Source organism: Vibrio glycogenivorans, from assembly GCF_051660965.1.
Lineage (GTDB): Bacteria > Pseudomonadota > Gammaproteobacteria > Enterobacterales > Vibrionaceae > Vibrio.
In genome coordinates this window covers 173,014-230,684 of sequence record NZ_JBPVIS010000007.1, presented here as the reverse complement: position 1 = coordinate 230,684, position 57,671 = coordinate 173,014, and the positions used below count along the sequence as shown (strand labels likewise).

Sequence of the window (57,671 nt, the reverse complement as noted above, 5' to 3'; positions counted from 1 at the left end):
TTTTGTTACAACTGAGCATTAGTTCAACAACCGCACTTGCAACTTGGGCTCAAAGTCGCACTTCTGCGGCGTTACGTTTGATATTTATACGCAGCCGTTAGATATTTGCATCGCGACTTAAAAGTCACCAGTTCAGCGCTCAGATTGAATAGAAATGGGAATTACTTCAATTTAAATGAAGAAACATTCACTTGTTGCCCTGTAAAAACTAACGCTGGTTCAAGCTGTCAGCTTTAACCCATTAGTTTCAAAGCCATTTTTAAGGCACTTGCCTCAAGGCATTGTAAATGTTTTTGGTTTTGGCGGGGAAGTTGAGTGGAGTTTGTTCAAACTATTTAACTTTTGCGCAGACTTTTTTGCCCACACTTTGGTTAACCAACCTATCCCAGCGATTCTGACGTTTCACACCGAGCCTGTGCTTATACTGTACTGTTCTAACGACGTACTAGCATTATTTTGGCACGCTACCGCCCCTAGGTTTCGCTCCTAATGGCAATCTGTGTGTATTTTTATCTTTTTGTGCTGGGTATTCTACCTAAAACGTATTACATATACTATTCAGCACAATGAGCATGATCACATATTCAACTTATTTAACTGACAATACACTCACTAGATTGCAAGTGTATGAAATTTATGTAGTTAAATGATCAAAAAAAGCAGCCGATTGGCTGCTTTTTATACACTTTTGACTCAAGGTCACAAAACTAGGCGAAGCGTAGTCAGGGGCGGGGAGCGGGTTTCACTTCGTTCCGAGGTGCGAGGAGTTTATCGCGCGTGACCGGCTCCTCGAACCCCGCAGGGCTCTGCCCGTACTCGCACCTCGAACCTTTGTTTTAGATTTCAGTGCAGCCCCACTCTGGGTAGTTTTTGCGGATGAAGGCGTTGAGTTCTTTTTCAGCTTTTGAGTAGCTGCGTAGCTCTTCATCATTTGACTCAGTCGTTTTGCGGACCATACCTGCGCCTACAGTGACGTTGGTGTGGCGGTCGATGACGATGAAGCCACCGGTTTGTGGCAGGTTGTCGTACACATCTAATGCCACTTTGTCCGTTAGGGCAATGTTGGTAAATGCAATCTCGTTAAGATCGAGCAGCTCGCTGTTTTCTGCGTGCTCCTCTAGAGAGTTGACGTCAATCTTGTGCTCTATCTCCGTCACCTTGCCTGGGCAAGACTTAGTGGCGAACTTAAAGATGTACTCTTTGTGAGTGCGCATTGGGTTTTCATCCATCCAAACCACGTGCGCTTGCACCTTGTTCGTCACTGCTGGCTCATGGCCGACGTGGACTAACATATCGCCGCGTGATACATCGATCTCGTCTTCCAGCGTCAGCGTGATCGCTTGACCTGGGTAAGCCGTGACCAACTCACCATCGTGAGTGTAGATGGTTTTGATACGTGAGGTTTTGCCTGAAGGCAAGGCCGCTACTTCATCACCTACCTGAACCAGACCCGATGCCAAGGTGCCACAGAAGCCGCGGAAGTTCAGGTTTGGACGGTTCACGTATTGAACTGGGAAGCGCATGTGCTCAAGATCTTTATCTTGGGCGATTTTTACTGTCTCAAGCAGTTTCATCAGCGTGGCACCCGGGTACCAATCCATCGCTTCGCTTGGCGTGACTACGTTATCGCCTTTTAGCGCTGAGATTGGCACAAAGCGGATATCGTCGATATTGAAGTTCTTCGCCATCTCACGGTAATCAGCCTTGATCTTCTGATACACCTCTTGGCTGTAATCCATCAGGTCCATCTTGTTGATAGCTACAATGATGTGCTTAATACCCAGTAGGCTACAGATATAACTGTGACGCTTGGTCTGAGTCTGGATACCATGACGCGCATCCACCATCACAATCGCTAGATCACAAGTCGATGCACCAGTCACCATATTACGCGTGTACTGCTCGTGTCCCGGAGTATCGGCAATGATGAACTTACGCTTGTCAGTCGAGAAGTAACGGTACGCCACATCAATCGTAATGCCCTGCTCACGCTCAGACTGCAAACCATCCACCAGTAGCGCCAAGTCAAACGCTTCATCGGTGGTATTAAACTTCTGCGAGTCTTTCTCAATCGCCGCCATCTGATCTTCATAGATCAACTTACTATCAAACAGCAGACGACCAATCAGCGTCGACTTACCGTCATCCACGTTACCACAGGTAAGAAAACGCAGCAGGTCTTTGTTTTCGTGTACTTTTAGATATGCTTCGATATCTGTTGCGATTAAGTCTGAAGAATGTGACATTATCTTTCACTCCTTTAAAACCAGGTTCGAGGGGCGGGGACGCTTCGCTTCGGGGAGCGAGGGGCTTTCCATTCGCTGGACTCGGACCGGTTAATGTTTAATTTGTTTTAGGTTGTAAGTGATTAAGGAGCCCAACATCTTGGAGAGTTCTTCACACTCTCTGGTTAAGCACTCAGACACTTCCTTTGGAATTAGTCCGATGCGTTCACCAATAATGACCTGTGTTTTAAGCTCTCCCAACGACCCCTTCGCCACTGACAAAAAATTAATCTTTTCTCTGATGTGAATTCTTTCACATCCCTCGGCAATATTGCTTGAAACCGAAACGCTACTCCGACATATCTGATCTTTAAAGCCAAAATCTCTTGAGCTTCGCATCACTTGATATATCTTCGCGGATAAATCCACACTTCGTTGCCAAACCTCTAAAGACTCGTACGTCATCCCATTACCCTTCACCACTTTCTAAAAACATAACGCAGCCATGTTTAAAGATGCAGTTGAACGAGTATGAGAAATAACCCGCGTCTTCACATTTTTAGGTGTGAGTGGTTGAATTAACGCATTCACCACTCGCACCTCGGAGGGCAAGAGCCCGAAACCCGCACCTCGCCCCTCAAAGCGGCTATCCGCTGTAGTAACTTTCTAGCGCATCAATAAACGCCTGCTTCGACCCCAAAGGCAATTGATTAATCCCCGCGGCCGCTTTGCGTCCTCCGCCGGTCGGGAAGGACGAACAGACTTCGTCGGCGCCTACTCGGTTGTTTAGGGGGGCGCGGACGCTGACTGTGTAGTCGTTGCCATTAACGTTCATTGTTAGAACGCCGTGGGCGGTGTTTGGGGCTTGGTTTGCTAGCTCATTGCCGAATACGCCGCTGATGCGTCTTGCCCATGGCTCGCATGGGAGTTCAAAGACGGTGGCGATTTCGCTTTGGCTGATTGGGGTTAGAGCGGCGACATTTTGGTAGTCGGACTCGTAGCCTTGTTTCAGCGTGTAGTATGGCGATGCTTTGTCGTCACGCAGCTTTAGTGGGCACGGGTACTCCAGCAGCATCTTATATAGTTCTGCTGGGGCGATGTGCAAATCGTCTAGTGAGGCGCCGTAGCCGTTGTAGTTGATTAGTGTTCCTAGCTCTTTTAGGAACTCGGTGTCTGGTTTAGACAGGCCTATCTCGGCTGCGAGTTTTTCTGCGCTGGCGAATAGGTTGTCACCAAACGCGGCGGCGACGGCCCATTTGGCGTATTGGCCGCCAAGCTTTTGGTTGATCAGCAGGCTTGTACATACTTCGGCGTCTAGGTCAATCAGCGTAGTTAGCTTATCTGACTGCGGGATGTCACCTGTGCGGTGGTGGTCGCAGTAGAATACCTCTACGCCTTTCTCTAGCAGCGCTGCTAGAGGTTGCTGGTTTTTCTCCATTGAGATATCCAGCGCAGTGACGCTAGAGACATCGTTTTTGTCCACCAGCTGGCTAAGCAGTTTGATATCGCGCTTGACGCCCGTTACCAATACTGACTCTTTTGGCTCGGCTAGGCGGAGCTGGATTAGGGCGATAATGCCGTCGGCGTCGCCGTTGAAAACATCGTAATTCATAGTCTCACACTGTGAGACAGGTGCGAGGTTCGAGGTGCGGGGACACTGCGTTTCGAGGAAAAGACTTTTTCCATCAACACAACACCTCGCTACTCGTAGGGCAAAGCCCGTCCTCGCTCCCCGCCCCCTACACGTACTCCATTCGTTGCAATTCACTCACCACATATTCCGCACATTCCTCGATCGACTTGTCTGCCGTTTGGACGTGGATTTCTGGGGATTGTGGGGCTTCGTAGGTTGAGTCGATGCCGGTGAAGTTTTTGATTTCGCCGGCGCGGGCTTTTTTGTATAGGCCTTTCGGGTCGCGTTGTTCGCACACCTCTAGTGGGGTGTCGACGAAGACCTCGAGGAACTGCCCTGCTTCCATCAGGCTACGGGCTTGCTCGCGGTCTGAGATGAACGGTGAAATGAACGCCGTCAGGACAATCGTGCCCGAGTCAACAAACAGCTTAGCCACCTCGCCGATGCGGCGAATGTTCTCAACGCGGTCAGCGTCACTAAAACCAAGGTCTTTATTCAGCCCATGGCGCACATTATCGCCATCGAGCAGATAACTATGCTTACCCAAACTCAGCAGCTTGCTCTCCACGGCATTCGCCACAGTCGACTTACCCGAGCCACTTAGCCCTGTAAACCAAAGCACCACCGGCTTTTGCTGTTTGAGCTCAACTCGGTCTTGATGCGTCACGGTACTGTTGTGCCAAACTACGTCATCGCTTACCGAATCGTTTTGTTTTTTTTCGTATGGTGAAATCATAAAAATCCTAGGGGCGAGGTTCGAGGCTCGAGTAACGAGGTTCAAACATCGCCAAACACCTAAATACAGAGAAGGTTAACAACGTTCTCCGACCTACCAACAAACAAAGAACTCCTCGCTCCCCGCTCCTCGAAGGACAAAGTCCGTCCCCGCTCCTGCTTTAAAAGTACCCTTCGCGCTTTTTCTTCTCCATCGAGCCCGCACTGTCGTGGTCAATTGCACGGCCTTGGCGCTCTGAAGTCGTAGTCAGTAGCATCTCTTGGATGATCTCAGGCAGAGTTGTCGCCTCAGATTCCACAGCACCAGTCAGTGGGTAGCAGCCAAGGGTGCGGAAGCGGACCATTTTCTCTTCGATCACTTCGCCTTCTTTTAGCTCCATGCGATCGTCGTCGACCATGATCAGCATGCCGTCGCGCTCAACCACTGGACGTTTTGCTGATAGGTATAGGCCTGGGATCTCGATGCTTTCTAGGTAGATGTATTGCCAGATGTCGAGCTCGGTCCAGTTTGAAAGTGGGAACACGCGGATGCTCTCGCCTTTGTTTACCTTACCGTTGTAGATGTTCCATAGCTCTGGACGTTGGTTTTTTGGATCCCAGCGGTGGTGTTCGTCGCGGAACGAGTAAACACGCTCTTTGGCGCGAGATTTTTCTTCATCGCGGCGCGCGCCACCGAAAGCAGCGTCAAAGCCATGCTTGTCTAGAGCTTGCTTAAGGCCCTGAGTTTTCATGATGTCGGTGTGCTGCGAGCTGCCGTGGGTAAATGGGCTGATGTTCATCGCCAAACCCTCTGGGTTTTGGTGCACGATCAGCTTCATGCCCAGCTTTTCTGCCATGTAGTCACGGAACTGGATCATCTCTTTGAATTTCCACGTGGTGTCTACGTGCATCAAAGGAAACGGTGGGATACCTGGTGCAAAGGCTTTTTTGGCCAAGTGCAACATGACCGATGAGTCTTTGCCCACAGAGTAAAGCATGACTGGGTTGTCGAACTCAGCGGCAACCTCTCGCATAATATGGATTGACTCAGCTTCAAGCTGTTTAAGGTGAGTCATGCGTTCTGGAGAAATATTCATTCCTACTTCCTTTGTTAAAAGCCAACGAATACAGGCAGGGTGGCAATCACAATCAAGCCGTACAACACACACATCGGGATGCCGACTCGAGCAAAGTCCTGTATTCGATAGTGACCTGCGTTAAATACCATCAGGTTAGTTTGATAACCGTATGGACTGATAAAGCTTGCACTCGCGCCAAATGCGAGGGCAAGGATATAAATTTTTGGCTCAACCGCGAGGCTTTGTGCAAGCTCAATCGCGATTGGAAACACCAAGGCGGCCGCGGCATTATTGGTGACCAACTCCGTCATTACCCACGCTAGCAGGTAAATAAAGACTAGACCGACCCACGGGGTAAAGACGCTTTGGTTGCTTTGCACCATATGATCAATCACATCCAGCGCACCGGTGTTTGTCAGTGCCTGTGAGAGCATCAAGGCGCTGGCAATAATCAACCAGATGTTGCGCGGCAAGCGGTGAAAGACCTCATTGGCTGTCAGTGCACCTGTAGCGAGCAGCGCGCTAAGCAATAACAGCATGCCCTTGAACAGCGGTAATATACCCAGCGCTGACAGACCAATCGCAACAAAAAAGCCACCCACCGCCAGTTTCTCTTTCAAACCCTCAAGGGTCTGCTCGGTGGCGAGGTCAGTCAGCATGTAAAAGTTCTTGCTGATGTTGCGCCGTGCGGCGAAATCCGGGCCGGTAGCCAGAGCCAGATAATCACCGGGTTTTAACACCACCTCACCAAGCTTGCCCGACATTGGCGCGCCATCACGGCGCATCGCCACCACCGCTGAATCAAACAGGGCACGAAAGCCTGCCGATTTTAGGGTCTTGCCCACTAGACGGCTGTCAGGTTTCAGCACCACTTCTTTGAGGTTATCCAGCGGCAACCCGTTTTGACTGGCAAAGATACTCAGCCCATCAAATTGATTGAGCAAGGTGACCTTTTTTACGTCACCACTGAACAGCAGCCTGTCTTCGGCCTCTATCACCTGCGCCGGAGTCACTGGTGAGATCAGTCGCCCTTTGCGCACAATCTCAACCAAGAACAGGTCTTCAAGGTGGCGCAGCCCGTTTTGCTCTACGCTCTTGCCAATCAGGCTTGAGCCCTCGCCCACCTTGGTATCAATAAAGTAATCCGCTATCGCCTCTTTCGAGCGATGTCGCTCTGGCAGCCAGCGGCTGATGAGCAGCATCAATAATCCGCCCAGCACCACCACCACCACGCCAACGGGAGTGAAGTCGAAAAAGCCTAAGCTTGGCAATCCCGCTTCGATGACCATACTGTTGACAATCAAGTTGGTCGATGTGCCCACTAGGGTTAATGTTCCGCCGAGTATCGCCGCATAAGAGAGCGGGATCAGCAGCTTACTTGACGCATGATGCGGATTGTTGCGGATTGGCGCGAGCATGGTCGAGACCACCGCAGTATTATTCAGCGTTGATGAGGCCAATGCAGTTAAACCAAACAACTTAATGCTGGTCAGGCGATAGTCCTGCTCAATCATATAGCCAGTGATCGCGCGCAACAGACGCGTCTTCTCAATAGCTAATGAACAGGTCATGATCAACATCAGCGTCAGTAGACCCTGATTAGAAAAGCTGCTGATCACCTGCTCAGTCGAGACCAAATCGCCGAGATAGAGAATCAGAAACAGCGCACCAAAAACTTTGTGTGAGGATTGCTGGTAACGGATAAGACCGGCAATCGTCAATACAAACAGCAGTAATACTAATGTGGAAGATGAGAAAAACACCACACTAACTCCAAAATCGTTTTTCGTTATAAGTCTTCGTAAACGTGAAGCGCCTCTTCCAGGTCGTCGTAGAAGGTCAGGCTTCCCTGATGCAAGATAATTGCACTATCACAAAATTCTCGGATCTCTTTCATATCATGGCTGACCATGATCACGGAGGCCTCTTGGGTCTTATTCAGCAGCGCTTGCTTGGCCTTACGGCGAAACTTTTGGTCCCCCACCGAGGTGGCTTCATCGATTAGGTAGATATCAAAATCAATCGCAATGCAGCAGCCAAAGGCTAATCGAGAGCGCATACCGCTTGAGTAACTCTTAACGGGTAAGTCGTATTTTATCCCCAGCTCAGCAAAATTCTTAACTTTTTCTTCGTATTCATCGAGGTCCGCCACACCATTGACTCGGCCAATAAAGCGGGTGTTCTCCCGCCCGGTCATCTGCGGATGGATCCCCGTGGCAAGGGCCACTGGCCACGAGATGGCTTTGTCTGTGATCACCCGCCCTGAGTTTGGGTATTCACTGCCCGCGATGATCCGAAACAAGGTGGATTTACCCGCCCCGTTTGAGCCCAGCAAAGCGACGTTATGGCCCTCAGGGAAGGTAAAGTTGACGTCGCGAAAGACATACTGATTACCCAGGTCCGAGGGGTAGTACTTGGTTAGGTCACGAAGTTCTATCATTTTGTTTTTTATAAACTATAGACATAAGAGTAACGACTCTGAAAGGATTATGCATAGATGAATTCTGTATAAGATATTGCAGGCCCAAGGTGGGCTACCAAGTGCTGCCGTCTTTTTCTTCAAGGCGGCTGACGGACTTTATGACATCCAGATAGTGCTGTGAGATCTTCAAATGACAGAAATCGCGCTCAGCTTTGTGGCGGCCTTTGCGTCCATAGACTAGACGTCGTTTATGGCCCAACTCAATCATCTTGATCATGGCTTCTTTAAGCTCAGGCACGCTTTGTGGCTTGACCAAAAGGCCGGACTTGCCATCGTCTATCGTCTCTCGGCAACCGACATTGTCAGTGGTGATGATAGGTTTTGCCATCGACGCTGCTTCAATCAAGCACTGTGGAATGCCCTCTCGATAGTAAGAAGGTAGCACCACGCAGTCGTAATCCTTAACGATCGAGAACACATCATCGGTTTCACCGAGATAGTTGACTAGGGTGTTGTCATGCCAGTGCTCGAGCTGGGCATGCGAGATCCCCTGCGGGTTGGTTTCATCAATGAAACCAAGCAAAGAGAACTCAAATTTAGGGATTGTCTCACCGGCTAGCTGTCTTATCGCATAGTGCTCCTCAACCGCCTGCGCTGCATGGACAAACTCTTGCACCCCTTTGGATTTGAGCATGCGCGCCACCAGAATAAACCGAGTAACGCCATCATCCGGCGCCTCATGCGGCACAAATTGGCTCAAATCGATCCCAATCCCATGCACGCGAGAGCTGTTTTCTTGCTTCACATAGTCATTGTCGAGATAGATTTGCCAGTCATCGGGGTTCTGGAACACGACGTGATCGGCCAGAGGCTGCGTAAAGCGCAGCAACTGCTTACCAACGGTGGCCTTGAGGCTCTTTTCGGTAAAAATCGAACCTAGACCTGCGACGCTGTTGATCACCGGTCGCTTTTGCAGCTTGGCCATTAGTGCCGAGTAGATATTCAGCTTAGGGGTAAAATTGAGTACACAATCAGGCTGCAACGCCGACATCACGACGTTGATGCGACGCATAGTACGCACTTCTTGCGAAAGGGAGATCCCTGAGCGGTCCATGTCGAGGTCAAAGTGCTCACAACCGAGTTGATTGAGCTTATCGGCATACCTATCGTACGGCGATAGCACGTAGACGCGGTTACCATTGCTCATAAACTCGGTAATTGAAGAGCGAAAGAAGTTGTAAATAAACCAGGACGTGTTTGAGGTAATAAGGAGTTTCAAAATCGAGTGTTCTCTTATTAATCAATCCATGATTATTTATGGCTCAGTACGTTTCAGTGCTGCGTGTTTGACAGCCTTGACATACCATGAGAGTGAGTGTGATTTGATGGCGATCAGGAGCCAAGAAATCAATTTGATGGACATTGCCCAGATGCGCTTACTCATCGGCAGCTTGGCCATGGTCCAAATACCATTGCGCACCATGTAGTAAAGGCGCTGACCCTCCAGTGATTTTGTATGACGATCGCAATCATGCACAAAGGCCACTTGGGCCGAGTATTGACCAACCGCCCCTTGGTTCGTGAGGTCATAGCAAAACGCAATGTCATCCCAATAGAGAAAGTAGTCTCGATTCGGCAAGACCTGCGTTTGCTGCAAGATAGCGCGGTTGATAAACATGCCAACAAAGGAGGAGCCATCAATCTTGGCAAGCTCGCACGCATCCTGGCTTGGGTCCCAGGTGATCTTTTGTCGCTTGAGCAGGCGCTTGAAGGCGTTTCCTAGTGACGGAAATGTCATCGGCTCATTCATGGTGCACAGCCCACCTTCCGGGTAGTGAACCTGACTGGCGACCCAGCCACATTTGGGGTGCAGCTTGGGTACTAGGCCAAAAAAAGAAGCCAAGGCGCCTTGTTCAGGGAAGCTATCATCGTCGGAGACCACCAACCACTCGGTTATGGCTTGCTCACGCGCGGCCTTCAACCCTTGATGAAACCCGCCTGCACCACCGAGATTGTGCGACTCGCTTATCACCAGCAGTCGAGGCTCAGAGGCTGATAGCTGTTCGAGATATTCTGCGGTTCCATCACTCGAGGCGTTATTGACGATAATCAACTGGGCAAGATTCGCCTCAGCTAGATACCGCTCGATGGTCACTTTTAATTTGGCCAGTCGATTGTAGGTGACAACAACCGCTGTGATTGTTTGGGGGCTAATATCGTGTACCTGTTAAGTCTAAAATGGGGAGCGAGCTCCCCATTGATGTATTCCCATTAAGTGCTGTGCAACTACATCGGTTCAAAAAACGCAGGCAATGCCTCTTCACGCTCAAGCAGAGCAACCGCCTGCTCGGCGGCATCGAGCGCCTTACGAATAGTGACATCCATATCGAGGTATTTGTATGTGCCCAATCGGCCGACAAAGCTGACGTTAGGCGTCTTGTTGGCGAGTGCAACGTACTTGGTCAGCAGCTCCTTTTCATCCGTGAGGTTGATTGGGTAATAAGGAATATCATCCCCCTTACACAATCGGCTGTACTCTTTGTAGATGACGGTATCCGCATGCTCTTCCCATGGAGAGAAGTGCTTGTGCTCTGTGATGCGAGTGTAAGGCACTTCTTCATCACCATAATTCATCACTGCGGTGCCTTGGTAATCACCTTGGTGCGTCTCTTTGACAAAGTCCAAAGTGCGATAGCCCAGGCGGCCCAGCTCATACTCAAAGTAGCTATCCAACGGCCCACTGAAGAACACATGGTCAAACTCTTCAGCCATCTCACGCTCAAACTTGGTGTTGAGCTTGATATCAATGTTATCGTGATCCAGCAGCTTCTCGACAATCTCGTTGTAGCCGTTAGCCGGCATCCCCTGATATTTGTGCGCGAAGTAGTTGTCATCGTAGTTAAAGCGCACCGGCAGGCGCTTTAGGATGCTCGCTGGCAACTTACTAGGGTGAATACCCCACTGCTTGAGTGTGTAGCCTTTGAAAAACGCTTCGTAAAAGTCTTTACCCACAAAGCGCATCGCCTGCTCTTCAAAGCTCTGCGGATCTTCGATGCTGGTATCAGCGATCGATTCAATGAACTCGCGTGCTTGAGTCGGGTTGAATGTCTTGCCGAAGTACTGGTTTATGGTGTGCAAGTTAATCGGCAATGAGTAAACGGCATCTTGAGAGGTGGTCTTTACCCGGTTGGTATACGGCTTGAACTCCGTGAGTGCATTGACAAAATCCCACACCTGTTTGTCATCGGTATGGAAGATATGTGGGCCGTAGGTATGAACCATCACACCAGTATCTTGGTCACGCTCCATATAGCAGTTACCTGCCAAATGGTCACGCGATTCATAGATGGTCACACGATGCCCCGCTAACGCGAGTCGGTTAGCGATGACTGCGCAGGATAGCCCCGCGCCAACACAGGCAATGTTCATCTTCCAATACCTAATTTATACCCAAGGCGCATCAAGACATTCATCACGCGGTAGTACCCTTTAACTCGTAACACAGACATCCAACGTCGCCACACCGTTCGCTGATCGTATTTTGCGATCAACTCCGCGGCGTATTTTTGATGTTTGGCCGATTGAGTGACAGAGTTATTCATTGCACTATTCTTGCTTTCACAGCGGATATGATAGCTAGCTAAGTAATCTGAGAGCTTGCCAATTTTATGGCGGTGTAAGACACGCAAATGAAAATCTAAGTCACCACAAACTGGCAGCGATTGATCGAAAAAGCCTATCTCTTGATGCAATGCATAACGATAAACAAAGCCGATAGGGACAAACTGATTCACAACCAAAAAATCGTCCAACCGGAACTCTTTCACTGCTGGATTAAAAGGTCTTGAGCGAAGGGGCTGCACAGCATTTTGACCTACTGACTCAAACCTCTGAGTAATGTTTGTCACCACACCGGCCATCTCTGGGTGATTTTTGAGATAGCCATGTGTAACCTCAAGAAACACGCTCTCCCATGAATCATCATCATCATGAATCACCGCGTACTCGGCTGGAAAAGCGTTGAGCCCGCGATTACTTGCTCCCTCCATGCCTAACGAGGTGGGGTTATGCAGCACACAAATTCGTGGATCGTTAAACTCTTCGACCAGCCTATCAACCGCATGAGGCTCTCCACCATCATTCACCACGACATGAATATAGTTGGCAAATGTCTGCTTTTGCACACTCTCAAGGGCGCGGCGAAGAAGTAAAGTTCGGTCTTTGGTTCGAGTAACTACGGTTACAGTATGCGCTGACATCTACCAATCACGAACTTCAAGTTGAGCAGAGTAATCATGAGTCGATGCCGCCGACAAAATTTCTTCCACACTTTTCGCAACGTGTTGCCGCGCTTTGATTGGACTCTCTTTCAGCGGATTATTGGCAAGCACTTTTTGATCCTCAGGGCTTCGATACTCAATTAGCGTATTGGTCTTAAGGCTCAGCAATGCTGACACCGGTCCTTGATAGCAATAAGAGTCGACGAGAACCACCGGGCGATCTTCTCCTCTTAAGTAATCACTTAAGGAATTCCAATCACCTTCCTTTAATCGCTCTCGCACCTGCTCAGAGTCAGGAAGGCACGCGATATGTGCATGACTCAAAAAGCCAGTGTATGGGTTACCGAACTCCCCTGAGAGTCGCAATTTTTGATGCACCTCGACCAACGCTGATAGCGCAGGAACCACCACCACGAGCAACGGTTTCAATGGTGGCTCATCGCTGTTATGAGGATAGTCAGTGACCGTTCTTACCGGTATCACTCGATTAGACTCTTTGACATCCTTGAGCAGTGTGCCAAAAGACTCTAAGTGAGTGACCGCAGGACGACTTGGTAATTGGCGATTGTTATTAATATATTTATCGCGCAGATCCTTGGCAGAAAAGCACACTTTTCGAGCAAAGAAGTGCGGTAGCTCAGAAAAACTCTCAATGCAGTCATCATAAAAAACTCTAGGCACTGCCCAATTGGTAAAGTGCGAGTAGGTTAATGATTGCGGAAAGATAGTGTCTTTCGGATAGGTGTTGGCAACAAAGGTTTGAATATAAAGCTCATCTGGGATCAGCGTTGTCTCATAAAAACCTTGGTATTTTTCGTTAAAACGCAGAAATTGCTTCAAACAATCCCAAGTCAAACTCCACCATTGCGAACCCATATGTGGTACATGTTCTGCTGGTAGTTTTCGTGGTTTCAAGAGTTTCTGCTGAGCCATCAAGCTCAGTTCAAACAAATAAGGCTGTGAACGCCAATTGAAAAAATGCTTATACTGCCAACGCTCTTCCTCAATCCCCCCCTTGACCCAAGGCGCTATTGTCACGTTTTGAGACTCTATAAACTGGTGATCTGAATGCTGTGCCAAAAACGCGTAGAAATCGTCCAAGTTCACTGTTGGCACACAAGAACCACTCAACAAAGTAACATAGTCTGGGTTAAGGTTTCTCGTCTCGATTTCGTACAAAGCATTAAGTGTTGCTTGAAGAATACTCCACTCTCCCCAACCAACTCTCGCTCTTTTTTTGCAAAAAATAAGTCTCTTAGTGTACTCATCCATCAAATCCATAAAATCATTAGCTATGGATATAGATTGCTTTTCATCGTAATGAACTACGACGTTACTTCCAGACTTAAGTAGCGCTCTTAATAGCGGTTTGACTTGAATGGGTGGTTCATGAAGCAATAATATAAATGTGTGCGATAACACTACCATTCACCTCTGTTTAACAGGCCATATTTAATCAAATTTGACTCACTCAGTCGTACACTAACATTGGGGTCATAGTGATCACCGGGGATATTAACAATCAGACAACCAACCGTGTGATTAATTCCGAAGCAGTTATTAAAATAATCATTGCGCATCGAACGCCTATACTTACGAAAATAGGCCCCTTGCCCGGAGCGAACCGCAACAATTCTGAAAAGATTTTGAGACCTAAACCCGCCTAAATATCGATAAATTGGACCACCTTTTATTTGAAGCTGACTTCCATGATGAACAAAACTTGAATACCCATTGGAGTCAAAATACCTCTTACCTTTATAACTATACGCATGAACAATTACGGCACCAAAAGTTCTCTGACCAGTGGAGTCCAAGTACTTTAACAACTGTTCAAGACTTCTTGTCTCAGAATATGGGGTCAATAATTCTTCGTTCTCTTCAACAAATATTTTCCAGCCTTTATCATTCATTAAGCAGAAGTTTCTATCATTGTCAGATGATAGACTTAAAAAGTTTGTCCACTTATGGCGACTGATAAAATTCAAGAAGTGTAGACGAAATGAAAAAAGGACTAAATTAAATCTTCGTAAAACAAAGGGAATGATTCGGTTCATAGCTAAATCACGGACACATTGTCTAACTTACTAAGCATTTTGATGTCGTTCTCCAGCCTAGTAGAAAATAACGCTCTTTGCTCATCATCAAATGGCATATATTTCTCTCCAAATATGTAACCTGAAGCCTCCATTTTCCGTAATACGTCTCGAGATCGTTCTGGAAACTTCGACAAAAAGGATATAGCCTCATGAGTTATAGAAGATCTCGAGACCGGTATGGATGGACTAAACTCACCTAAGCAACCAAAAGATAACTGTTCAAGAAACATGCTTTTTCGAATTCTAAAATTAGAAAAATCAAATACAACAAACTCAACATCGGGATTGGCTTTGATTAACCCCTTAAAGCACTCGAACCATGACAAATTTTCCAGATCCATTTTTTGTATGTATTCATCAAAAGACAGAAATTTATAATGCCTCAGATACTCACAATATAAAGATGCTAAAAAACCATCGAAACTTCTTATAGTTATGAACACTCTAACTGTATCATGACGGAAAATAGATAGCATCCTTTCGACGTTTGACTTTAAGTTTGGGTACAAAGTACCAGATAACGGTGTGTCAACTCCACCTATTAGGTTCTCTTCTGAAATTATAATATTATCTACTTGAACACCATCAACTATATCTTCACGTTTTAGAGTGGGAACTAAACCGAAGAATTTAGATGTTAGTTTTTTCCTATTGTTCGGAAAATCCACATACTCCACACTATTATCCAACAGTTTAACTTGACTTTGTTTTAACTGACCTTGCAAATATGTTGTCGCAGTTTTGTGTACACCAAAGTGAATGTTGACCTTCATTAAAACCTCGAGTTTTATTTATTCAAATAGTTAAGATATTCATCATACACCTTTGACTTATGTGCAATTAACTCGCCCTCAGGCCGGAGCTTCCTTGCCAAGTTCATTAGAACACTCGCTGATTCAATGTCACCTAGCCTTTCAAAACTAATCGCTAAATCTCTAAGGTTATTAATATTTTCGTTATTTCTTTTGTGAAGCATTTGTTTTGTATTGTGTGAGTGAGGTAATTCACTATCAATTATCTCAAACCCATGTGCCTTAAGAAAAACACTAATTTTATCGGAGTCATCACTATCGAGGTCAAAAATCAACAATCGGTTGGAATCTTTAAAATAATCCTTGACTCGCCTTACGTGACTATCAAACTCCAATGCCCACTTCTGTCTCAGCTCACTTTCCTTGAGACCATAAAACACCATACTCTTCGCCATATAGTTAGAGTGCTTTCTTCTACTATTGAGCCATTTATTAACATCTCTAACATTCAAGATAAATACTGAGTTAGGATATTCAATTGCCATACTTTCAAAATGATCAACGGCAGCAAAAAAACGTTGCCCTTGCTCTTCCATATGTTCCATGTCTGTAAAACAATCAAATGATTCATAACCATCGAGAAGAGCTCGGCCTTCAAGCTTGTTCCTATAAATTGCTTTAGATAGCTGGCCATTATCCCAGTGAACAGAATTAAGCTTATTGTTAATAAAGTAATGATGTAAGCTTAAAGTTCCACATTTATTGAAACCAATTTGGAATATTTTTTTATTACTACCCATTTATAACACCTCGAGTAATTTTCTTAACTATCTTGTGTTCTTCCATTATGGAATTTATAACCTCTCTGGCTTTTGAGGCTTTACTCATAACAGTCTGTCTACTATTAGATATGCAATCTCTAATACAGTCATTACTAACTAGTTTTTTAAGCTGCTCTTCATAAGAATCAATCACACTTGCTCTCAGGTCGATAGTGTATTCCGCGTCCAGAAACCATCCGTTTCTGGATTTCTTGAGGCCAAGAGATGAGTTCAGCATAGTATCCCCTCTTAGGGCTAGCGCCAAATACTCATCAACACTCCTCATTGTGTGATGAAGGATAAAGTCAGACTTCGTTGCATATTCCTTCGAAAGTGCCTCTTGTCTAGATGAAACCTCCCCTTTTCCCATTCTGAACCATTTACCTTCTCTCACGAGGAAATTATGAGAGGAGTCAACGACAATATTCTCCAGCTTGTTGGGTACCTTAACAATACTCTTGTAATCACGACCGGGGGATACATTCAACTCTTCAGAGATTGGTGGAGAAAAAGCCTTCTCTTGCCCACTGTGATTCATGTATCCGATAGATATAACGTCATAATCACCGAGCTTATACAAGAAATCATGAACACTATCACTAGAAGAAATAAAGAACTCATCAATATCAAGGAACATTAAATAATCAAACTTATTAAAGTTTTCCACCAAAGCTTGTGAATAAATTCTAGACTGTAAAGGGTTTCGCTTTAAGTAGCCTCTAGATATAAGTGAGTCATTAGTGATGAACTTGCCATCGATAATATAGTCTGCCTGAGAATACTTGATTTTTTCATTTTCCCTTGACAACAAACTTAACAATTCGTAAGAACCATCAGATGTATTATTGACAAAAACTTCAATTTCATCGAAACCAAGAGAGAGATGATAAGCCAACCACTCATGTAAGTAAGCACCTTCATCTTTTGCTATTGCTATTAACTTGACTCTCACAAAAACCTCGATTATTTTAGTTCATTAACTGTTAGATATACAATTCGCATGATGCCAAAAATCAGCAGAATAATAATTGCGAATAGTAATATATTGTAGAAAACTCGTGGATATTCATTACTTTCTGGGATAGTAGCCGTCTCAACTAGAACTAGGTACTTTATTTGTCGATAAGCTTCTATTCTAGACTTTTCCATAGAGACTGAAGATGATGTATACGCTTTTATTGCTAACTCTAACTCAACTTTTAACTCTGCATACTGGGAAAGTACTTTACTTACTGGTAGTACTTCATCAAGGCTATTCTCTCCATGCTCTGTCAACCTTAACTTCTCCTCCTCCAACTGCTTCTCAAGAGCTCTCATATTATTTTTCGCAATAATTACTTGAGGCGCATCTTCACTCATAACATTCGTAAGCGCCTGAAGGTCTGCTTTGCTCTTGACTATTTCACTCTCAAGTCGATATGCGATATTAGAGAGGGCTACACTTTCAACCTCAGGGTTTATTAGGCCGTGTTTCTGTTGATAGGCCAATAAGTCACTCTGTGCTACTTTAAGCCTTTTCTCTATTCTGTTGTGCTCATTTACAATAAACTCTAACTGCGCCTCAGCTAATTGATGGCTGATACTGTTTATATACCACTCAGCTCTAGCAGCAATGGTATTTGCTAATCGGTGGGAAAACTCAGGTGAAAAGCCTTGAGCCTTGACCGTTATGATATTTGACTTTTCACTTACTTCAACGGCTACACGCTTAGCGAAATACTCAACGAACTTTTCTAAGCTATGCTGCTTAGGTAGGCGGCTGAAAAAATCACCGTTGGACTCATAGTGATCCCTTACTTTTAATTTATCATCTAGGTATTTCAGCATATCATTAGAATATACATATGCAACCACCAGCTGCGCGTCTACGTTACTTGTGCTTACACCTAATCCGGTTAGCAATGCCATGCCCGCATCCATCGTAGTTGCACTATCGGGTTGCTGAACTATTAGTTGTGTCCTACTTTCATACCTAGGGGCTGCAATAAGGAACTGATAACAAGAAAACACTATGATTGGAATAATAACAAAAATAGAGAACACACTATCTCTAATTACCGCAATTTTTTTTTGAAACTTACTTTCTCTGGTATGAACGACACTTTCTTCTTTATCAACTTTAGAACTAAAACGCTGTTCTTCAGAGTCAGTTTCCTTTTTTTCAGAGACAGCCAGTGCTAATTGTTCAGACTTGACCGCCTGTTCTTTTCTAGCTTTACGGGCCCTTGATCTTTCAAGGTTTGATATCCTTCTCTCAATGCGCTTACTCAACTCCGGATCAGACAACATTATTATCTTTGCCTGTCTTTCTAAGTATTCAATATTATTTAGCTGACTTTTATTATGCAGCTTTTTAAACTCTTCGAATTTCTTCTCTATCATATAAACGTTTACTTATTGAGCCTAATAAAGCCTATCTACTAATTGCCTGTTTCCAATACAAATGATAACAAGCCAAAGAGAAAAAAGTGACTACCAATGTAGATATATTAAGATATAGTTCACTAACACCCACAGCACCAAAAGATGGGTATGCAGATTGACGAGATAACTCAATAGCATGAACTATCGGATTCCAATCAAAATACTTCCACATTTCTTTTGGTATATCCTGAAGAGAAAAGAATACCCCTGATATGAACAATAGAGGTCTTTGAATCATTACTCTTAATTTGTCTACTTCTGGAACATATGACCTAGCTAAAGCAAACAAAATACCTATACTAGTAGCCAACAACCAGAGCATGATAAAGTTTCTTAAAACCCCAATTGGGTCATGCACCTTTATCTCGATCTCTAGAAAAAACATCGCAATAACAACCGAAAGTATAACTGCCATTTTTACCAACAGGTCGAACCCTACAACCGCTATAGTTGAGGCTATAGGTTGAACTTGACGGAAAGCAAAGAGTGGCTTGTTTTTCTTAAAGCTATTTGCAGCCGAGCTAAGTGTCATTAGAAAAAGCTGTATACTGATCATTCCGTACACAATAAAAACAAAGGTTGGCATTGAGTGTGATTCACCTCCATCTAATCGCCCACGCATGAATGATAAGATAAATATGAAAGATACCGGTTGAATTACTGCCCAACTAATACCAAACTTATCGTTAAACCGACTCTTTATCTCACGCAAAAATATCGCGAAGATTACATTCCCCCAGACCTGAAGCAAGGTTCGCTTGTTTACTTTAGCCAAACTACCTCCTTCAGCCTTTAGTTAATCGCAACATTCGCCGCCACAGCCATCTGATAAATAATCTGCGTGATGTCTTTCACATTCTGCATCAATTTCACATCAACTTTTGGCAGCACTAAGATTTGATCGCCCTTTTGTACCGGACGAGCACTGTTGAACTCAACTAGGCCATTGGCACGCACAATCGCAATACGCTCATCTTCGGCGCGCTCAGTAAATCCTCCAGCCCAGGCAATGTAATCATCGAGTGTCGCATCAGGGTTGAATACCACTGCCTGCGGCATCAATACCTCACCGCCAATTTGCACCAGGTCGGTTTTCGCAGGAATTACAATTTTGTCGCCCTGCTCTAATAGAATGTTGGCGACATTACCGTTTTCAGCAACAACAACTTTACCTAGCGGCATCACTTGACGTGCTCGCTCGGTGAACTGAAGCACTAAACGCGCCTCTTCTGCACGAATTGCCGCCTCGCCAGTAGATGACGTTGGCGCAGTAAATACCGTGCGCTCTAGTCGATCAAGCGATTCATCGATCATCTCTTTCTGTTTTTGAGCCACGCTCTCACGCAAGATATGCACTGAGCTGTAATCCGCAAGATTTGGATCGATTGGAATTTGGCTCATCATCTCATGCAGTCGAGTGGCTTTCTTAACCACAAAATAGGACGGGCCTAGGTAACTACCAGAGACTTGCACATCTATCACTTGAGCATGCAGGTCGTCGTTGAACAGAACCTTATCGCCATCTTCTAATGGGAAAGATTGAAACTCATCGTAGGTCATATAGCGCGAGAAGGGACCAGAAGAGCGATTGCCCATCACGCCTACATGGCTGACTTTGGCCAGGGGACGTGAGTAGCTGACAAGTTGCTCACCCAATGCTGTATCGGTGGCGAGCTCAAATCGGAACGGATTGCGCACTCCGCCCGCAACCGTAATCGCGGATTTTTGCGGACTCACCAAAATCACATCGCCGTCTTTAAAGCTCACCTCAGGCATTACACCAGATTGAATAAAGTCATAAAGATCGATGGTTTGTACGATTTTATTATCACGCAGCACCTTGATTTCACGATAGCTGCCTCGCTCCGAGTCGATGCCACCAGCACGTTTGAGGAAATACAGCACGCTATCGGAGGCCATTCCCGCGTATTGACCCGGACGGATCACCGGACCTGATAAGTAAACACTGACTGGCGTCGCGGTCAGCAAGTTAACGTACACGCTGACGTTATTGGTATAGATCTGCTTGATCTTAGAGGTGACTAAGCGATTCACATCACTGGCACGAACATCTTTAACAAAAATAGGCCCGATCTCAGGTATAAAGATGTTGCCCTGATTATCGACGGTCACCACGTTGGAGTAGTTCACCGCGCCCCACAGCCAGATATTGATCTTATCGCCAGCTGCGATCAGATAGTTATCGTTGAGGCCATCGCTACGCTCGGTTTCATAACCACCCGCAAAGAGATTGGCGCCATATGGCGGGGGCAATGGCTCACCCGACGAAGGCAGCAACTCTCTAACATCAGTTTCACCCGGCAATAGAGTACCTACTCGTCGCTCAGGCTGGAAAGTACCCTGTTCAAGTGCTTGATTAGGGTTCTGTGTTGGCAGGTCTGCCGCCATACTCGCCGGCGGTATAGCCGATGGAGGCAATTGCTGCAGCGCTGCCATCTGCTGCTCAGGGGTGAGAGCAAGTGCGCTAGCGGCGGTCAGGAAACCTGCCGCAGCAGTCGTAACAAGGCACAATGTGGTTCGATAGGACATAGGCTAGATTTCTACAGCTGATGAGTTCTCAACGATGTCTTGGACCAAAAACCACCCGGTGGTCGATTTGCCATTTTCATCTTGGGTGGTTTGCTGACATGCGGTACGAGTAATGGGTGTGGTGCTAATACTGTTTAGTTCAGCAAGCGGCGTGATAGATAGGGTACGACAGGTGATCCCCAGTGCCGAGGTATAGCTAGGCTGCGCTAAGATAGTGTATTGCGGATGTGAAATACTGGTGGCGTACTCGATATTGAGTGAAGACCAGTACTGGCTTGATATTGGCGTGCCGATCGGTGCGAGCTGCTCTGAGACGAGGGGAAGACTGGCTTGCACTTGTCTTGGCTGACTACTGCATGCGCTCAAAAGCAGCGCACCAAGGGCGCTGATGACAACTCTCATTCGTTTCATATTCTTATTTTTAGGTACGCTACCGCCCCAAGGGTTAAGCATATCCCCTGAATGCGCAAAGTTGGGCCAAATTACACACCGTACAAAACAGCGTGCTACATAAAAAATTGGTCAGTATATGCATTTTGAGTGCAGGTGTAAAACCGTGCTACGAATCTTGGAAAGGAGCTCAATGCTCTTTTTTGCAGCGCGGAACTGCAGACTTAGGCACATCTCATTTAAAGCTAGAACGCTTTTACTGTTACATCAAATAGATGCGGGCAGTTTTTAATTAGAGTTTCAGCCAAGCTACGACTATTCTTGTCTCAAAGTGCTTTCATCACCGACGAAAGTTCAGTTACACTTATGAGAATTATCACTTAGAATAGTTAGGTGAGTGGCTGTCTCACTGCAATTGCATGCTGGTTGACTAAGATTTTGGTACCTGGAGCTGTTGGTGTTTTCGTCTCTTTGATTATTGGTGGCTATGTGCTTTACAACTTTCTTGAGCTTGCATTCGTATTTTTCTTTTCGCTTACATCTCTATTTTTCTTAAGAAAAATTGCAACCAATATTGGTTTAGTCGACACCCCTTCTGCGCGTAAAAAGCACCAGGGGCAGGTTCCGCTCGTCGGCGGCCTCTCTTTATGCATCTGTTTGCTGTACTTCCTGTTTAATAACCCAGACATTATTCAACATGCCCACGTCTACGCTTCGTGCATTGTTGTGCTAGTTATCGTTGGCACCATCGACGATAAGTATGACCTCGAAGTCAAATTTCGTCTGATCATTCAATTTTTCCTTTCCGTTGCGATGATCTACTTGGCGAAGATAGAAATTCATACGCTCGGGGAGCTGCTCTCTGAGGGAGAGACGATAAAACTCAATTGGATACGCTATGTCATCACTGTTTTGGCGGTGATGGGCGCAATGAATGCGTTTAACATGGTGGACGGGTTGGACGGATTGCTTGGCGGACTTTCAATTGTTACTTTTGGCGCACTTGGCGCGTTATTGCTTTTAAGTGGTCAAATTAGCACGTCTTATATGTGCTTGGTGATTGTTGCAGCGATGGTTCCATACATCATGCTTAACTTGGGTGTCTTTGGACATCAAAGGAGGGTGTTTATGGGGGATGCCGGCAGTATGTTAGTCGGTTATACGGTGATCTGGTTTTTGCTGCTTTCGAGCCAAGACCTGCCTCAACCTTCCGTGCGCCCTGTCACCGCCCTATGGCTGATTGCTATTCCATTAATGGATATGGTGGCGATTATGATCAAGCGTGTTCGTGAAGGCAAATCCCCCTTCAAGCCAGATCGCCAGCACTTGCATCACATCTGCCAACATAATGGGATGTCACCGGCGCAAACCTTGATCGTTATCTGTTCAGTTTCTTCTGTGTTTGCCTTAATCGGCGTTCTGGGCGAGGCTTTCGAAGTGCCTGAGTATCTAATGTTTTATGGCTTTTTACTTTGCTTCGGCGGATACCTATTCGTGATGCACCGGTTGCAGGAAGAGACAACACAGCGCATTGCTCAGCCGCAAGTTCAGTCTCGTTAAGATTGTATTGGGTGTATTGTGCGTCCTAGGGCGGCAGCATCTGCCGTCATTGGTCGTATAAACCTTCAAATTGAATAACGCTTGGATGCCACCCCGTGGCTCTCTTTTGCCCCCTTTCTCACTCCTGCTGTTTCTCGCCTCTCAGCATTGACGGTGATATACTGAGCCATTATTACGCATCATAGAGATAGGAAGTAATTATGATTATCGTGACTGGCGGCGCTGGTATGATTGGTAGCAATATCGTTAAGGCTCTTAATGTGAAAGGCATTAACGATATCTTGGTGGTGGATGACCTCACCGATGGCAAGAAATTCACTAACCTGGTCGATCTTGATATTGCCGACTATATGGATCGCGATGACTTCCTAACCCAAATCATGGCAGGTGATGATTTCGGTCCAATCGATGCGGTCTTCCATGAAGGTGCTTGCTCAGCGACGACTGAGTGGGATGGCAAGTATATGATGCTCAACAACTACGAGTACTCAAAAGAGCTACTTCACTACTGTCTTGAGCGTGAAATCCCGTTCCTTTATGCCTCATCTGCCGCGACCTACGGTGAAACAGAGACCTTTATCGAAGAAAAGCAGTATGAAGGTGCACTGAACGTTTACGGCTACTCTAAACAGCAGTTTGATAATTATGTTCGACGCGTATGGCAAGATGCTGAGGAGCATGGCGAAACGCTTTCTCAGGTAACTGGCTTTCGATACTTCAACGTATACGGCCCGCGTGAACAACACAAAGGCTCGATGGCTTCTGTCGCCTTCCATCTTAATAACCAAATGAACGCGGGTGAGAACCCGAAACTGTTTGCCGGGAGTGAGGGATTTAAGCGCGACTTTGTCTACGTAGGCGACGTAGCGGCTGTTAACCTTTGGTTCTTAGAAAACGGCACCTCGGGTATTTTTAATCTAGGCACCGGTAACGCTGAGTCATTTGAAGAGGTGGCGAAAGCCGTGATAAAGCATCACGGTAAAGGTGAAATCGAAACCGTTCCTTTCCCTGAGCACCTCAAAGGCGCATACCAAGAGTACACCCAAGCGGATTTAACCAAGCTACGCGCCACTGGTTGTGACCATACATTTAAGCCAGTCGCTGAAGGTGTGGCTGAATACATGGCACTGATCAACCGCTAGAGGCGAGAGGCGAGAGGCGAGAGGCGAGAGGCGAGAGGCGAGACTATTTTGCCTCTTTGCTAACACAGTCAGCTAGTGCTTGCTTTCTTGCCCTTGGCAAAGGGGCCTCGTTCCCGCTTCGTTACTGAACCACACCCCTTCTCTGTTTTTAAGATAAATTATGACCATCAAACGCGACGACTTTGACTCTAAGGCTTATAACCCAACGTTTCAGTGGCACTTCCTTGCGCCAAAATATTGGGGTACGTGGCTTGCGGCAATTGCATCACTGCCTGTAGCGCTACTACCACTTAAAGTGCACAAATGGATGGCGCGCGTTATTGCCGCAAGATTGACTAAATCACGCCAAGGCCCTGCGCATCGTGCACGGGTAAACTTTGAGTTGAGCTTTCCAGAAAGGAGTTTTGCTGATCGCGAGGCCATGATCGAGAGCAACCTTTATACGGCTGCACTGTTCTTTTTCCGCTTTAGCCTGCTTACATTGCGCTCGCCGCAATGGCTACAAGACAACTGCACCATTCGCGGTGAAGCGATCCTCAAGGGGCATATCGAGAATGGCGACAATGTCATCTTGATGGTGCCACACTCTTGGGCAATTGATATCCCGGCGGTTTTGTTGGCCTCACTCGGAATGCCTGTTTCTGCCATGGCGAAGAAACAGAAAAATGAAGTGGCGGACTGGTTGATGCATCGTCAGCGAGTGCAATACGGCGGTCGTGTTTACGAGCGCTCTGGGGGAATTAAACCATTCTTGAAGTCAATCCGAGATGGCTACGTGGGCTATTATCTACCTGATCAAGACCACGGCCGCGAGCATAGTGTGTTTGTTGACTTTTTCTCTACGCGTAAGGCGACGCTACCGGGGCTGGGTAAGATTGCTAAACTATCTCGAGCCAAGGTGCTTCCTATGTTTGCTGCTATCGATGGCGAGACTGGCCAATTTGATATCGAAATTCTACCAGCATTCGAGCTAAACCAAGGTGATGAGCAGGATGCTCGTGCCTGTAATGAGGCGATTGAGTATTTTGTCCAAGACAAGCCCCATCAATATATGTGGGTACTGCAGCTACTTCGCACTCAAGAAGATGGTAATAACTACTACAACCTCTACAAACCACGCTATGACAGTGATTGGCAGGTAAAATAATGACTAAGATTTTGGTAATTGGCCCATCTTGGGTGGGTGATATGGTGATGTCGCAATCGCTGTATATCACGCTGAAAGAGCAAAACCCTGAGTGCACGATTGATGTCATGGCACCGGGCTGGTGTAAGCCGATCCTTGAGCGTATGCCTGAAGTCAATCGCGCTATCGATATGCCAATTGGTCATGGTGAGTTCAATCTGAGCGCGCGCCGTCAGCTTGGCATCCAGTTACGCACTGAAGGCTATGATAAAGCATTTATCCTACCTAACTCGGCCAAATCGGCCCTGATCCCTTGGTTTGCCAAGATTCCAACTCGTATTGGCTGGAAGGGTGAGATGCGTTATGGGCTGCTTAATGACCTGCGTCCAAACAAAAAAGACTTCCAGTATATGGTTGAACGTTATGTGGCTTTAGCTTTTCCTAAATCAAGCATGCAAAGCTCAGCCTCACTTGGTGGTCTAGAGACTCTGCCAAGGCCAAAATTGAGAATCGATACTCCCCTTCAGCAGATGACATTGGATAAATTTGCCCTCAACCGTGACAGCAAGATTTATGGTCTCTGCCCTGGTGCTGAGTTTGGACCGGCAAAAAAGTGGCCCGAATCTCATTATGCAGAAGTCGCCAGCGCCATGACAGAAAAAGGGGCACAGGTTTGGCTATTTGGCTCACAGAAGGATGTAGACACTTGCAATAAAATTCGTTCGTTAGTGCCGAGTGAACGCCAATCACAAGTTATCGTTCTTGCGGGGCAAACCAGCCTGATTGAGGCTCTCGACCTTTTGGGCGCGTGTGATACCGTGATATCTAATGACTCCGGGCTCATGCACGTTGCGGCGGCTGTCGGTTGTAATGTGGTGGCTATCTACGGCTCCACTTCGCCAAAATACACACCACCATTAGCGGAAAAAGTTGAGATGGTGCACACCGATATTGAGTGTCGCCCTTGCTTTAAGCGTGAGTGTCCACTTGGTCACCTGAAGTGCCTAAAAGAATTACCTGCAAGTTCTGCGATCAAAGCCATTCATAAACTTGAAGAGAGCGCTATAAAGGTATGTTAATACGTGGGCTCTATACCCTACTTCTATTTGTAGTCTCACCGGTGTTGCTGTTTGGCTTGTATAAAAGTAAGCCAAACAAGCCCAAGTTTGGCACTCGTTGGAAAGAGCACTTTGGGATAACTCCGCCCCTTACGTCCGATCTTAAACCGCTGTGGATACACGCGGTTTCGGTGGGAGAAAGCATTGCTGCGATACCCTTGATTAAGGAACTAAAAGCGCGAAACCCACAGCAAGTGATTGTCGTCACCACCACGACCAGCACTGGGGCAGAGCAGATCGCCAAGCTTGGTGATTTGGTCCAGCATCGCTATATGCCAATTGATTTTCCTTTCGCGGTTAATGGTTTTCTAAAAGAAATTCAGCCATCTGCTCTGCTCATTATTGAGACGGAATTGTGGCCTAATACGCTTCATATCGTCAACGCCGCGGGCATTCCGATTACGGTGGTCAACGCACGGCTATCGGAAAAATCGCGCCGCAACTACGCCAAAGTAAAACCTTTATTTCACCAACTAGAGCGGTCTGTGACTCAGTTCCTCTGTCAGTTTGAGGCGGATAAAGACCGTTTCAGTCAATTGGGTGTACGTGAAGAAAAACTCGAAGTCACAGGCTCAATTAAGTTTGATATCTCTATCGATGAAGATACTGTCCTACAAGGGAAAGCACTTCGTCAAGCGATAGGCTCCGAGCGCCCTGTTTGGATTGCAGCCAGCACCCATAAAGGGGAAGATGAGCAAGTATTGCGTTGGCACCAAGAGGTCCTAACTAAGCATCCTGACAGTCTTTTAATTATTGTTCCTAGACATCCTGAGCGATTTGATGACGTTCATCAGTTATCAATCAGTATGGGATTCAACACCGTACGACGAACGGCTCAATCTTTAGAGCAGTTAGCATCATCACAAGTCTATTTGGGTGATACGATGGGCGAAATGCTTGTGCTTATGGGTGCGTCAGATGCCTGTTTTATGGGAGGTAGCCTCCTAGGAGACAAAGTGGGTGGCCACAATGTTCTCGAGCCAGTGGCTTTGGGCCTACCGGTTATCATAGGGCCAAGCTATTTTAATTTCAAAGAGATTGTCGAACCACTAATCACCGAGCATAAAGTGACTGTTATCAAGGATAATCACAGCCCATCAGGCCTCATTTGTAGTGACCTTTTCAAACCCAAAAGACAGCAGCCAGCCAATCTAAAGTGTAATGCCATCAACCAGGTAATTACACATATAGGTATGTAGTAAAATGAATCACACCGGAACTATTCTTGTAATCTTGTACAACAAGACTATTTTAGAATCTACCACGCTCTCATCACTAGTGGACTATCAGGGAAATCTTACCCATATTGACCTGCTAATTTGGAACAATGGACCTAGTGAAGTAGATACCTCTTTACCTGAGGTTTACTCAGAAAAATTTAATTCCATTACTATTCACCAAGATACCAGCAATGCCGCCCTGTCAAAGATCTATAACTTTGCTCTTGAGCACAATAACAATGATTTTTGTATCGTTTTGGATGACGATTCTACATTGTCGCAACAATACTTAGATAAGGCGACTAAAGGAACAAAAGACGCTTGCTTAGTACCGATCCTGACCAATCAGGGTAAAGTTCAAAGCCCAACAATAAAGAAAAACAAAGTAGAACAACCTCAGCAGCTGACAGAAATTAAGCGATTTCGAGCGGTAGGAAGTGGGGTTGTCATCAGTCGCCAATTCAAAGAAAAAATGAAGACGGCTTATGGCAGCGTCTTTGACGAGCGCTTTTTTCTCTACGGTGTAGACACTACGTTTTTCATTAGAGCCGAGCAAATAAAGCTTATCCACCTCATCAGTGTGATTCCCGGATTTGAACACTCATACTCTCGTTTAGAATCAGAGGATGAAGTCCTTTCTGACTTTAGGAAGAAGGAAAGAGCTTACGATGAAGGACTAAGGAACCGATACTATAAATCTAAGCCAAGCCTCTTTCTCTACACCCTCAAGCTATTGTGGAAAATCGCATCTAAAGATGATAATCAGAATGAGCGATATATCTGGGATGCGATAAAGTCAGGTAAGCACTATCGTTGCTAAAGCCCTACTTGTGTAGGAATACTAAAGATTAGGCGGGCCTAGTTCAAACGAGTTTGCTCAGAGGTGACGCTGAGCAAACTCAATCAAAAGGCACCGTAACGTGATTAATTAGGTACGGCACTACGTGAGTCGTTATCATATATCAAAGTAAGACTGGCACTCTTCGACAAAGTCTAAAACGCGGTCGACAGACTCTCTTTGCCTTTGCTCAATGGTCTCCAGAACTCTATCCTGAGTAGCATTCGCCCACGTTATTTGCTCATCACTAAACCCATACGCGATGCCATAACGATCCTTTTCATCAGAATACCACTCATCAATGGATGTGTTTTCGTCTGGGACGACAACTGATTTACAGCCACACAGCACTGCAAACTTTGAGTAAGCCGTGTAGTCATCATAAGAGATAAACTGCTCTGCTCTTTTAAACTCTCGAGCTATTTCACGGTGTGATAAACCGTCAATACATACGGAACCTTCAGGGTGAATAAAGGGTTTGTGCTTACCTTTTCTTACCATATAACACGTCCCCGAACGCTCAGCGCTTTCATTCTCACGGTTATATATTTCCAAGGGGAAATGATTGACCTTGAGCTCTTTAGTCGAGAGTTTGGAGTTGTATAGCTCAAAGTCCTTAATTCCAGAGCTATATTTAAAGTACAGCTCACCCGTAGCAAAGCACACTTCCTTTCTAAAGTGTCCAGGCTGGTGTAAAAACCAACGAACAACATTGGTCGCTTTTAGTGGGTTACCAAAAGTTAGCTCTGGATAGACACAGATGCTTGATGACCATTCAATGTCAGATATTGAACTAATGACCGGGGTGTTAAATTCAGGGTTAGTTTTGTACCTTGCTTTGTCTCTAGCAAACTTATATCGCTTATTGAATAAACGGAGCAATTCATAGAGCGAGTGAAATTCATGCTTCTCGAGTACCCTAGGCACTAGGTAGGCTTGGTGCTCTGTCTCTTCATTAAGGATGTGTGCTAACTTATGGAGAGCAATGCATCCTCCTGAGTTCTCGTTATAACTTGGAGCATAGATATAGAACTTCATAACTTCCTAACCAAACATAAGATCTGTAACTGATAGTGATTTAAGTGTGTTAATTGGCAGTGTGGGCCTTTGACTTTGACAACTTGAGCTGCTAACGATACTACTCTGAAGGTAAATACGCCTCTATATTATCTAGCGCTAACAACCATTGACTTGGCTTAATCGAGAATACCTGCTCAATTTTCTGACAATTTAAGCGGGAGTTCGACGGTCGCTTAGCTGGCATTGGATACATCTCGGATGGAATCGGGTTAACCGTGATGCGCTTACCTGACAGGTCTTCATACCTCTTAAAAATCTCTTGTGAGAATTCAAACCAACTAACATGTGGGAGTCCTGAAAAGTGGTAGACCCCCGAAAAGTCTTCCGTGGTCTCTAGCATGGTGTCCATCATTTTAATCAAAGCACTCGCTATATCACCGGCATAGGTGGGTCCACCAAATTGGTCGGCGACGACACTTAGTTGCTCTCTGCTTGATGCTAATCGGAGCATCGTCTTAACAAAGTTATTCCCCTGCTCACCAAACACCCAAGAGGTTCTCAAAATGGCCGCATTCGGGCAAATTGCCAAGAGTTTTTGTTCTCCCTGCCATTTACTTGCTCCATAAATATTTTGCGGGTTCTCTTTATCCAACTCGCTATATGGATGGCTACTCAAGCCATCGAATACATAATCAGTGGATATATGGAGTATCAATGCCCCTATCCGATGCGCTGCTCGAGCCAGATTCTCCACCGCTACTTCATTCACCGCATAACAGGCATCAATATCTTGCTCTGCTTTATCGACGGCGGTGTAAGCTGCAGCATTAATAATGACATTGGGCCGCAAACCATCAAGCATGGACTCCACTTGCTTCGCATCAGTAATATCGAGCCCGCTACGGTCAAAAGTAACAAGTTCAATATCATCACGAGATATCAACTTACTGGTTAACTGAGTACCCACTTGGCCATGACAGCCCGTGACAATAACCTTAATCATGATTGCGCTTGTCCGTTACTAAACGATTTAAATACTGGCCGTAGTCGTTCTTCATCATTGGAGCTGCAATACGCAGCAAGTCATCATCAGAAAGCCAGCCATTTCTCCACGCAATTTCTTCAAGACATGCGACTTTCATTCCTTGCACTTGTTCAATAGTCTGAACAAATGATGATGCTTGATGAAGGCTCTGGTGAGTCCCTGAGTCTAACCACGCGAAACCACGCCCAAGTAACTCTACATTGAGAGAGTCATCATCAAGATACATCTGATTTAACGTAGTGATCTCAAGCTCTCCACGTTCAGACGGCTTGACTTTCTTCGCCCAGTCAACCACGCGGTTGTCATAAAAATACAAGCCTGTCACTGCATACTCTGACTTAGGCTGTGTAGGTTTCTCCTCAATCGAGACTGCTTTCATATTCTGATCAAACTCAACCACACCAAAGCGCTCAGGATCGCGTACTTGATAACCAAACACGGTTGCGCCTGTTTCCTGATTGGCAGCCTTTCGTAATGTTTGAGAGAAAGATTGACCATAGAATATGTTGTCACCCAGAACTAAACAGACCGAATCGTCACCAATAAACTCTTCACCAATGATGAACGCCTGAGCCAGTCCGTCAGGAGAGGGCTGAACAGCATACTCAAAACTGACACCAAAATCAGAGCCATCCCCCAACAAACGTTCAAATCCAGCCTTATCCTCAGGGGTAGTAATGATCAAAATTTGTCGAATGCCAGCCAGCATTAAGGTTGAGATCGGGTAATAGATCATCGGTTTATCATAGACTGGTAGCAATTGCTTAGAAGTGCCTCTAGTCAATGGATAAAGCCGTGTGCCTGAACCACCAGCTAAAACAATACCTTTCATCTATTGCCCCTCACCGTGACCAATACGTGATAGCTGATACTCGCCAGACATCACGCGTTGCCACCAATCACAATTGCTCAAGTACCATTCGACGGTTTTACGAATGCCTGATTCAAAGCTCTCCACTGGTACCCAGCCTAATTGATCTTGGATTTTACCCGCGTCGATTGCATAGCGAACATCATGACCTGGCCTATCTTTCACGTAAGTGATTAGGTCTTGATAATGCTCTATACCATCAGGCTTATTGGGGGCTAGCTCCTCCAGTAGCGTGCAAATGGTCTTCACAACATCGATGTTCTTCATTTCGTTGTGTCCGCCGATGTTGTAAGTCTCACCAGGCTCACCCTCTGTTACAACTTTATATAGGGCGCGCGCATGGTCTTCAACATACAACCAATCTCGAATCTGATTACCATCACCATAAACGGGTAACGGCTTGCCTGAGAGCGCATTGAGAATCATATGAGGAATGAGCTTTTCAGGGAAATGGTACGGCCCATAGTTGTTCGAGCAATTGGTCACAATAATCGGTAGCCCGTAAGTTCTTCCCCACGCTCGCACAAGATGGTCAGAGCCCGCTTTACTCGCTGAGTATGGGCTGCTGGGTGCATATGATGTTTCTTCAGTAAATAAGTCTGTTGTACCCTCAAGGTCGCCATACACTTCATCGGTGGAAATATGATGGAAGCGAAACGCCTGCTTTTCCTCAGGCTCTAGGGTTAGCCAATATTTGCGCGTAATATCCAGAAGATTAAAGGTACCAACCAAGTTGGTCTGGATAAAGGCAGCAGGTCCATCAATAGAGCGGTCGACATGTGACTCAGCAGCCAAGTGCATAATGGCATCAGGTCGATGTAACATAATAGCGGTTTCTAGTGCAGAATAATCGCAAATATCAACTTGCTCAAATTGGTATTGCTTCGATGAACCAGCACCTGGGATAGACTCCAAGTTGCCCGCATAAGTTAGCGCATCGACATTGATAATGCTATCATTGGTATTGTTCAAAATATGCCGAACGACCGCACTTCCGATGAAGCCCGCTCCACCTGTCACTAATATTTTCACGTTATTACCTTACTAATCTTTACCATTACAATGGCAAATAAATATTTATCATTCCAGCAGAGCGAAACTGATCGGCCCTACTTCTCTCTTATTTTGACGTCAGATGTATTGTCGACGTGCTACAAACCGATTACAATTTCAGTCGCCAATTAGGCTTAGGACACCTCGCTACTCGTCATAAAAGTGAGACCGCAGCTTCGAGAAAAGTGCCTTCTGTAGTTTGCAGCTAATATATCTTTTACTTATCTGTTTTACAAAAATGGCTTAGCTTCATGAAGTGACTCGTCTCTTCGAGCGACTGTTTGCTTTTCAACAAGGTTGCAACCCAGCGCATATCACAACGTAAACATAACTTTCACAAAAATGATCTACAAACGCTACAAAATGACTTTACACTAACAAAAAACAAACCTACCCTTGCCTTGCTAGGTTCCATTAGTTATTGAAAATAGGTTAACAATTGAGCGCAAGAAAATTTGCTTACTATCTCGGTCAATCTCTTAAATTTCTGGTCCCACCAGTCATTCATCGTGCCCTTGCACAAAGGTTAATCACCACGTATCACCAAGAAGCTCCATGCTCCATTATCGAAGACCGGGTCAATTACTACAACAAGGTCGACCATCCATTTCGCCTAACTGAGTCCCAATCAACTCAGGTACAGCAATTCAGGAAAACGGGTGGAACAACCTATTTCTTTGATCTGCGAAAAGTGATTAAAGGTTATCTACCGCACAATCGATTTTGTTACATCAATGGTGATGTGAGAAATGTCCCGCCTCAGCCGAGTTTCCTCAAAAGCCGCCCCGTGGGTGACGACAATGTCAATTCAGTACTGTTAAAACTGAATGAGGTGCGTCATTTCCACTTTGTAAACGATACTCTCCCCTTCAAGGATAAGAAAAATATGGTGGTATGGCGCGGGCTTGGAAAGAAACCACATCGGAAAGTCGTCCTGGAGCAGTTTTATAACCACCCAAAATGCAATATCGGTAGAACTAAACCAAAAGAAGGTACACCCTTAGAAAAAGGCTTTCTTTCAATTGAAGAGCAGCTTAAATATAAGTTTATCTTGGCGATTGAAGGCAACGATGTGGCGACGAATTTGAAATGGGCGATGTCATCCAACTCACTGGTGATCATGTCCAAGCCCAAGTTTGAGACTTGGTTTATGGAAGGTAGGCTCAAAGCCGGTGTGCACTATGTCGAGGTTAAGGATGATTACTCTGATTTAATCGAAAAAGTCGATTACTACACCACCCATACCGAAGCTGCAGAGCAGATTATTCACAATGCACACCTTTGGGTTGAGCAGTTTAAAGATCAGAAAAGAGAGCGACTTATCTCGTACCTTGTTGCCGAGAAGTATTTTTCAAATCAACGCTTGAACGAGATGAGTTCAGGTCGAACAGGTTGGCGACATACGCCTTCCCCTAGCCAATAACATCTGTCGCTTTCAGCCAGGCTCGAGGCATGGCTGTCTTGCATTGACCCACCAGGCTAATAGGACTACCAGAGTAGCCCTGTTAGCAAAGCTCGCTATTTGGCGTATCCGCTATTGTCCGTAATAATCACGATACCAATTGACAAAACTCTGCACGCCGTGACTGACTGAGACTTGAGGCTTGTAATCAATCGCCTCAAATAAGTCTTGTGTTTCTGCATAGGTCGCGTAGACATCACCTGGCTGCATCGGCTTGAAGTTTTTGAGTGCTTCAATCCCTGTTGCTTGCTCTATTGCGGTGACAAAATCCATCAACTTCACCGGATGACCATGGCCAATATTGTACACTCGATAAGGTGCTGAGCTGGTTGCAGGAGAGCCTTGCTCTACGCTCCAGTCACTGTTTGGCTGTGGAATAACATCCTGAATGCGAATAATTCCCTCAACAATATCATCGATATAAGTAAAGTCGCGCTGCATATCGCCGTTGTTGTAGATATCGATCGACTCACCACTCAACACGGCCTTGGTAAACTTAAACAGCGCCATGTCTGGGCGGCCCCAAGGGCCGTAAACGGTGAAGAAGCGCAAGCCAGTGGTCGGTACTCCGTACAGATGGGAGTAAGTGTGCGACATCAGTTCATTTGATTTCTTGGTTGCAGCATAGAGTGAAACCGGATGATCGACACTGTCCGATGTTGAGAACGGCATCTTTTGATTGAGGCCGTAAACGGAACTTGAAGAGGCATAAACTAGGTGCTTAACTTTTGTATTACGACACCCTTCAAGTATGGTCAGATGGCCAAGAAGATTGCTGTCTGAGTAGACTAGTGGATTGTCGATAGAGTAACGAACCCCCGCCTGAGCCGCCAAATGGATCACGCGATCGAAACGCTCTGTGTCAAACAGTGTTGCAACCCCTTCGCGGTCTGCAAGATCAAGCTCTATGAAGCGAAAGTTATCATGCTTGATGCGTGCTAAACGGTCATATTTTAACTTTACATCGTAATAGTCGTTAAGGTTATCAATACCGATGACCAGATGACCCGCTTCACAGAGTCTTTCTACGACAGCAGCGCCAATAAAGCCTGCGGCTCCAGTTACTAAATACTTCATATTACTTACCAATTTGTCTACGCGCGGCCATCAGCCACTGCGGCATCTCACCAGCCTAATTGGTAAATTGTACAATATCTTAACCGGATAGTATAAGAAGGCTTACATAGGAGGAAACTAAACCTGGCAGCTAGGGCAGTAAAATGAGTTTCGTTGTCCAATCTTTTGCTCAATAAGCGTATTCGCACAGCTTGGACATGGTTCTCCGCCCTTACCATAAACCAACAGCTCTTGCGCAAAGTATCCTGGCTTGCCATCTGGTTGGGCAAAGTCATTTAGTGTCGTACCGCCTTGCTTGATAGCAATAGTCAGCGTTGCTTTAATTTCATCGACTAGCCGCCGCCATTCGGTCAGTGTTAGCTTACCCGCAGGACGCAGAGGACTGATCTTGGCCTTAAATAGGGCTTCATTGGCATAAATATTCCCTACCCCGACCACAACTTTGTTGTCCATTATAAACTGCTTAACGACCACACGTTTGCTCTTCGCCCGCTCGGCAATATAACTGGCATTGAACGCCTCTATCAGTGGTTCCGGTCCTAGATGAGTGAGAGCTTGATGCTCCTCCCCCACAGGCGTCCACAGCCAAGCACCAAACCGCCTTGGGTCGTTATAGCGCAATACCTTGCCATTCGTTAAGCGTAAATCGACGTGGTCATGTTTTCCGGCTGGGAACTCTCCATCCAAGACTCGTAATGAGCCCGACATACCAAGATGAATAATAATGGTACCTTTACTGGTCTCCAACATAAGGTATTTCGCGCGGCGAGAGATCCGACAAATCACCTCGCCCTCCAATTGCTTAAGCTGCTGCTGAGGAATATCCCAACGCAACTTGGGAGCTCGAAAGGTAAAACAGGCAATGGTTTGACCTTGCAGGTGAGGAGTAATACCGAGACGACTCACTTCAACTTCTGGTAATTCTGGCATAACGTCCTCACGTAAGGTTGTGACTAGGGAATGAGATAATCTAAATCAAACGAGATGGCGATCCACTGCTGTTGCCAGTTTTGCATCAGCCAAAACTGCTCGCCCTGATATACCGTGATCCTTTGTGGCTCCTCGATACCGGCAAACCATACTTCTATCGTCTCTGGCTTACCCAGCGCCCCTTTCATCGTTTCAAACAACTCTGGTTTAACTAAGGTTCCCTCTAGCATTCGCCAACGCTCCATCAGCTCAGAGAGGGCTTGTTTAGAAAGGTTCAGGTTGGATTGCCATTCACCATTCACCATCTGGAATTCGGCATGCTTGAAGTATAGCGCTTCAATCACTTGGCTCGGATCAAGAAGTCTGGGATGACTCGACAATATTTCAGTATCAGACTGAGTCTCATCAAGTAGATACGATTGGATCAGCCTGGGTCCATTGAGCAAGACGATAAACGCAATAATGCCGAGGATCAGGTAATTGTTCCAACGCCGCTGACGCTGTGTCGACCGAACTCTCATGGCGCTCTCCTTGAATGTGTGCATTCGAACGATGACGTTAACTCTACGGGAAATCTGGATAAGAAGCGAGATTAATACAGGGGCGAGGGACGGGGACGGACTTTGTCCTGCGGGGGTCGAGTGATACATCACTTACCGTGACTGAATCCACATAAGGTTTGAGCCCAGCGCATTGCTGGGCCTCGTTGGCCTTCTATTGAAGCTAAAAAAGCAAGAAGGATTATTTACTCAATCGCTTCTGTTTTCTGAGATGATTTCAGTTGGGCGATTTCGAGTATTTTTTTGTAGTTGAGGTCCATGATGTATTCGATGTCGAGGAGCATGGCGGTTTTTCGGCATTGCTCTCTGATTACTGTGTCGCCTTTGGCTTTTGCCCAGCGCGCGAGTTCTGTCGCGAATGTCTCTAGATCTTCAGGTTTGGCCAGAATCGAGGAGACTTGGTCGTTTAGGACCTCTTTTGCACCACACTGCTCTGTGGTGATCACAGGTGTGCCGCACGCAATCGCCTCAATCGCGGTAAAACCAAAAGGTTCATAACGCGTTGGCAGGACATAACAGTCTGCCAGAGAAAACAGAATCTCTGGGTCCTTCCTCTCACCAAGGAACAAGCACTTGTCAAAGATGCCTTGTTGACGGGCAAAGTCCTCAAACTCTTTTTGATTACTTTCGCGTCCTGCCACGATAAAGTTGTAATCGATATCCAATTTGCTCAGTGCCGAGATCGCAAAGCGCAGCCCTTTACGCTCGTAGCCTGTCCCTAAGAACAAAAATGTCGGCTTTGCAAAGTCTAGCCCTAGCTGCTCCTTTAAGTTAGCAATTTCAGTTTGATAGCGGCTGCTATCGAACCTGTGGGTATCCACGAAATTGTGGATCACCGAAATCTCATCTTGTGGGACAGAGTAAGCCTCGTGTATCTCGTGGGCACTTTTATGCGAGTTGGCGACGATGTGCTTGTACGCGCCTTTTGCCATCGCTCGGCTCTCAATCTTTAGAGCAATTCGATCCTTGAGGCGATTGCCCTTTTTCTGAGTTGCTTTAAGGAAATGGTAGTGAGTGCCACCGCCAATGCGCAGCATGTCATGCGACCAGGTTTTGCCCAGTGCGTAAACAAAGTCGTAGTCCTGACTGGCAACATGCTTCTCGACCGCAGAAGCAAACGCCCACATGCGATGCGCTTTACCAATACTAAACGGGCTCAATACTACAAACTTGATGTTGGGATGAGAGGGCTCAACGTGGCTGCGACAGATAATAGTGACGTCTTCGCCCTTCTCTGCCAGATAGCGTGATAAGTTGTTTAAGAACAGTTCGGTGCCACCAGTATGGGCATGACGCATGTGAACCAGCGCAATTTTCATTACAATCCCTTATTTTCAAATAGTACTTGGTAGTCTTGATTTGCCATGATGCTTTGCTTGCGAATTTCTTTCTCAAATGATCGCTTTAAGCGCTGCCAGTTGGCCTGCTTCCAATCGTCACCACTTTGTTGATGGCATTTATCAAAATCGATGATCCACACCTTCTCATCCTCATCGATCAAGATGTTATGAATATTAAGGTCAGTGTGATTAACCTGGGCAGCATGCATTTTTTCAATTTCTACAGCAATCTTGTGATAAACCGCCTTGGACAGGCTTTGTTTACCGAGAACGGAGACGAGATCTTGAGCATTGGCAATTTTCTCACTCAGTAGGTCAGCTTTGTAAGTCAGTCCACTTTTCACTACCCGCGCCGCGACTGGCCTTGGCACGTTGACGCAGGCCGCTTTGAGCACCTTGAGTAATTCGAATTCTTGTCGTGAACGCGTTTTAGCTTCACCGTGATACCAGTAGCTGTCTTTGACCAGTTTGCCAAACAGACCACCCCGTCGATAGTGGCGCAGCGCCACCTGAATGGTATCAAGTTCAATAAACCAAGTCGTGCCTCGGCCACTGGCGCTGCCAATGACTTTATCCTGTGCTTGCCAGTAATCGATATCAAACGCACGCTTGATATGCACCTCATCAATTAATAGTGGGTCGAACCAGACGACCTGATCACCAAATTTCCGTGTTTGCATCAACTCTACTCGCGGGATTAAGTGATGGTATTTTACATTTCTTGGGTGCAACTGCATAATTCTTATTAATCAAGATTGTAGAGTTTACTCCATGCCGTTGTTCCATTCTGCTCCTCGCTCCCTATGTATTCTTCGCCTGTCTGCGATTGGTGATGTTTGCAATACTATCGCTACTGTCCAGGCTATTCAGAATCAGTGGCCCAACACACAGATCACTTGGATCACTGGCAAGTTGGAAGCCAAGCTTCTCGAGGCGATTGAGGGTGTCGAGGTCATCGTTTTAGATAAGAAGGCGGGTTGGCAGGGCTATCGCCAGCTTTGGCGACAACTCCGTGGTCGCGAATTTGATGCCCTTTTGCACATGCAATACGCGATTCGCGCTAGTGTGGCGACCTTGGGTATCAAAGCAAGATATCGACTCGGCTTTGACGCGGCGCGCAGCCAAGATCTACAAACCTTATTTTCTAATACTAAAGTACCCTCGCCAACATCGATGCACGTTGCCGATGGCCTGATGGCCTTTGCTCATACCTTAGGTGTTAAGGCTGACACGCTGAACTGGTCTCTCACCTACTCTGAGCACGACCTTAACTGGGCTCAGCAGCAACTGGATCCGCAAAAGCCAAACCTAGTTTTAGTCCCTGCTGCAAGTAAAGCTTACAAGAACTGGTCAGCCGAGGGGTATGCTGAAGTGATCGAGCATGCGCGACAGTGCGGTTGGAATGTGGTTCTTGCTGGCAGCCCTGCCCAAGTAGAGCGAGACCTTGCTGATGATATTCAGGCCAAGCTCGACCAGCCTTGTCTAAACCTGGTTGGTGAAAGCTCGCTAATGCAAATGCTTGCCCTGATCGATAAAGCTCAGGTCGTTATCGCGCCAGACACCGGGCCAACTCACATGGCGAACGCAATGCAGACACCAGTTATCGGTCTTTATGCCCATCATAACCCGCTGCGCGTTGGCCCCTATCACTACCTTGATTATGTTGTGTCGGTTTATGAAGAGGCTTTACTCGCCGAAACGGGTAAGCACAGCTCTCAGCTCGATTGGCGCACGCGCGTGAAAGACAAACAGGCTATGCAACGCATCCAACCGCAGGCTGTGATTGAAGTGTTTGATAAGCTGGTAGAGGACTTCTACCCAAGCGCCAACTAAAATTCTTGGAAAATTAATAAAAAGGAAAATCCCTTGCCTAAACCAACGTTAGCCGTGGCACTGATCGTCAAAAACGAAGCCAAACACCTCAAAGCCTGTTTAGAAACAGTCCAAGGCTGGGTGGATGAAATCGTGATCCTTGACTCTGGTAGCAGTGATGCCACTGAGCAGATTGCTCGAGAGTTTACCGATAAGTTCTACACCAACAGCGAGTGGCCGGGATTCGGTAAGCAGCGTCAGCTTGCTCAGAGCTATGTCGAGTCAGATTTCATCCTGTGGCTTGATGCCGATGAGCGAGTTACGCCAGAGCTAAAGCAAGCTATCCTTGGCGCAATCAGTCATCATCAAGGCAAATGTGTCTATCGCATCAATCGCTTAACCACGGCCTTTGCCAAAGAGATCAACCACTCTGGCTGGTCACCAGACTGGGTTGTGCGCTTGTATCAAACACGCGACACCCAGTACAACGATGCGCTGGTCCATGAGAGCGTGGTGGTTCCAGAAGGCTATCAAGTGATGTCGCTGGACGGGCGCCTCAAGCACTTTACCTTTGAGCGTTTGAGCGAATATACCCGCAAAACCCAGCTATACATGCAGTCTTGGGCCGATCAGCGCGAAGGTAAGAAAAAGTCCTCACTCGCTGGGGCCATTCTGCACGGTTTTTTCCGTTTCTTTAAGATGTATGTGCTTAAGCGCGGTTTCCTCGATGGCCGACATGGTTTGATGCTGGCGATCCTCAGTGCCAACACCACTTTCACCCGTTATGCTGATTTGTGGCTTCGTGACTACGTTAAAAACAACCAGGATAAGCAGCAATAATGAAGATCTGTCATGTCAATTTAGCTTCTGGCTATCATGGTGGCGAGAATCAAACCCTAGCGCTTATCAAGCAGCAGGTGAGTCTTGGCTATGATCTGACCGTGGTTGTTAATCCCAAAAGCCCGTTTGCCGATGCCGTGCGCCAGCTCGGTGTGAACTTGGTTCTAGCCACCCACTTTACTCAATCCCACTCAAAGCAAATCACTCAAGATTGTGCTTTGATCCACGTGCATGAGGGACGGGCTATCTACTGGGCACTGATACAACACCTGCTGTATGGCTTGCCATACCTTGTCACGCGCCGCATCGATAACCGACTGAAACGAAAATGGCTTGCGAACCTCGCCTATAACAAGGCATCTGCGGTTGTTGGTCTTAGCTCGGAGATTGTTCGCCGGATTGAAGAGGCCTATCCAACGGTTACTGCCCATTGTATTCCTAGCTCACCGGTCAGCTACCCTACTGACCAGAACACCGTTTCTGCTCTTAAGCAGCGCTTTAAGGATAAGTTTATTGTGATTCATGCTGCCAATATGGTTAAACATAAGGGGTTTGATATCACGATTAACGCAGCTCGATTGCTCGCAGAGCAAAATACCAATATTCATATTTGTCTGCTTGGGGACGGCAAGGAGCGTGCTGATCTCGAGGCTCAAGCGGCTGGGTTAGCCAATATCAGCTTTGAAGGTAAACAGTCCAACATGGGGGACTGGTTCGCAGCGGCGGATCTACAAATTCACCCGTCTTATACCGAAGGCTTAGGCTCGGTTATCCTCGAGGGTATGGGAGCAGGGCTACCAGTGATTGCAACCGATACTGGCGGGATCCCAGACATCATTGAGCATGATTGCAATGGTGTATTACTGCCCCCTGGCAGTCCAGAGCAACTCGCGAGCGCAATTCAAGATTTAGCTCAAGATGGCCCCCGTCGTGAGAGATATATTGCGCAAAGCAAAAAGACACTTGAACGATTTGATATTCACTACACGGCTCAGCAGTACCGTGACATATACCAGAGCATGATCTGATGAAGAAAGTAATTTACCCTGGCACCTTTGACCCCATCACTAATGGGCACCTTGATATTATTCGTCGCGCCGCCGACATGTTCGATGAGATCGTTATCGGTGTTGCAGAGAGCCCGTCGAAAAAGACCTTGTTTAGTCTGGAAGAGCGAGTGGAGTTAGTCCGCGCTGCCACAGCTGAGCTGGAGAATGTCTCCACCGCGGGGTTCTCTGGGCTTTTAGTCGACTTTGCTAAGGCTCAGCAGGCGAACATTCTGATCCGCGGGCTGCGAACCACAGTTGACTTTGAATATGAATTTGGTCTCACCAGCATGTACCGCAAGCTGGTGCCAGATATGGAGAGTGTGTTTTTAACCCCTGCGGATGAATACGCGTTTCTTTCATCAACCATAGTGCGTGAGGTTGCAATCCATGGCGGCGATGTTGCGCAGTTTGTTCCTGAATGCGTTAACCATGCGATGGCAGAAAAAGTGAAAGGTTAATCTGACTGGGAGCTGCACGACGCCTGTTGCACGACGCCTGTTGCACGACGCCTGTTGCACGACGCCTGTTGCACGTCGCCACTTAACGCTCCCAGATATTTAGGTCGGACTATGCCAACCAAGCAACCACTAGGTTATTGACTTCTATCAATCAGTGGCTCAACACGTTGGCTGATAAAACGCTGCCACTTTCTCTCGATTTTTCTTCGCCCAATCGAGCGAATATAAATGCTCAGCGGTATAAGTTCCGTACTACCGAGACCATCAATCATCATAATTTTCAGTTGTTCCTGCCCAAGCTCCATAACAATAAGGTTGCTTAAGCTAAAGTCACAGGGAATGATATTGTTGTCGATCAGGTAGTGTTTGAACTGCGTTAATGAGCTCTCTAGGCGCTCTACCTCAGCGGCATTGAGTGGGCGATTAAGGTATTCGCGTAGGCTTGCACAACGAGAGCCATCTTCATTGCAAATAAACTCCATCTCCATACCGATATACTGCCCCTGCTCAACCTTACGGAAAAACCTGGGAATATGCGCAAAAGACACTCGGCGCTTGGCAAGATATTGATAATAGTTGATTTCGCGACGAGTTTGCTTGGACTGTTTTAGGTGGCTGACTTTCACACACCTTGATGGCTGTTCAGGATTACGATAGCAAACACGTTCATTGCCAGAACCAACCACTGGCCATTTTAGAAAATCAGTCAAACCTTAGTTACTCTCTATTTGATAATTGATATGGATGGTCGGTAGTTCCCACCAGTCAATACAACCATATATTTTCTGCTCTAACAGGGCATCGATGTTTGTTGGTAGTACCATCCAACAACCCATCAGCTAAATTGCTGCCGCCCCTCGTAGAGTATGAAGATGGGTAGTGACAGGTTCAACCAAAGTCTTAATTTTTCAATATTTTAACCACTAAAACGACGTTTACATCATGCACAGCCAATTTAAAGATCAGACTTGGGAGGACGATGTCACTATGTGACTCTCAGCCTCATCTCCAGCTTGTTCTGACGGCCCCATACCTTCAACATAGATGTTCCCAGGTTGGAAGATCACTTTTTTCGTTAATACTTTGATGTCTTGAGCGATCAACTCATGCAAGCTGGAAATACTATCTACAAAATATTGCGTCAACTCATGGCCTAATGGCCCTTTCCAACGGCGCTGCACAAAACGATAGAACATGTACGCCTGCAAACCACTCAAGCGGCAACTACGCATATATTCCTCAATGAAACGACGCTGACCATATGCCTCAAGGAGAGAAAAGCTCTCTTTTTTGTGGATCAGGTGCATCAAGTTTCGCGCTCGCTGGTACATCGTCAGCGGGCGTACGGACGTTCGCACGGAATCAATATCGATCAGCGTATATTGACCTTGATTCTCAACAACATTATCAAAATGGAAGTCTCCGAAAAACACGCCAGCCGTGTGTAACTGAGCAAGAAGTTGTGCCATTTGAGGCAAGTGGCTGTTATCACCACTCTGCATTTTGTCCCACACTGTCTCGCCTTGAGCAAGATCATACACCAAGACATCATAACGAAGCTCTGGTTGACGATAAAAACCAACGATATTCGGTGCGCGAAAGCCTTTAGACTCAAGGCGCTCAACCCCTTTCACAAATCGCTTCGCTAGCGGAAAAATCCGAGCAGAAGAGGTCAGACGACGCGGTTTGTGGATCTTGATAACTTGATTTTGATCGTTCAAACGAACAAATTTACGCTTGAGCTGCTGTGTGTTTGCCACCAGAGCCTGGTATTGCTCTGATGTGATTGGGGTCTGCTTCATAACCATACCTCACTGAAACAGGTGGAGACATATCACTCACAATTGAGCGGGCCAAATTACGTCCATGTCTTCATCCTCATCATGAGGCGTATCACGCATTACAATTTGCAGCGCTCTTACTATTGCACCTTATTCTGTTAGGTGACTTATCGTCTTCAGGTCTGACCGATCCTACTTGGCTAGAAACTGAGCGGTGAATATTAACTCTATGATTGATAGAGACAAGTTTATGAATGTAAGCAATTGTTAACGCGATTGGGGGTGGTTCCAATTGACGTCATTCTATGGCTCTATTTTTGCTGCTTGGGGAAACACTTGGGCTGGAGGAGATGTGTTTTATTGCTTTCAAATAAAAAACCCAGCTCGAAAGCTGGGTTTTAACACAATCTACAAGAAAGCAATCAATTACTTGATTTTCGCTTCTTTGTACATAACGTGCTGGCGAACAACTGGATCAAACTTTTTGATCTCAAATTTGCCTGGCATGTTACGCTTGTTTTTGTCAGTTGTGTAGAAGTGACCAGTACCAGCAGATGATACTAGACGGATTTTCTCACGAATGCCTTTAGCCATTGCCTAATTCCTCTTAAACGTTTTCGCCGCGTGCACGGATGTCTACAAGAACAGCATCGATGCCTTTCTTGTCGATAATACGCATGCCTTTAGCAGTTAGACGTAGTTTAACAAAACGTTTTTCGCTCTCTACCCAGAAACGATGAGTTTGTAGGTTCGGCAGAAAACGACGCTTAGTAGCATTTCGTGCGTGTGAACGGTTGTTACCCGTTACTGGACGCTTACCAGTTACTTGGCATACTCGGGACATGAATGTCTTCTCCAAATCGTTTCAGCTCGATATCAACCTTGGTGGCCGAACCTCTCCATTTCTAATTGAACCAGAAGTTAGAGGTAAAAACCGTTATGGAAAATCCATACAAGGCTATCAAAGGTCGCGCATTATACTAACTTGACTAGCATTGCTCAAGACCGAACAGATCCTTTTTGCAGGTTTTCGTGATCTTTTTTTGAGCAGAGCTGAAATTAGGTTAAAAATTGTCGGAGGATTGTAGCAGATTTCGTCCCTTGAACAACTAAAAATCATGATTTTCCTCCAAGGTGCTGAAATTAGACTAAATCCAAGTCTGGTAAGGCTTAGAAATTGTCACATAATGCGCAAATTTTTGCCTAAACTGTACAAATTCACAGTTAAATGATTAACTATTTCTAATCTTTATACAATTTCGAGTTGCTATGTCTCAGCTATTGTCTGCTATCCCGCTGACCTCCCTCACTGGTGTGGGAGCGAAGGTGGCTGAAAAATTAACCAAGATTGGTCTCAACACCGTTCAAGATTTACTCTTTCATCTGCCGCTGCGTTATGAAGATCGCACTCGAATCTACCCAATGGCGCGCATTCACCCTGGCCTGTGGGGCTGTGTAAAGGGTCAAGTGATGAGTACCGACACCATCTTTGGCCGCAAGAAAATGCTCACGGTAAAGATCAGTGACGGTAATGGCAGCGTGACGCTGCGCTTCTTTAATTTCACCGCAGCGATGAAGAACAACTTCAGCCAAGGCAAAACCGTGGTCGCCTATGGTGAGTTTAAGCGCGGTAATATGGGGCTGGAGATCATCCACCCAGATTATAAGCTGCACACCAGTGATCGCCCAGAGCAACTCGAACAATCGCTGACCCCGGTCTACCCCACCACTGATGGCTTAAGGCAAGTGACGCTGCGCAATCTCACCGACCAGGCGATTAAGCTGCTCGAAGGCAGTGCGGTGCAAGAGCTGCTGCCAGCCGGTCTGTATGATCACCAGATAACCCTAGCGCAAGCACTGCACACCATCCATCGCCCGCCACCGAATCTTGATATGCAGCAATTCGATGAGGGGCGCCATCCTGCGCAGCTGCGCTTGATCCTGGAAGAGTTGATGGCACAGAACCTCTCGATGCTATCTGTGCGCTCACAGGGGCACAAGGATGCGGCATTGCCGCTAGGTGAGACAAACAATCTTAAACAACAGTTGCTCGATTTACTGCCTTTTTCTCCTACCGGGGCACAGCAGCGAGTAGTTAGTGAGATCGAAGCTGATCTCTCCAAGCCTCATCCTATGATGCGTCTCGTTCAAGGCGATGTGGGTTCGGGTAAGACCCTCGTTGCCGCGCTTGCTGCGGTTCGCGCTATCGAGCATGGCCATCAAGTGGCACTGATGGCGCCAACCGAGCTTTTAGCTGAACAGCACGCGGTCAATTTTGCCAATTGGTTTGATTCAATGGGTATCAAGGTTGGCTGGCTAGCGGGCAAACTCAAAGGCAAAGCGCGTGACAAGCAACTTGAACAGATCGCGTCCGGCGAAGCACAAATGGTGGTAGGCACTCATGCTCTGTTTCAGCAGCAGGTGGAATTTAAGAAACTTGCTCTGGTGATTATCGATGAGCAGCACCGCTTCGGCGTCCACCAGCGCCTTGAACTGCGAGCTAAGGGAGAGCAGCAAGGCGTTTTCCCCCATCAGCTGATCATGACCGCCACCCCAATCCCGCGCACCCTTGCCATGACGGCTTATGCAGATCTAGATACCTCGGTCATCGATGAGTTGCCACCCGGGCGCACGCCAATCAAAACCGTGGCAATCCCGGATACCAAGCGTGATGAGATCATTGAGCGCGTCAAAAGCGCCTGTCTTAATGAGGGTAAACAGGCTTATTGGGTATGTACCCTAATCGATGAGTCTGAGGTGCTGGAAGCGCAAGCGGCCGAGGAGATCGCCCAAGAGTTGAGTCGTAAACTGCCAGAGGTAAAAATCGGTCTAGTACACGGCCGCATGAAACCCGCTGAAAAACAAGCCGTGATGCAGGATTTTAAAGACAATAAGCTCCACCTACTTGTTGCCACAACGGTGATTGAGGTCGGCGTGGATGTGCCCAACTCCAGCCTGATGATCATCGAAAACCCAGAACGCCTAGGCCTGGCTCAACTACACCAGTTACGCGGCCGTGTCGGCCGTGGCTCGGTCGCCAGCCACTGCGTGCTGCTGTACCACTCGCCACTATCTAAAACCGCTCAGAAGCGCTTAGGCGTACTCAGAGATAGCAACGACGGCTTCGTCATCGCCCAGCGCGATTTAGAAATCCGCGGCCCCGGCGAACTCCTAGGCACCAAACAAACCGGCCTAGCCGACTTCAAGATCGCCGACCTAGTCCGCGACCAACGCCTAATCCCCGAAGTCCAACGCTTATCGCGCTATGTACACGATAACTACCCTGACAATGCTAAGGCGATTATTGATCGGTGGTTGGGGGAGAGGGATCATTATGCCAAAGCCTAGCGCTCCGCTTTAGGGGGGCGAGGTTCGGGGACGCTGCGCTGCGGGGAGCGAGGTGTTTTGTGGGCGTTGGTGTTACAGCGCACGCCCCTCGCATCTCGGAGGGCTTTAGCCCGAAACCCGCTCCTCGGAACGCAGTGTACCTTTAGGGGCGTTGCTATTACAGCGCACACCCCTCGCACCTCGGAGGGCTTTAGCCCGAAACCCGCTCCTCGCCCCTATCTTTTGATAGTTGGGAAACTAATCTGCGCCTTCAACCCACCCTCGCGGCGGTTGTTGACGACGATCGCGCCGGAGTGTTGGCTGACGATGCGTTTGACGATGGCTAGGCCTAGGCCGGTGCCTTCGCTGCCGCGGGCGGTGTCTCCGCGGGTGAAGGGTTCGAAGAGCTTGCTGATTTGGTCGTCGGCGATGCCGGGGCCGTTGTCTTCGACGGTGATGGAGACTAGCTTGGTGTCTGCAGTCATGCCGGTGGAGATTTTTATCCAGCCGTTGCCGTAGCGGGTCGCGTTGACGACGAGGTTGGCGACAGCGCGTTTGATGGCAATGTGACTGCCTTTGGCGTGCATCACCTCATCACTGAGCAGAGCCTCAATCTCAACATCCGGGCCATACTCAGCAGAAGCAACCTCTTCAACAACATCGTTAATATCCACCGCCACAAACTGATCGCTCTTAACGGGCTTAAGATAGTCCATGAACTGACTGATGATCTCATTACACTCTTCGGTGTCGCTGATGATTCCCTCGGCTAGATAACTGTCTTCTGGCGACATCATCTCGGTTGCCAAGCGAATGCGCGTGAGTGGGGTGCGGATATCATGGCTGATCCCCGCCATCAGCAAGGTACGGTCTTCTTCAAGCTCTTGGATGCCTTTCGACATCTGGTTAAAGGCATGCGTAACTGAGCGGATTTCTGTCGAGCCACGCTCTGGCAGTGGTTGTGGGATCTCACCGCGTCCGACTTTTTTGGCCGCCTTTTCCAGGGCAAGCAACGGACGGTTTTGTAAGCGAATAAACAACCAGCCACACAGCACCAACACCAGTGCCATAAACACGCTGTTGTAAAACAGTGGGGTAAAATCCTCTTCTTGCAACTCAGTCAGCGGGATACGGATCACCGAATTGGGCAGCGCCTCAATCGCCATCCACAGTACATAGCTGTCTTCACCTAAGCTCAAACGTACCTCGGTTGGATGACCAAGCTCGCTACTCATGTCCTCGCTCATTAGATCAATGCTCATCGCATCCAAGTAGCGCTGACCGATTTCACTGTCTGAGGTGTGTAGCGTCACACCAAGCTCTTCAAGTACCTGGCGGCGCTCTGGTTGATCAAGGTCCAGACTGTGCTGATTGCCAATCATCAATTGGATTTCATAGCCAAGCAGTTTATTAAACTGGCCAAGGCTTGGCAGCAACGCATAGTTGAAAACCGCGTAGTACGAGTAGAGCTGACTGGCGATCAAGATGGTCAGAAACAGGATAATCGACTGAGTAATTGAGCTGCGAAAACGCATAATAGTCCCTAAGTTGTGATCCCTAATGTGCAAAAAAGGCGCCCCTATGAGCGCCTATCGTCAATTCCTTTGCAGTTTATACCGCTTTGCCGTCTGGGACAAAGACGTAGCCTAGGCCCCATACCGTTTGAATGTAGCGCGGCTTACTTGGGTCAACCTCAAGCATGCGACGCAGACGCGAGATCTGTACGTCAATCGAGCGCTCCATCGCCGAGTATTCGCGACCACGTGCCATGTTCATCAGCTTATCGCGCGACATAGGCTCACGTGCGTTAGTCACCAAAGCTTTCAGCACCGCAAACTCACCAGAAGTCAGTGGCATTGGCTCCTCGCCGCGGAACATCTCACGCGTGCCAAGGTTTAGGCGAAACTCGCCAAACTCCACCACGGCTTCTGCAGAGCTTGGTGCGCCCGGCGCTTCGACGTTTTGTCGGCGCAGTACTGCTTTGATGCGCGCTAGAAGCTCGCGTGGGTTAAACGGTTTTGGCAGATAATCATCCGCGCCAACCTCAAGACCAACAATACGGTCAACCTCATCGCCCTTGGCGGTCAGCATCAGGATTGGCAGCGTGTTGTTGGCATTACGCAAGCGACGACAAATCGACAAGCCGTCTTCACCTGGCAGCATCAGATCCAGCACCATCAGGTTAAAGCTTTCTCGCGTTAAAAGACGGTCCATCTGCTCACTGTTTGCCACACTGCGTACTTGGAAGCCTTGCTCCGTTAGGTAGCGCTCGAGCAACGCACGCAAACGCGCATCGTCATCGACCACTAGAATCTTGAAGTTTTCTTGCATGAAACCATCCTACTAAATAGGTTATTACTCACCGACTGTCCCTTGGTGGCGTCAATCGGAGGCAGTTATTATCGCTAAAATGTAACACTTTTCGCGCTAAGGCGCTGTGGTTAATTGTTAATGAGTATTTCTTATACAAATCGGCAGAGCAAATTGGCCTAAAGCCCCGATTTATCGTACTCGATGGCATTCACAAACCACTCTTTCGGCCCTTCTGGGGTGTGGACCACAAACTCATCATCGACCTCTTTTTTCAGCAGTGCTCTCGCCATGGGAGAGTCGATGGAGATGTAGCCTTTTGAGTCGCCGTAGATCTCTTCAGGGCCGACAATACGAAAGCGCTTCACATCGCCCTGCTCGTTCTCAATCTCAACCCAAGCGCCAAAGAAGACCTTGCCCTCCTGCTGCGGAGAGTAATCAACAATGGTGACCTCGGGGAGGAACTTGCGCAGGAAACGCACTCGGCGATCAATCTGGCGCAACAGGCGTTTATTGAAGGTGTAATCGGCATTCTCACTGCGATCGCCAAGGCTGGCTGCCCAGGTGACGATTTTGGTCACCTCGGGGCGCTTCTCGTGCCAAAGATGATCATGCTCTTGCTTGAGCTTATTGTATCCCTCGCGGGTAATTAGTTTTGTTTTCACAGGCGTTTTTTCACAGCTATGGGCTGGCTTACTTTTTGGGCGGCACCATCGTGTGCCGCCACTTGGCTAACAGGCTTGGCTGTCTGAATTAAGGGTTTGGATTATCAGTATACAGATACTGCTCATCGCTGCTGACTACCGCACCATACTTGAGGAAGTTCTTACCCAAAATCATGCTGTACTCAAAACGTGAGCGATCTTGCAGGTTCACCCGCACTTGCTGCTCCACCTCACCGAGTTTGATGTTCATCTTCACCACCGGGCGAATATTGGTCTCCTCCCCCGCTTTAGCTCGAATGCGCATCACATCGACCACCTCAAGGGTAAAGTCTTGCTCTTGTCCTAGGCTGTTACTGTAGGTAAAACTGACCATCTGTTGGCCATCGCGCTCAAACTGCTCGATGTTGGTGGCGTTAATCGAGGTCACGTCTGCCCCCGTATCTAACTTGGCGGGAAAGGTGAGCCCTTCAACCGTCACTTGTTCGACGTACCCGGCCTTGAATAACGGGTAGCTATCAAGAATGTACTCGGTACGCGTGTCCACCAGCAGCTCGCCCTGTGCCAAAGTTTGGCCTAAAACGAAGTGAGCTTGCGTTTCATCCCCTGACAGCTCTCCAAGTGCAATCTCATAACTCTCAGTACTCTTGCCAAGTGTTAGCTCTGCTCGGATGATTGGGCGCACTGTCTCGCCAACGCGCACCTTACGCTCAACGGGTTTGGTGATCCGCACCGGCTCACCGCGCTGGTCAGTCAGGGTAAAGGTCGCGAACTCGCTCTTGCCCTTCTTCTCAAGCTCAAACTCACTCACGCGCAGCAGCGAGGTCTGAACCACAAACGAGGGCTCCGCAGGCAGCGGAATGCCATCGATTTCCACCTGCTCGACCGGAGAGAGCACCAGCGGTTTCTCTGCTAGTGTCGCTTGGTAGCTCATGCCTTCTCCATCGAGCCACTGGTTGCGGTCGGTATCGATCATAAACCATTGATTGAGGATCTCATGACCAAGGCGCAAGGTGGAGCTACTCTTGCTGCGATCGGCCGGGTAGCCGAGCACCATCTTGGTTCCAAGGTGACCAAATTCGACCGGTAGATACACCAATGGGCGCTCATTACCTGAGATACGTGCGGTGCGCACCAACGGCAAGGTCATGGCTTTGGTGGATTTATCATTGCCATGCAAGACAAAGCTCACCTGGCGTTTTTTCTCATCCACTTCGATATCAGTGGCATGGAAGATACTGTAGCGATTGGCCAGCGATAAACTGGTGGTGTAATCCAGACCCTCGACGCTGACCACCTCACGCTTACCGATCAACTGCGCATCCGATTGAGCTTGGAGAAAATCGTAGCCGGTAAATACCCAGGCGTTTTCCTTAAGGAAGGTCTTACCAATCAGGATCGGCGCCGAGAAATGGGCTCGGTCGGTAAGATTGATTTCTGTCATCACTGTCGTGCCCGCGATGGTCAGTGGCAGCTCTATTACTGGGCGATAGATCGGCTGCTCGCTGGTACGGCTGCGCACCACACTCGGTCTGTGCAGTGGGCGCTCAACACGTACTAATTCACCCGTATAGGGATGTGGGATCACAAACGACACAACGCCAGCGACTCTCTCAGCATGCTCGGCAAAACCGGTTCGCCAGGTCATGGTTTTCACCCCGCCGAGATCCTCAACAATCTGCATCAACAGTTCTTCGTTTTTGAGGTCTTGGTATTTAGGGTTGTTGCTGTAAATCTCCACATCCAATGCATGCATCGAGGTGGTATCAGCGCCGGTGTCAATCTTGCCGGTAAAGGCCACTCCCTCCAACTCTGGGATCTGGTCGTAGTAGACGTTTTCAATCCCACCAAGAACCGGCAGACCATCAAGCTCAAAAGCCGGGTGCTGGGTGGTCGCTTGAAAAGTGCTGTTTGACTGCGCGGTGACAGGGGTAGCTAAAATCAAAGCCAGGCTCGCTGTAAGGGTAAGTGCTTTTTTTCTCATTTTTATAGTCCGTGAGTTATGGCACTGGCTGAACACTGTCAGCCGGACTCGTCACATAATGGGTAGATTGTCCCAGAAATGACGTGCGACATCATTTAAATCTTATACCCAAGTGACCTCAATATGCAGATTCAGAGCCAATATACTGACTTATATCAAGGAAAATGACTGCAGACATGGCCATCCATTTCAAAGACATTTGACGCGGAGATAAGTCAGTATATTGGCTCCCATAGGGCGAGTTTGCTTGGCTCGCAGCCTGCGTTGGCCACTTTCGCTTTAGAGCCACTAAATCTTCAAGTGGCCGCCTTGGCTGCAAACCAAGCAAATCTCGCTGAAACTACATCTTGAGGTCACTTGGGTATAGGAGTTATTAAAAGTTTTGACACGTTTCTTACTGTTGTAAATGTCGAATTGGAAATAATTGTTACCCAGTGAGAGGGGTCTGGCATTGCAAAAGTTCCTTATTACCCTCATATCTTGTCATTAAGCACTAACAACGAGGCCATCGGAATGAGCCAAACTATCAATCAACAGCTTGCAAGCGAGCTGAGTGTGCGCCTTGACCAAGTCACGGCAGCTGTGACCCTAATCGATGACGGTAACACCGTCCCATTTATTGCCCGCTATCGTAAAGAAGCCACCGGTGGTCTGGACGATACTCAGCTGCGTAACCTAGATACGCGCCTGAATTATCTGCGCGAGCTTGAAGATCGCCGCGCGACAATCCTCAATTCAATTCAAGAGCAAGGCAAGCTTACTGCAGAACTAGAGCAATCTATCCGTGAAGCCGACAGTAAAACGCGCCTTGAGGATCTTTATCTGCCCTACAAACCAAAGCGTCGAACCAAAGGCCAGATTGCGATTGAGGCCGGACTTGAACCGCTTGCTGACCAGCTTTGGCATCACCCGCAAACCGACCCAGAGGCAGAAGCTACCGGCTACATCGATGCCGATAAGGGTGTGGCAGACAGCAAAGCTGCGCTTGATGGCGCACGCGCGATCATCATGGAACGCATCGCTGAGGACGCAGACCTGCTTGAGAAAGTGCGTAAGCATCTGAATCTTAATGCGCAACTGCAAGCTAAGGTTGTCGCAGGACAAGAGCAAGCAGGTGAGAAATTTAAAGACTACTTTGAGCACAATGAATCACTGAGCAAGGTGCCATCGCACCGTGCACTGGCGATGCTGCGTGGTCGTAATGAGGGCGTACTGACGCTGGCAATGAATGCTGACCCTGAGCAGGAGGAAGGCGTGCGCCAGTCCTACTGTGAGACCCTGATCGCTGATCATTATGGCATCACCCTGAGCAGCGCCCCTGCCGACGCATGGCGCAAACAAGTGATCAGCTGGGCTTGGCGGATCAAGGTTTCAATGCATATGGAAACCGAGCTGATGGGCGCCATGAAAGAGCGCGCGGAAATCGAAGCAATTGAGGTCTTTGCCACGAACCTCAAAGATCTACTGATGGCCGCACCTGCAGGCCCACGTGCCACGCTAGGTCTTGACCCTGGCCTGCGCACGGGCTCAAAGATTGCCGTGGTTGATGCCACCGGTAAGGTGCTCGCGACCGACACCATCTACCCTCACCCACCGCAAAACCAATACGACAAAGCGGCGCAAGTAGTCGATCAACTCGTGCGCAAGTTCAATGTGGATTTGATTGCCATCGGTAACGGCACCGCTTCGCGTGAAACCGACAGCTTCGTGGCTGACCTTATCAAGCGCGGCAACCTCAAAGTACAGAAAATCATGGTCAGCGAGGCCGGCGCATCGGTTTACTCGGCATCAGAGCTAGCAGCGAAAGAGTTTCCTAACATGGACGTATCACTGCGCGGCGCAGTGTCGATTGCTCGTCGTCTGCAAGACCCGCTGGCAGAGCTGGTGAAGATCGACCCTAAATCGATTGGTGTCGGCCAGTACCAGCACGATGTCAGTCAAACCATGCTGGCAAAACGTCTTGATGCTGTGGTCGAGGACTGTGTAAACGCCGTGGGTGTGGATGTGAATACCGCCTCAGCCGCGCTACTCAATCGAGTGGCCGGACTGTCTACCACTATTGCGCAAAACATTGTCGCGTACCGCGATGAGAACGGTCGCTTTGATGCGCGTACTAGCCTGAAGAAAGTCCCACGCCTCGGCCCTAAGGCCTTCGAGCAGTGTGCGGGTTTCTTGCGCATCATGGAAGGGAAAAACCCTCTTGATGGCTCAGCGGTGCACCCAGAGGCCTACCCGGTAGTCAAAGCGATTGCCGAAAAGAACAGCAAAGACATCAAAGCCCTAATTGGTGACTCTGGCTTCCTTAAGTCACTGCACGCAATCGACTACACCAATGACAGCTTCGGTGTACCGACCGTGACCGACATCATCAAAGAGCTGGATAAGCCAGGCCGAGACCCTCGCCCTGAGTTTAAAACCGCGACCTTTGCTGAGGGGGTGAACAAGGTTTCTGATCTTGAGCCGGGGATGATCCTGGAAGGCGTGGTGTCTAACGTGGCGAACTTCGGCGCGTTTGTGGATATTGGCGTGCATCAAGATGGCCTAGTGCACATCTCAGCCCTAACCGACCGCTATGTGGCTGACCCACGTGATGTGGTTAAGGCAGGCGATATCGTTAAGGTTAAGGTGATGGAGGTTGATATTCAGCGTAAGCGGATTGGCCTTTCGATGCGCCTCAAGGATGAGCCTGGGCAGGATAATCGTAGCCAACGCAGCGCGGCTCCACGTGATAAGGCACCTCACGATAAGGCATCTCGCAGTCGACAGCAGCGCCAACGCAACGAGCCTGCCGGCAATAGTGCCATGGGCGGTGCATTTGCTGCGGCGTTTGCTAAAGCGAAAAAGTAAGCCGCTTAAGTCTTCAAAGAAAGAGACACCAAAGCAGTAGCCCTCACTTCTCACCAAGTGAGGGCTTTTTTAATCCTTTGACTACAGTACCGCAATCACATCGGAAGGAGGGTGTGGCGCCACGCTGTGTCCATAGTGATACTTAATCACCGTACGCCGCCGCGCCATATGCCCCTGCTCAATCGCAGCGTCAATGATCCGCTTGGGCAGTTTAAAGCGAATGGTGTAGCCCATGCCCTGATTCTCACTGTAACTCTCCAGTGCCAGCAAACTAAACAGACGTTCCAGCTCATTTTGGGGCGCGTCGTCCTGCTCTTCATCAAGCTCATAGTCTGGGTGCTCTGCGGGGTCCCAAGCCGACTCTCTTTGACGCTTGTCGTCTTGTTTAATCTTTCTCTCTGCATTGGCCTTGGCCAACTCTACCGCTGGCTTGACCGCCTCACTGGTGCGATTCTCACGCGCAACCTGTTCTGTCTGTACATTCACAGAGGGAGCGATCAGCGGCATGCTGACGTTGTTGGGTGAAACAATCATCGCTCCTCCTTATTCATCGTACTCGCGAGAGTCAGTGCTTCATCGGTTTATCTATACCTTTATCGACAGCAAAATGAAAATACTTAGCCAATAAATGCAACTAGGCGCTGATTAAATGCGTCCGGCTCAGTGATAAATGGCGCGTGTGAGGAGTCAGTAAAAATATGCTGGCCACTCTCCGGCAGTAAGGCTTGCAGATCACTGGCTACCTTGACCGGAACTAAACCATCCAAGCGACCATACAATCGCAGTAGCGGCTGCTGAAGCTGCTGAAGTGCGCTGCGCAGGTCATGCTCGGCCAATAGAGACAAGCCTAGCTCCAGTGCGCCCGTTTTCGGTGTAGGTCTGGATAGCACCGCTTTCTTGATGGTTTTGACATCCTGACGCGCTGAGGGACTGCCCATCGCTTGCAGGCCCATAAAACGCTCAATCGTCGCGGTGAAGTCCTCTCGCAGCTGGTCGGTAAATGCACTCAAGACCTGAGGCTTTATCCCCCGCCATGGCAAGTCCGCAGCAAACTTAGGCGAGCTGGCGACCGTCACCAGCTTGGTGACCCGCTGTGGATGAGAGAGCGCAACCTGGGTGGCAATCAAACCTCCTAGCGACCAGCCTATCCAAACTGCCTGTGGCGGTGCACTTTCTAGCAATCGCGCAACGATCTCATCCATATTACAGGCATGGACATGCGCAGAATGACCATAGCCTGGCAGGTCGACAATATGCACTCGATATCGCGCACTAAGCGCCTCTGCAGTCGCTTGCCACACTGCGCCGTTCATCCCCCAGCCGTGGAGCAAGATAACATCCTCCCCTTGACCTGTGCTTTGCCAGTGCAACTGCTCTGCTTGGGCTGTGTCCATGATCGCAAACTCTCCTACTTTAATCGGCCATTGCCTGTATCAATCTCAGCCAGACTTGTGGGATGACCCATAAACCGTGCGAGCTATTTTATAAACTATGGTATCGAATTGGTGGCAAAAAAACATCGCTCGACTGACTGTCCCGAGCTGTTGCTTGTGCGCTCTGCCGATCGCTAAATCACAACTTTTAGGCACTAATCAAGCTTTTTGGTGTACAAGCTGCCGCGGTGCTATCGTTGAGCCTAATCGCTGCCAGCGCTGCGGCGCACCGACCAATCAACCGACTCTTCATTGCGGTCAGTGTCTGAGATCACCGCCCCTGTGGTCGAGCCTAACCTGCCTCAATCAATATCACCCACCTCTGAGTCAGATCATTCATCAGCTTAAGTACCAGCGCAGCTTTTGGCTGGCTCGCCCACTCGCCCTTGAGCTAGCCAGTCAAATTCGCTCTCCCGCGCCGCTCATCACTTGTGTGCCGATGCACTGGCGCAGAAGATGGTGGCGCGGTTTTAATCAAAGCGAGCACCTTGCCGCCTTTCTCAGTCAGCACTTTGATACTCAATTTGACCCCTGGTTATTTCGTCGCTGCCGTCATACTCGCCCGCAGAGAGGGCTGACCGCCAAGCAGCGCCAGCGCAATATCCGCAGTGCCTTCACACTCAACTCTATCCCGCATCATAAGCACATCGCCATCGTGGATGATGTGGTCACCACAGGTGCGACCGTTGAGCAGTTATGCAAATTACTGCTTGATGTTGGTGTAGAAACCATTGATATTTATTGTATCTGTCGCACGACAGCGGACGACTGAGCGCTGCTATCACCATGTCTTTCTTCAGCCAACGACCAAGCCATATTAAATAATAGGGTCAAATAAAAGACTAGATTTCAGCGCTTTCAGGAGTAGAATACAAAAATAGTTTACAAAATTAGTCAGGTATTAGCCGTGTCAAATCCAATCAGCATTTCAGAAGCCGCTCAAGCTCACTTTGCCAAGCTATTGGCGCAACAACCCGAAGGGACTAATATCCGTGTCTTCGTCGTTAACCCAGGCACTCAAAACGCCGAGTGTGGTGTATCTTACTGCCCACCAGAAGCCGTTGAAGCCACCGACACCGAGTTCAACTATGAACCCTTTTCTGCCTTTGTCGATGAACTCAGCCTGCCGTTCCTAGAGGACGCAGAGATTGACTACGTGACCGATAAGATGGGCTCACAGCTGACCCTAAAAGCACCCAACGCCAAAATGCGTAAGGTCTCTGACGACGCGCCTCTGATTGAGCGTGTTGAGTATGTAATCCAAACCCAAGTGAACCCACAACTCGCTGGCCACGGCGGCCACGTAAACCTAGTTGAGATCACCGAACAAGGCGTCGCCATCGTTGCCTTCGGCGGCGGCTGTAACGGCTGCTCAATGGTCGACGTCACCCTAAAAGAAGGCATCGAGAAACAGCTT

The 57,671-nt window shown here is 47.7% G+C and carries 54 protein-coding genes (1 of these 54 running past the window's edge); 15 read left to right on the top strand and 39 right to left on the bottom strand.

Features of this window, described 5'->3' with window-relative positions:
- Positions 1 to 836 precede the first annotated feature (836 nt).
- From cysN to ACSTTG_RS15430, 20 genes are all read right to left on the bottom strand, one after another.
- Positions 837 to 2,246, bottom strand: a complete 1,410-nt coding sequence (gene cysN, locus ACSTTG_RS15525) for a sulfate adenylyltransferase subunit CysN (RefSeq protein ID WP_438475461.1) — start codon at positions 2,244 to 2,246, stop codon at positions 837 to 839.
- Between the two features lie 90 nt (positions 2,247 to 2,336).
- Complete coding sequence (locus tag ACSTTG_RS15520) at positions 2,337 to 2,690, bottom strand: four helix bundle protein (RefSeq protein ID WP_438475460.1); 354 nt, start codon at positions 2,688 to 2,690, stop codon at positions 2,337 to 2,339.
- Positions 2,691 to 2,871: 181 nt separating this feature from the next.
- Positions 2,872 to 3,837, bottom strand: a complete 966-nt coding sequence (locus ACSTTG_RS15515; protein WP_438475459.1) for a DHH family phosphoesterase — start codon at positions 3,835 to 3,837, stop codon at positions 2,872 to 2,874.
- 127 nt (positions 3,838 to 3,964) lie between these two features.
- The gene (gene cysC / locus ACSTTG_RS15510; RefSeq protein WP_438475458.1) at positions 3,965 to 4,594 is read right to left on the bottom strand and encodes an adenylyl-sulfate kinase; all 630 of its coding nucleotides are present in this window, start codon (positions 4,592 to 4,594) and stop codon (positions 3,965 to 3,967) included.
- Between the two features lie 160 nt (positions 4,595 to 4,754).
- Entirely contained in the window at positions 4,755 to 5,663 is a 909-nt protein-coding gene (gene cysD, locus ACSTTG_RS15505; protein WP_438459925.1) for a sulfate adenylyltransferase subunit CysD, read from the bottom strand.
- A gap of 20 nt (positions 5,664 to 5,683) precedes the next feature.
- Positions 5,684 to 7,417, bottom strand: a complete 1,734-nt coding sequence (locus tag ACSTTG_RS15500; RefSeq protein ID WP_438475457.1) for an SLC13 family permease — start codon at positions 7,415 to 7,417, stop codon at positions 5,684 to 5,686.
- A gap of 23 nt (positions 7,418 to 7,440) precedes the next feature.
- Positions 7,441 to 8,091 (bottom strand): ABC transporter ATP-binding protein, encoded by a 651-nt coding sequence (locus ACSTTG_RS15495; protein ID WP_438475456.1) that lies wholly within the window; start codon positions 8,089 to 8,091, stop codon positions 7,441 to 7,443.
- 94 nt (positions 8,092 to 8,185) lie between these two features.
- Complete coding sequence (locus tag ACSTTG_RS15490; protein ID WP_438475455.1) at positions 8,186 to 9,352, bottom strand: glycosyltransferase family 4 protein; 1,167 nt, start codon at positions 9,350 to 9,352, stop codon at positions 8,186 to 8,188.
- A 36-nt stretch (positions 9,353 to 9,388) separates the two neighbouring features.
- On the bottom strand, positions 9,389 to 10,273 hold the full coding sequence (locus tag ACSTTG_RS15485) for a glycosyltransferase (RefSeq protein ID WP_438475522.1): 885 nt from the start codon (positions 10,271 to 10,273) through the stop codon (positions 9,389 to 9,391).
- Positions 10,274 to 10,359: 86 nt separating this feature from the next.
- Positions 10,360 to 11,502, bottom strand: coding sequence for a UDP-galactopyranose mutase (gene glf, locus ACSTTG_RS15480; RefSeq protein ID WP_438475454.1), 1,143 nt, complete (start codon positions 11,500 to 11,502; stop codon positions 10,360 to 10,362).
- Positions 11,499 to 12,332: a glycosyltransferase family 2 protein gene (locus tag ACSTTG_RS15475; protein ID WP_438475453.1), complete on the bottom strand. Its 834-nt coding sequence runs from the start codon at positions 12,330 to 12,332 to the stop codon at positions 11,499 to 11,501. The genes glf and ACSTTG_RS15475 overlap by 4 nt, the downstream gene beginning before the upstream one ends.
- Entirely contained in the window at positions 12,333 to 13,781 is a 1,449-nt protein-coding gene (locus ACSTTG_RS15470) for a beta-1,6-N-acetylglucosaminyltransferase (protein ID WP_438475452.1), read from the bottom strand.
- Positions 13,775 to 14,266, bottom strand: a complete 492-nt coding sequence (locus ACSTTG_RS15465; protein ID WP_438475451.1) for a hypothetical protein — start codon at positions 14,264 to 14,266, stop codon at positions 13,775 to 13,777. Before ACSTTG_RS15465 ends, ACSTTG_RS15470 begins: the two co-directional genes overlap by 7 nt.
- Positions 14,267 to 14,412: 146 nt before the next feature.
- Positions 14,413 to 15,225, bottom strand: coding sequence for a hypothetical protein (locus tag ACSTTG_RS15460; RefSeq protein WP_438475450.1), 813 nt, complete (start codon positions 15,223 to 15,225; stop codon positions 14,413 to 14,415).
- Between the two features lie 14 nt (positions 15,226 to 15,239).
- Positions 15,240 to 16,004: a sulfotransferase gene (locus ACSTTG_RS15455; RefSeq protein ID WP_438475449.1), complete on the bottom strand. Its 765-nt coding sequence runs from the start codon at positions 16,002 to 16,004 to the stop codon at positions 15,240 to 15,242.
- Positions 15,997 to 16,977 (bottom strand): glycosyltransferase family 2 protein, encoded by a 981-nt coding sequence (locus tag ACSTTG_RS15450; protein WP_438475448.1) that lies wholly within the window; start codon positions 16,975 to 16,977, stop codon positions 15,997 to 15,999. The genes ACSTTG_RS15455 and ACSTTG_RS15450 overlap by 8 nt, the downstream gene beginning before the upstream one ends.
- Before the next feature lie 11 nt (positions 16,978 to 16,988).
- A complete protein-coding gene (locus ACSTTG_RS15445) occupies positions 16,989 to 18,407 on the bottom strand; it encodes a KpsE/RkpR family capsule polysaccharide export protein (protein WP_438475447.1) in 1,419 nt (472 codons plus the stop codon).
- A gap of 31 nt (positions 18,408 to 18,438) precedes the next feature.
- A complete protein-coding gene (locus ACSTTG_RS15440) occupies positions 18,439 to 19,224 on the bottom strand; it encodes an ABC transporter permease (protein WP_438475446.1) in 786 nt (261 codons plus the stop codon).
- A 17-nt stretch (positions 19,225 to 19,241) separates the two neighbouring features.
- Positions 19,242 to 20,999 (bottom strand): polysaccharide biosynthesis/export family protein, encoded by a 1,758-nt coding sequence (locus ACSTTG_RS15435; protein WP_438475445.1) that lies wholly within the window; start codon positions 20,997 to 20,999, stop codon positions 19,242 to 19,244.
- Positions 21,000 to 21,002: 3 nt separating this feature from the next.
- Positions 21,003 to 21,401: a hypothetical protein gene (locus ACSTTG_RS15430; protein ID WP_438475444.1), complete on the bottom strand. Its 399-nt coding sequence runs from the start codon at positions 21,399 to 21,401 to the stop codon at positions 21,003 to 21,005.
- Between the two features lie 414 nt (positions 21,402 to 21,815).
- Between ACSTTG_RS15430 and wecA the strand changes: the two genes are divergently transcribed.
- The 6 genes from wecA to ACSTTG_RS15400 all read left to right on the top strand — a co-directional run bounded on the left by wecA (position 21,816) and on the right by ACSTTG_RS15400 (position 28,375).
- On the top strand, positions 21,816 to 22,949 hold the full coding sequence (gene wecA, locus ACSTTG_RS15425; RefSeq protein ID WP_438475443.1) for a UDP-N-acetylglucosamine--undecaprenyl-phosphate N-acetylglucosaminephosphotransferase: 1,134 nt from the start codon (positions 21,816 to 21,818) through the stop codon (positions 22,947 to 22,949).
- 200 nt (positions 22,950 to 23,149) lie between these two features.
- Positions 23,150 to 24,091, top strand: coding sequence for an ADP-glyceromanno-heptose 6-epimerase (gene rfaD / locus ACSTTG_RS15420; protein WP_438475442.1), 942 nt, complete (start codon positions 23,150 to 23,152; stop codon positions 24,089 to 24,091).
- A gap of 160 nt (positions 24,092 to 24,251) precedes the next feature.
- Positions 24,252 to 25,238: a lauroyl-Kdo(2)-lipid IV(A) myristoyltransferase gene (gene lpxM / locus ACSTTG_RS15415; RefSeq protein WP_438475441.1), complete on the top strand. Its 987-nt coding sequence runs from the start codon at positions 24,252 to 24,254 to the stop codon at positions 25,236 to 25,238.
- Positions 25,238 to 26,296, top strand: a complete 1,059-nt coding sequence (gene waaF / locus ACSTTG_RS15410; protein WP_438475440.1) for a lipopolysaccharide heptosyltransferase II — start codon at positions 25,238 to 25,240, stop codon at positions 26,294 to 26,296. Before lpxM ends, waaF begins: the two co-directional genes overlap by 1 nt.
- On the top strand, positions 26,290 to 27,534 hold the full coding sequence (waaA, locus tag ACSTTG_RS15405; RefSeq protein ID WP_438475439.1) for a lipid IV(A) 3-deoxy-D-manno-octulosonic acid transferase: 1,245 nt from the start codon (positions 26,290 to 26,292) through the stop codon (positions 27,532 to 27,534). Before waaF ends, waaA begins: the two co-directional genes overlap by 7 nt.
- Positions 27,535 to 27,538: 4 nt before the next feature.
- A complete protein-coding gene (locus tag ACSTTG_RS15400; RefSeq protein ID WP_438475438.1) occupies positions 27,539 to 28,375 on the top strand; it encodes a glycosyltransferase family 2 protein in 837 nt (278 codons plus the stop codon).
- Between the two features lie 135 nt (positions 28,376 to 28,510).
- On the opposite strand, the gene ACSTTG_RS15395 is transcribed toward ACSTTG_RS15400, so the two are convergent.
- The 4 genes from ACSTTG_RS15395 to rfbB form a co-directional block, all read right to left on the bottom strand.
- Positions 28,511 to 29,431: a WavQ gene (locus ACSTTG_RS15395; protein ID WP_438475437.1), complete on the bottom strand. Its 921-nt coding sequence runs from the start codon at positions 29,429 to 29,431 to the stop codon at positions 28,511 to 28,513.
- A gap of 100 nt (positions 29,432 to 29,531) precedes the next feature.
- Entirely contained in the window at positions 29,532 to 30,416 is an 885-nt protein-coding gene (gene rfbD, locus ACSTTG_RS15390; RefSeq protein WP_438475436.1) for a dTDP-4-dehydrorhamnose reductase, read from the bottom strand.
- On the bottom strand, positions 30,409 to 31,290 hold the full coding sequence (gene rfbA, locus ACSTTG_RS15385; RefSeq protein WP_438475435.1) for a glucose-1-phosphate thymidylyltransferase RfbA: 882 nt from the start codon (positions 31,288 to 31,290) through the stop codon (positions 30,409 to 30,411). The genes rfbD and rfbA overlap by 8 nt, the downstream gene beginning before the upstream one ends.
- Positions 31,291 to 32,361, bottom strand: a complete 1,071-nt coding sequence (rfbB, locus tag ACSTTG_RS15380) for a dTDP-glucose 4,6-dehydratase (RefSeq protein ID WP_438475434.1) — start codon at positions 32,359 to 32,361, stop codon at positions 31,291 to 31,293.
- A gap of 460 nt (positions 32,362 to 32,821) precedes the next feature.
- Between rfbB and ACSTTG_RS15375 the strand changes: the two genes are divergently transcribed.
- Complete coding sequence (locus ACSTTG_RS15375; protein ID WP_438475433.1) at positions 32,822 to 33,805, top strand: glycosyl transferase family 90; 984 nt, start codon at positions 32,822 to 32,824, stop codon at positions 33,803 to 33,805.
- 111 nt (positions 33,806 to 33,916) lie between these two features.
- Here ACSTTG_RS15375 and ACSTTG_RS15370 read toward each other — a convergent pair whose 3' ends face one another.
- The 5 genes from ACSTTG_RS15370 to ACSTTG_RS15350 form a co-directional block, all read right to left on the bottom strand.
- Positions 33,917 to 34,921 (bottom strand): NAD-dependent epimerase, encoded by a 1,005-nt coding sequence (locus ACSTTG_RS15370; protein ID WP_438475432.1) that lies wholly within the window; start codon positions 34,919 to 34,921, stop codon positions 33,917 to 33,919.
- A 117-nt stretch (positions 34,922 to 35,038) separates the two neighbouring features.
- Positions 35,039 to 35,851, bottom strand: a complete 813-nt coding sequence (mutM, locus tag ACSTTG_RS15365) for a bifunctional DNA-formamidopyrimidine glycosylase/DNA-(apurinic or apyrimidinic site) lyase (protein WP_438475431.1) — start codon at positions 35,849 to 35,851, stop codon at positions 35,039 to 35,041.
- Positions 35,852 to 35,874: 23 nt separating this feature from the next.
- Positions 35,875 to 36,372 carry a hypothetical protein gene (locus ACSTTG_RS15360; RefSeq protein ID WP_438475430.1) on the bottom strand — a complete coding sequence of 166 codons (498 nt, stop codon included), beginning with the start codon at positions 36,370 to 36,372 and terminating at the stop codon, positions 35,875 to 35,877.
- Between the two features lie 224 nt (positions 36,373 to 36,596).
- A complete protein-coding gene (locus ACSTTG_RS15355; protein ID WP_438475429.1) occupies positions 36,597 to 37,730 on the bottom strand; it encodes a glycosyltransferase family 4 protein in 1,134 nt (377 codons plus the stop codon).
- Complete coding sequence (locus tag ACSTTG_RS15350) at positions 37,730 to 38,431, bottom strand: 3-deoxy-D-manno-octulosonic acid kinase (RefSeq protein WP_438475428.1); 702 nt, start codon at positions 38,429 to 38,431, stop codon at positions 37,730 to 37,732. Before ACSTTG_RS15350 ends, ACSTTG_RS15355 begins: the two co-directional genes overlap by 1 nt.
- A 97-nt stretch (positions 38,432 to 38,528) precedes the next feature.
- Here ACSTTG_RS15350 and ACSTTG_RS15345 point away from each other — a divergent pair, with 97 nt between their 5' ends.
- Genes ACSTTG_RS15345 through coaD form a run of 4 tightly spaced genes read left to right on the top strand, consistent with a single transcriptional unit; the run spans position 38,529 to position 41,910 of the window.
- On the top strand, positions 38,529 to 39,584 hold the full coding sequence (locus ACSTTG_RS15345; protein WP_438475521.1) for a glycosyltransferase family 9 protein: 1,056 nt from the start codon (positions 38,529 to 38,531) through the stop codon (positions 39,582 to 39,584).
- Positions 39,585 to 39,617: 33 nt separating this feature from the next.
- Entirely contained in the window at positions 39,618 to 40,403 is a 786-nt protein-coding gene (locus ACSTTG_RS15340) for a glycosyltransferase family 2 protein (protein WP_438475427.1), read from the top strand.
- Positions 40,403 to 41,431: a glycosyltransferase family 4 protein gene (locus ACSTTG_RS15335; protein ID WP_438475426.1), complete on the top strand. Its 1,029-nt coding sequence runs from the start codon at positions 40,403 to 40,405 to the stop codon at positions 41,429 to 41,431. Before ACSTTG_RS15340 ends, ACSTTG_RS15335 begins: the two co-directional genes overlap by 1 nt.
- A complete protein-coding gene (gene coaD / locus ACSTTG_RS15330) occupies positions 41,431 to 41,910 on the top strand; it encodes a pantetheine-phosphate adenylyltransferase (RefSeq protein ID WP_438475425.1) in 480 nt (159 codons plus the stop codon). The genes ACSTTG_RS15335 and coaD overlap by 1 nt, the downstream gene beginning before the upstream one ends.
- Positions 41,911 to 42,044: 134 nt before the next feature.
- On the opposite strand, the gene ACSTTG_RS15325 is transcribed toward coaD, so the two are convergent.
- From ACSTTG_RS15325 to rpmB, 4 genes are all read right to left on the bottom strand, one after another.
- Complete coding sequence (locus ACSTTG_RS15325; RefSeq protein WP_438475424.1) at positions 42,045 to 42,620, bottom strand: YrbL family protein; 576 nt, start codon at positions 42,618 to 42,620, stop codon at positions 42,045 to 42,047.
- Positions 42,621 to 42,872: 252 nt separating this feature from the next.
- Entirely contained in the window at positions 42,873 to 43,712 is an 840-nt protein-coding gene (locus ACSTTG_RS15320) for a BUD32 family EKC/KEOPS complex subunit (protein ID WP_438475423.1), read from the bottom strand.
- Positions 43,713 to 44,117: 405 nt separating this feature from the next.
- Positions 44,118 to 44,285 (bottom strand): 50S ribosomal protein L33, encoded by a 168-nt coding sequence (rpmG, locus tag ACSTTG_RS15315; protein WP_002535344.1) that lies wholly within the window; start codon positions 44,283 to 44,285, stop codon positions 44,118 to 44,120.
- Positions 44,286 to 44,298: 13 nt separating this feature from the next.
- Positions 44,299 to 44,535, bottom strand: coding sequence for a 50S ribosomal protein L28 (rpmB, locus tag ACSTTG_RS15310; RefSeq protein WP_004728407.1), 237 nt, complete (start codon positions 44,533 to 44,535; stop codon positions 44,299 to 44,301).
- 425 nt (positions 44,536 to 44,960) lie between these two features.
- Between rpmB and recG the strand changes: the two genes are divergently transcribed.
- Positions 44,961 to 47,039, top strand: coding sequence for an ATP-dependent DNA helicase RecG (gene recG / locus ACSTTG_RS15305; RefSeq protein ID WP_438475422.1), 2,079 nt, complete (start codon positions 44,961 to 44,963; stop codon positions 47,037 to 47,039).
- A 215-nt stretch (positions 47,040 to 47,254) separates the two neighbouring features.
- Here recG and envZ read toward each other — a convergent pair whose 3' ends face one another.
- The 4 genes from envZ to ACSTTG_RS15285 all read right to left on the bottom strand — a co-directional run bounded on the left by envZ (position 47,255) and on the right by ACSTTG_RS15285 (position 51,974).
- Complete coding sequence (gene envZ / locus ACSTTG_RS15300; RefSeq protein WP_438475421.1) at positions 47,255 to 48,553, bottom strand: two-component system sensor histidine kinase EnvZ; 1,299 nt, start codon at positions 48,551 to 48,553, stop codon at positions 47,255 to 47,257.
- A gap of 76 nt (positions 48,554 to 48,629) precedes the next feature.
- Positions 48,630 to 49,349 (bottom strand): osmolarity response regulator transcription factor OmpR, encoded by a 720-nt coding sequence (ompR, locus tag ACSTTG_RS15295; protein WP_438459798.1) that lies wholly within the window; start codon positions 49,347 to 49,349, stop codon positions 48,630 to 48,632.
- Between the two features lie 158 nt (positions 49,350 to 49,507).
- Positions 49,508 to 49,993, bottom strand: coding sequence for a transcription elongation factor GreB (gene greB, locus ACSTTG_RS15290; protein ID WP_438459797.1), 486 nt, complete (start codon positions 49,991 to 49,993; stop codon positions 49,508 to 49,510).
- Between the two features lie 88 nt (positions 49,994 to 50,081).
- The gene (locus ACSTTG_RS15285; protein ID WP_438475420.1) at positions 50,082 to 51,974 is read right to left on the bottom strand and encodes a putative ATP-dependent zinc protease; all 1,893 of its coding nucleotides are present in this window, start codon (positions 51,972 to 51,974) and stop codon (positions 50,082 to 50,084) included.
- A 513-nt stretch (positions 51,975 to 52,487) separates the two neighbouring features.
- On the opposite strand from ACSTTG_RS15285, the gene ACSTTG_RS15280 reads away from it, so the two are divergent.
- Complete coding sequence (locus tag ACSTTG_RS15280; RefSeq protein ID WP_438475419.1) at positions 52,488 to 54,821, top strand: Tex family protein; 2,334 nt, start codon at positions 52,488 to 52,490, stop codon at positions 54,819 to 54,821.
- 81 nt (positions 54,822 to 54,902) lie between these two features.
- Here the strand turns inward: ACSTTG_RS15280 and ACSTTG_RS15275 are convergent, their stop codons facing one another.
- A complete protein-coding gene (locus ACSTTG_RS15275; protein ID WP_438459794.1) occupies positions 54,903 to 55,355 on the bottom strand; it encodes an ATP-dependent Lon protease in 453 nt (150 codons plus the stop codon).
- Positions 55,356 to 55,438: 83 nt separating this feature from the next.
- A complete protein-coding gene (gene bioH, locus ACSTTG_RS15270) occupies positions 55,439 to 56,215 on the bottom strand; it encodes a pimeloyl-ACP methyl ester esterase BioH (RefSeq protein WP_438475418.1) in 777 nt (258 codons plus the stop codon).
- A gap of 97 nt (positions 56,216 to 56,312) precedes the next feature.
- On the opposite strand from bioH, the gene ACSTTG_RS15265 reads away from it, so the two are divergent.
- Both ACSTTG_RS15265 and nfuA read left to right on the top strand, forming a co-directional pair.
- The gene (locus tag ACSTTG_RS15265; RefSeq protein ID WP_438475417.1) at positions 56,313 to 57,026 is read left to right on the top strand and encodes a ComF family protein; all 714 of its coding nucleotides are present in this window, start codon (positions 56,313 to 56,315) and stop codon (positions 57,024 to 57,026) included.
- A 135-nt stretch (positions 57,027 to 57,161) separates the two neighbouring features.
- On the top strand, positions 57,162 to 57,671 hold the 5' portion of the coding sequence (gene nfuA / locus ACSTTG_RS15260; protein ID WP_438475416.1) for a Fe-S biogenesis protein NfuA. Its footprint extends 78 nt past the window's final position; 510 of the gene's 588 nt are visible here — the first part of the coding sequence; the start codon lies at positions 57,162 to 57,164; its stop codon lies off the right edge, out of view.

Excerpts from the sequence above, each read along its gene's own strand:
- coaD (WP_438475425.1), top strand. The coding sequence starts at position 41,431 with ATGAAGAAAGTAATTTACCCTGGCACCTTTGACCCCATCACTAATGGG.
- envZ (WP_438475421.1), bottom strand. The coding sequence starts at position 48,553 with ATGCGTTTTCGCAGCTCAATTACTCAGTCGATTATCCTGTTTCTGACC.
- ACSTTG_RS15360 (WP_438475430.1), bottom strand. The coding sequence starts at position 36,372 with ATGAGAGTTCGGTCGACACAGCGTCAGCGGCGTTGGAACAATTACCTG.
- rfaD (WP_438475442.1), top strand. The coding sequence starts at position 23,150 with ATGATTATCGTGACTGGCGGCGCTGGTATGATTGGTAGCAATATCGTT.
- rpmB (WP_004728407.1), bottom strand. The coding sequence starts at position 44,535 with ATGTCCCGAGTATGCCAAGTAACTGGTAAGCGTCCAGTAACGGGTAAC.
- ACSTTG_RS15335 (WP_438475426.1), top strand. The coding sequence starts at position 40,403 with ATGAAGATCTGTCATGTCAATTTAGCTTCTGGCTATCATGGTGGCGAG.
- cysN (WP_438475461.1), bottom strand. The coding sequence starts at position 2,246 with ATGTCACATTCTTCAGACTTAATCGCAACAGATATCGAAGCATATCTA.
- ACSTTG_RS15445 (WP_438475447.1), bottom strand. The coding sequence starts at position 18,407 with ATGATAGAGAAGAAATTCGAAGAGTTTAAAAAGCTGCATAATAAAAGT.
- mutM (WP_438475431.1), bottom strand. The coding sequence starts at position 35,851 with ATGCCAGAATTACCAGAAGTTGAAGTGAGTCGTCTCGGTATTACTCCT.
- ACSTTG_RS15515 (WP_438475459.1), bottom strand. The coding sequence starts at position 3,837 with ATGAATTACGATGTTTTCAACGGCGACGCCGACGGCATTATCGCCCTA.
- rfbA (WP_438475435.1), bottom strand. The coding sequence starts at position 31,290 with ATGAAAGGTATTGTTTTAGCTGGTGGTTCAGGCACACGGCTTTATCCA.
- ACSTTG_RS15520 (WP_438475460.1), bottom strand. The coding sequence starts at position 2,690 with ATGACGTACGAGTCTTTAGAGGTTTGGCAACGAAGTGTGGATTTATCC.
- ACSTTG_RS15275 (WP_438459794.1), bottom strand. The coding sequence starts at position 55,355 with ATGATTGTTTCACCCAACAACGTCAGCATGCCGCTGATCGCTCCCTCT.
- ACSTTG_RS15430 (WP_438475444.1), bottom strand. The coding sequence starts at position 21,401 with ATGAGAGTTGTCATCAGCGCCCTTGGTGCGCTGCTTTTGAGCGCATGC.
- waaA (WP_438475439.1), top strand. The coding sequence starts at position 26,290 with ATGTTAATACGTGGGCTCTATACCCTACTTCTATTTGTAGTCTCACCG.
- ACSTTG_RS15460 (WP_438475450.1), bottom strand. The coding sequence starts at position 15,225 with ATGAAGGTCAACATTCACTTTGGTGTACACAAAACTGCGACAACATAT.
- ACSTTG_RS15370 (WP_438475432.1), bottom strand. The coding sequence starts at position 34,921 with ATGAAGTATTTAGTAACTGGAGCCGCAGGCTTTATTGGCGCTGCTGTC.
- ACSTTG_RS15320 (WP_438475423.1), bottom strand. The coding sequence starts at position 43,712 with ATGAAGCAGACCCCAATCACATCAGAGCAATACCAGGCTCTGGTGGCA.
- cysC (WP_438475458.1), bottom strand. The coding sequence starts at position 4,594 with ATGATTTCACCATACGAAAAAAAACAAAACGATTCGGTAAGCGATGAC.
- ACSTTG_RS15355 (WP_438475429.1), bottom strand. The coding sequence starts at position 37,730 with ATGAAAATTGCGCTGGTTCACATGCGTCATGCCCATACTGGTGGCACC.
- ACSTTG_RS15455 (WP_438475449.1), bottom strand. The coding sequence starts at position 16,004 with ATGGGTAGTAATAAAAAAATATTCCAAATTGGTTTCAATAAATGTGGA.
- rpmG (WP_002535344.1), bottom strand. The coding sequence starts at position 44,285 with ATGGCTAAAGGCATTCGTGAGAAAATCCGTCTAGTATCATCTGCTGGT.
- ACSTTG_RS15470 (WP_438475452.1), bottom strand. The coding sequence starts at position 13,781 with ATGGTAGTGTTATCGCACACATTTATATTATTGCTTCATGAACCACCC.
- ACSTTG_RS15475 (WP_438475453.1), bottom strand. The coding sequence starts at position 12,332 with ATGTCAGCGCATACTGTAACCGTAGTTACTCGAACCAAAGACCGAACT.
- ACSTTG_RS15400 (WP_438475438.1), top strand. The coding sequence starts at position 27,539 with ATGAATCACACCGGAACTATTCTTGTAATCTTGTACAACAAGACTATT.
- rfbD (WP_438475436.1), bottom strand. The coding sequence starts at position 30,416 with ATGATTAAGGTTATTGTCACGGGCTGTCATGGCCAAGTGGGTACTCAG.
- bioH (WP_438475418.1), bottom strand. The coding sequence starts at position 56,215 with ATGGACACAGCCCAAGCAGAGCAGTTGCACTGGCAAAGCACAGGTCAA.
- lpxM (WP_438475441.1), top strand. The coding sequence starts at position 24,252 with ATGACCATCAAACGCGACGACTTTGACTCTAAGGCTTATAACCCAACG.
- recG (WP_438475422.1), top strand. The coding sequence starts at position 44,961 with ATGTCTCAGCTATTGTCTGCTATCCCGCTGACCTCCCTCACTGGTGTG.
- waaF (WP_438475440.1), top strand. The coding sequence starts at position 25,238 with ATGACTAAGATTTTGGTAATTGGCCCATCTTGGGTGGGTGATATGGTG.
- ACSTTG_RS15285 (WP_438475420.1), bottom strand. The coding sequence starts at position 51,974 with ATGAGAAAAAAAGCACTTACCCTTACAGCGAGCCTGGCTTTGATTTTA.
- ACSTTG_RS15265 (WP_438475417.1), top strand. The coding sequence starts at position 56,313 with ATGGTATCGAATTGGTGGCAAAAAAACATCGCTCGACTGACTGTCCCG.
- ACSTTG_RS15435 (WP_438475445.1), bottom strand. The coding sequence starts at position 20,999 with ATGTCCTATCGAACCACATTGTGCCTTGTTACGACTGCTGCGGCAGGT.
- ACSTTG_RS15350 (WP_438475428.1), bottom strand. The coding sequence starts at position 38,431 with ATGCAAACACGGAAATTTGGTGATCAGGTCGTCTGGTTCGACCCACTA.
- ompR (WP_438459798.1), bottom strand. The coding sequence starts at position 49,349 with ATGCAAGAAAACTTCAAGATTCTAGTGGTCGATGACGATGCGCGTTTG.
- ACSTTG_RS15280 (WP_438475419.1), top strand. The coding sequence starts at position 52,488 with ATGAGCCAAACTATCAATCAACAGCTTGCAAGCGAGCTGAGTGTGCGC.
- ACSTTG_RS15395 (WP_438475437.1), bottom strand. The coding sequence starts at position 29,431 with ATGAAGTTCTATATCTATGCTCCAAGTTATAACGAGAACTCAGGAGGA.
- ACSTTG_RS15465 (WP_438475451.1), bottom strand. The coding sequence starts at position 14,266 with ATGAATGATAAAGGCTGGAAAATATTTGTTGAAGAGAACGAAGAATTA.
- glf (WP_438475454.1), bottom strand. The coding sequence starts at position 11,502 with ATGAACATTGCCTGTGTTGGCGCGGGGCTATCCTGCGCAGTCATCGCT.
- ACSTTG_RS15495 (WP_438475456.1), bottom strand. The coding sequence starts at position 8,091 with ATGATAGAACTTCGTGACCTAACCAAGTACTACCCCTCGGACCTGGGT.